This is a genomic window from Roseivivax sediminis, assembly GCF_900112685.1.
In the GTDB taxonomy this organism is placed as follows: Bacteria; Pseudomonadota; Alphaproteobacteria; order Rhodobacterales; family Rhodobacteraceae; genus Roseivivax; species Roseivivax sediminis.
On the sequence record NZ_FOMS01000017.1, the window covers coordinates 1 to 54,197 of the forward strand.

At 65.3% G+C, this 54,197-nt stretch carries 61 protein-coding genes (1 of these 61 running past the window's edge); 32 read left to right on the forward strand and 29 right to left on the reverse strand.

Annotated elements, in window-relative coordinates:
- Positions 1 to 557 (reverse strand): DUF1349 domain-containing protein (locus F3H57_RS22640; RefSeq protein WP_149758264.1); only part of this gene is annotated, 557 nt, incomplete at its 3' end.
- A 297-nt stretch (positions 558 to 854) separates the two neighbouring features.
- Between F3H57_RS22640 and F3H57_RS19715 the strand changes: the two genes are divergently transcribed.
- The gene (locus F3H57_RS19715; protein ID WP_188129765.1) at positions 855 to 2,027 is read left to right on the forward strand and encodes a right-handed parallel beta-helix repeat-containing protein; all 1,173 of its coding nucleotides are present in this window, start codon (positions 855 to 857) and stop codon (positions 2,025 to 2,027) included.
- A 115-nt stretch (positions 2,028 to 2,142) separates the two neighbouring features.
- Here F3H57_RS19715 and F3H57_RS19720 read toward each other — a convergent pair whose 3' ends face one another.
- The gene (locus tag F3H57_RS19720) at positions 2,143 to 3,255 is read right to left on the reverse strand and encodes a glycosyltransferase family 4 protein (RefSeq protein ID WP_188129766.1); all 1,113 of its coding nucleotides are present in this window, start codon (positions 3,253 to 3,255) and stop codon (positions 2,143 to 2,145) included.
- A gap of 186 nt (positions 3,256 to 3,441) precedes the next feature.
- On the opposite strand from F3H57_RS19720, the gene F3H57_RS19725 reads away from it, so the two are divergent.
- The 10 genes from F3H57_RS19725 (at position 3,442) to F3H57_RS19775 (ending at position 14,186) form a co-directional block, all read left to right on the forward strand.
- Positions 3,442 to 4,422 carry a glycosyltransferase family 2 protein gene (locus F3H57_RS19725; RefSeq protein ID WP_149758270.1) on the forward strand — a complete coding sequence of 327 codons (981 nt, stop codon included), beginning with the start codon at positions 3,442 to 3,444 and terminating at the stop codon, positions 4,420 to 4,422.
- Entirely contained in the window at positions 4,356 to 5,816 is a 1,461-nt protein-coding gene (locus F3H57_RS19730) for an O-antigen ligase family protein (RefSeq protein WP_149758272.1), read from the forward strand. The genes F3H57_RS19725 and F3H57_RS19730 overlap by 67 nt, the downstream gene beginning before the upstream one ends.
- On the forward strand, positions 5,806 to 6,855 hold the full coding sequence (locus F3H57_RS19735) for a glycosyltransferase family 8 protein (RefSeq protein ID WP_188129767.1): 1,050 nt from the start codon (positions 5,806 to 5,808) through the stop codon (positions 6,853 to 6,855). The genes F3H57_RS19730 and F3H57_RS19735 overlap by 11 nt, the downstream gene beginning before the upstream one ends.
- Positions 6,852 to 7,748 (forward strand): glycosyltransferase family 2 protein, encoded by an 897-nt coding sequence (locus tag F3H57_RS19740; protein WP_188129768.1) that lies wholly within the window; start codon positions 6,852 to 6,854, stop codon positions 7,746 to 7,748. The genes F3H57_RS19735 and F3H57_RS19740 overlap by 4 nt, the downstream gene beginning before the upstream one ends.
- Positions 7,745 to 8,614, forward strand: a complete 870-nt coding sequence (locus F3H57_RS19745) for a glycosyltransferase family 2 protein (RefSeq protein WP_149758277.1) — start codon at positions 7,745 to 7,747, stop codon at positions 8,612 to 8,614. Before F3H57_RS19740 ends, F3H57_RS19745 begins: the two co-directional genes overlap by 4 nt.
- 157 nt (positions 8,615 to 8,771) lie before the next feature.
- Complete coding sequence (gene rfbF / locus F3H57_RS19750; RefSeq protein WP_149758280.1) at positions 8,772 to 9,548, forward strand: glucose-1-phosphate cytidylyltransferase; 777 nt, start codon at positions 8,772 to 8,774, stop codon at positions 9,546 to 9,548.
- Between the two features lie 4 nt (positions 9,549 to 9,552).
- Positions 9,553 to 11,850 (forward strand): NAD-dependent epimerase/dehydratase family protein, encoded by a 2,298-nt coding sequence (locus F3H57_RS22645; protein ID WP_223163165.1) that lies wholly within the window; start codon positions 9,553 to 9,555, stop codon positions 11,848 to 11,850.
- Between the two features lie 40 nt (positions 11,851 to 11,890).
- The gene (locus F3H57_RS19765; RefSeq protein ID WP_223163166.1) at positions 11,891 to 13,048 is read left to right on the forward strand and encodes a class I SAM-dependent methyltransferase; all 1,158 of its coding nucleotides are present in this window, start codon (positions 11,891 to 11,893) and stop codon (positions 13,046 to 13,048) included.
- A 126-nt stretch (positions 13,049 to 13,174) separates the two neighbouring features.
- On the forward strand, positions 13,175 to 13,399 hold the full coding sequence (locus tag F3H57_RS19770) for a hypothetical protein (RefSeq protein ID WP_149758284.1): 225 nt from the start codon (positions 13,175 to 13,177) through the stop codon (positions 13,397 to 13,399).
- Between the two features lie 142 nt (positions 13,400 to 13,541).
- A complete protein-coding gene (locus F3H57_RS19775; protein WP_149758286.1) occupies positions 13,542 to 14,186 on the forward strand; it encodes a VPLPA-CTERM sorting domain-containing protein in 645 nt (214 codons plus the stop codon).
- A 153-nt stretch (positions 14,187 to 14,339) separates the two neighbouring features.
- On the opposite strand, the gene F3H57_RS19780 is transcribed toward F3H57_RS19775, so the two are convergent.
- From F3H57_RS19780 to F3H57_RS19805, 6 genes are all read right to left on the reverse strand, one after another.
- Positions 14,340 to 15,107, reverse strand: coding sequence for a CpsD/CapB family tyrosine-protein kinase (locus F3H57_RS19780; RefSeq protein WP_149758287.1), 768 nt, complete (start codon positions 15,105 to 15,107; stop codon positions 14,340 to 14,342).
- 42 nt (positions 15,108 to 15,149) lie between these two features.
- Positions 15,150 to 16,682, reverse strand: coding sequence for a GumC family protein (locus F3H57_RS19785; RefSeq protein ID WP_149758289.1), 1,533 nt, complete (start codon positions 16,680 to 16,682; stop codon positions 15,150 to 15,152).
- Between the two features lie 522 nt (positions 16,683 to 17,204).
- Positions 17,205 to 18,248, reverse strand: coding sequence for a glycosyltransferase family 4 protein (locus F3H57_RS19790; protein WP_149758291.1), 1,044 nt, complete (start codon positions 18,246 to 18,248; stop codon positions 17,205 to 17,207).
- Positions 18,245 to 19,831, reverse strand: coding sequence for an ABC transporter permease (locus F3H57_RS19795; RefSeq protein ID WP_149758293.1), 1,587 nt, complete (start codon positions 19,829 to 19,831; stop codon positions 18,245 to 18,247). The genes F3H57_RS19790 and F3H57_RS19795 overlap by 4 nt, the downstream gene beginning before the upstream one ends.
- Complete coding sequence (locus F3H57_RS19800; protein ID WP_188129769.1) at positions 19,828 to 20,613, reverse strand: ABC transporter ATP-binding protein; 786 nt, start codon at positions 20,611 to 20,613, stop codon at positions 19,828 to 19,830. Before F3H57_RS19800 ends, F3H57_RS19795 begins: the two co-directional genes overlap by 4 nt.
- Positions 20,613 to 21,602, reverse strand: coding sequence for an ABC transporter substrate-binding protein (locus F3H57_RS19805; protein ID WP_188129770.1), 990 nt, complete (start codon positions 21,600 to 21,602; stop codon positions 20,613 to 20,615). Before F3H57_RS19805 ends, F3H57_RS19800 begins: the two co-directional genes overlap by 1 nt.
- 148 nt (positions 21,603 to 21,750) lie before the next feature.
- Between F3H57_RS19805 and F3H57_RS19810 the strand changes: the two genes are divergently transcribed.
- Positions 21,751 to 22,296, forward strand: coding sequence for a cytochrome b (locus F3H57_RS19810; RefSeq protein ID WP_316633775.1), 546 nt, complete (start codon positions 21,751 to 21,753; stop codon positions 22,294 to 22,296).
- Here the strand turns inward: F3H57_RS19810 and pobA are convergent.
- Positions 22,290 to 23,459: a 4-hydroxybenzoate 3-monooxygenase gene (pobA, locus tag F3H57_RS19815; protein WP_149758297.1), complete on the reverse strand. Its 1,170-nt coding sequence runs from the start codon at positions 23,457 to 23,459 to the stop codon at positions 22,290 to 22,292. The two genes, F3H57_RS19810 and pobA, sit on opposite strands and share 7 nt — an antisense overlap.
- 56 nt (positions 23,460 to 23,515) lie before the next feature.
- Between pobA and F3H57_RS19820 the strand changes: the two genes are divergently transcribed.
- Positions 23,516 to 24,406: a helix-turn-helix domain-containing protein gene (locus F3H57_RS19820; protein WP_149758299.1), complete on the forward strand. Its 891-nt coding sequence runs from the start codon at positions 23,516 to 23,518 to the stop codon at positions 24,404 to 24,406.
- 75 nt (positions 24,407 to 24,481) lie between these two features.
- Here F3H57_RS19820 and F3H57_RS19825 read toward each other — a convergent pair whose 3' ends face one another.
- A complete protein-coding gene (locus F3H57_RS19825) occupies positions 24,482 to 26,254 on the reverse strand; it encodes a LysM peptidoglycan-binding domain-containing protein (RefSeq protein ID WP_188129771.1) in 1,773 nt (590 codons plus the stop codon).
- Positions 26,255 to 26,367: 113 nt separating this feature from the next.
- Between F3H57_RS19825 and F3H57_RS19830 the strand changes: the two genes are divergently transcribed.
- The gene (locus F3H57_RS19830; RefSeq protein WP_149758303.1) at positions 26,368 to 26,940 is read left to right on the forward strand and encodes an LOG family protein; all 573 of its coding nucleotides are present in this window, start codon (positions 26,368 to 26,370) and stop codon (positions 26,938 to 26,940) included.
- Here F3H57_RS19830 and rarD read toward each other — a convergent pair.
- The 11 genes from rarD to F3H57_RS19885 form a co-directional block, all read right to left on the reverse strand.
- A complete protein-coding gene (gene rarD / locus F3H57_RS19835; RefSeq protein ID WP_149758305.1) occupies positions 26,862 to 27,788 on the reverse strand; it encodes an EamA family transporter RarD in 927 nt (308 codons plus the stop codon). The genes F3H57_RS19830 and rarD overlap by 79 nt on opposite strands.
- A 56-nt stretch (positions 27,789 to 27,844) precedes the next feature.
- Positions 27,845 to 28,279 (reverse strand): nuclear transport factor 2 family protein, encoded by a 435-nt coding sequence (locus F3H57_RS19840; RefSeq protein WP_149758307.1) that lies wholly within the window; start codon positions 28,277 to 28,279, stop codon positions 27,845 to 27,847.
- Positions 28,280 to 28,380: 101 nt separating this feature from the next.
- Positions 28,381 to 28,836 (reverse strand): host attachment family protein, encoded by a 456-nt coding sequence (locus tag F3H57_RS19845; RefSeq protein WP_149758310.1) that lies wholly within the window; start codon positions 28,834 to 28,836, stop codon positions 28,381 to 28,383.
- The gene (locus tag F3H57_RS19850; RefSeq protein WP_149758312.1) at positions 28,836 to 29,066 is read right to left on the reverse strand and encodes a hypothetical protein; all 231 of its coding nucleotides are present in this window, start codon (positions 29,064 to 29,066) and stop codon (positions 28,836 to 28,838) included. The genes F3H57_RS19845 and F3H57_RS19850 overlap by 1 nt, the downstream gene beginning before the upstream one ends.
- Before the next feature lie 290 nt (positions 29,067 to 29,356).
- The gene (locus F3H57_RS19855) at positions 29,357 to 29,965 is read right to left on the reverse strand and encodes a superoxide dismutase (protein ID WP_149758314.1); all 609 of its coding nucleotides are present in this window, start codon (positions 29,963 to 29,965) and stop codon (positions 29,357 to 29,359) included.
- Positions 29,966 to 30,072: 107 nt separating this feature from the next.
- Complete coding sequence (locus tag F3H57_RS19860; RefSeq protein ID WP_149758316.1) at positions 30,073 to 30,474, reverse strand: hypothetical protein; 402 nt, start codon at positions 30,472 to 30,474, stop codon at positions 30,073 to 30,075.
- Positions 30,475 to 30,577: 103 nt separating this feature from the next.
- Positions 30,578 to 31,144 carry a sarcosine oxidase subunit gamma gene (locus tag F3H57_RS19865; RefSeq protein WP_149758318.1) on the reverse strand — a complete coding sequence of 189 codons (567 nt, stop codon included), beginning with the start codon at positions 31,142 to 31,144 and terminating at the stop codon, positions 30,578 to 30,580.
- Entirely contained in the window at positions 31,137 to 34,124 is a 2,988-nt protein-coding gene (locus tag F3H57_RS19870) for a sarcosine oxidase subunit alpha family protein (RefSeq protein ID WP_149758320.1), read from the reverse strand. The genes F3H57_RS19865 and F3H57_RS19870 overlap by 8 nt, the downstream gene beginning before the upstream one ends.
- 82 nt (positions 34,125 to 34,206) lie before the next feature.
- Positions 34,207 to 34,512 carry a sarcosine oxidase subunit delta gene (locus F3H57_RS19875; RefSeq protein ID WP_149758322.1) on the reverse strand — a complete coding sequence of 102 codons (306 nt, stop codon included), beginning with the start codon at positions 34,510 to 34,512 and terminating at the stop codon, positions 34,207 to 34,209.
- 96 nt (positions 34,513 to 34,608) lie between these two features.
- Positions 34,609 to 35,004: a hypothetical protein gene (locus F3H57_RS19880; RefSeq protein ID WP_149758325.1), complete on the reverse strand. Its 396-nt coding sequence runs from the start codon at positions 35,002 to 35,004 to the stop codon at positions 34,609 to 34,611.
- A gap of 112 nt (positions 35,005 to 35,116) precedes the next feature.
- Complete coding sequence (locus F3H57_RS19885; RefSeq protein ID WP_149758327.1) at positions 35,117 to 36,364, reverse strand: sarcosine oxidase subunit beta family protein; 1,248 nt, start codon at positions 36,362 to 36,364, stop codon at positions 35,117 to 35,119.
- Between the two features lie 216 nt (positions 36,365 to 36,580).
- Here F3H57_RS19885 and ccmI point away from each other — a divergent pair, with 216 nt between their 5' ends.
- Genes ccmI through F3H57_RS19900 form a run of 3 tightly spaced genes read left to right on the forward strand, consistent with a single transcriptional unit; the run spans position 36,581 to position 38,555 of the window.
- A complete protein-coding gene (ccmI, locus tag F3H57_RS19890) occupies positions 36,581 to 37,813 on the forward strand; it encodes a c-type cytochrome biogenesis protein CcmI (RefSeq protein ID WP_149758331.1) in 1,233 nt (410 codons plus the stop codon).
- A complete protein-coding gene (gene ruvX, locus F3H57_RS19895; RefSeq protein WP_149758333.1) occupies positions 37,810 to 38,298 on the forward strand; it encodes a Holliday junction resolvase RuvX in 489 nt (162 codons plus the stop codon). The genes ccmI and ruvX overlap by 4 nt, the downstream gene beginning before the upstream one ends.
- Positions 38,295 to 38,555, forward strand: coding sequence for a DUF1289 domain-containing protein (locus F3H57_RS19900; protein ID WP_149758335.1), 261 nt, complete (start codon positions 38,295 to 38,297; stop codon positions 38,553 to 38,555). Before ruvX ends, F3H57_RS19900 begins: the two co-directional genes overlap by 4 nt.
- A gap of 4 nt (positions 38,556 to 38,559) precedes the next feature.
- On the opposite strand, the gene dusA is transcribed toward F3H57_RS19900, so the two are convergent.
- Positions 38,560 to 39,558 (reverse strand): tRNA dihydrouridine(20/20a) synthase DusA, encoded by a 999-nt coding sequence (gene dusA, locus F3H57_RS19905; protein WP_223163167.1) that lies wholly within the window; start codon positions 39,556 to 39,558, stop codon positions 38,560 to 38,562.
- 264 nt (positions 39,559 to 39,822) lie between these two features.
- On the opposite strand from dusA, the gene F3H57_RS19910 reads away from it, so the two are divergent.
- The 5 genes from F3H57_RS19910 to F3H57_RS22650 all read left to right on the forward strand — a co-directional run bounded on the left by F3H57_RS19910 (position 39,823) and on the right by F3H57_RS22650 (position 44,205).
- A complete protein-coding gene (locus F3H57_RS19910; RefSeq protein WP_149758341.1) occupies positions 39,823 to 41,133 on the forward strand; it encodes a site-specific integrase in 1,311 nt (436 codons plus the stop codon).
- Positions 41,134 to 41,576: 443 nt separating this feature from the next.
- Positions 41,577 to 41,852 carry a pyocin activator PrtN family protein gene (locus F3H57_RS19915; protein ID WP_188129772.1) on the forward strand — a complete coding sequence of 92 codons (276 nt, stop codon included), beginning with the start codon at positions 41,577 to 41,579 and terminating at the stop codon, positions 41,850 to 41,852.
- Between the two features lie 35 nt (positions 41,853 to 41,887).
- On the forward strand, positions 41,888 to 42,574 hold the full coding sequence (locus F3H57_RS19920) for a ParA family protein (RefSeq protein ID WP_149758345.1): 687 nt from the start codon (positions 41,888 to 41,890) through the stop codon (positions 42,572 to 42,574).
- The gene (locus tag F3H57_RS19925) at positions 42,466 to 43,554 is read left to right on the forward strand and encodes a hypothetical protein (protein WP_149758347.1); all 1,089 of its coding nucleotides are present in this window, start codon (positions 42,466 to 42,468) and stop codon (positions 43,552 to 43,554) included. Before F3H57_RS19920 ends, F3H57_RS19925 begins: the two co-directional genes overlap by 109 nt.
- 108 nt (positions 43,555 to 43,662) lie before the next feature.
- Entirely contained in the window at positions 43,663 to 44,205 is a 543-nt protein-coding gene (locus F3H57_RS22650) for a hypothetical protein (RefSeq protein WP_223163168.1), read from the forward strand.
- A 230-nt stretch (positions 44,206 to 44,435) separates the two neighbouring features.
- Here F3H57_RS22650 and F3H57_RS19935 read toward each other — a convergent pair whose 3' ends face one another.
- From F3H57_RS19935 to F3H57_RS19945, 3 genes are all read right to left on the reverse strand, one after another.
- On the reverse strand, positions 44,436 to 45,209 hold the full coding sequence (locus tag F3H57_RS19935) for an ImmA/IrrE family metallo-endopeptidase (protein ID WP_149758430.1): 774 nt from the start codon (positions 45,207 to 45,209) through the stop codon (positions 44,436 to 44,438).
- On the reverse strand, positions 45,209 to 45,553 hold the full coding sequence (locus tag F3H57_RS19940; protein ID WP_149758349.1) for a hypothetical protein: 345 nt from the start codon (positions 45,551 to 45,553) through the stop codon (positions 45,209 to 45,211). Before F3H57_RS19940 ends, F3H57_RS19935 begins: the two co-directional genes overlap by 1 nt.
- A 62-nt stretch (positions 45,554 to 45,615) precedes the next feature.
- The gene (locus F3H57_RS19945) at positions 45,616 to 46,173 is read right to left on the reverse strand and encodes a hypothetical protein (protein WP_149758351.1); all 558 of its coding nucleotides are present in this window, start codon (positions 46,171 to 46,173) and stop codon (positions 45,616 to 45,618) included.
- A 317-nt stretch (positions 46,174 to 46,490) separates the two neighbouring features.
- Between F3H57_RS19945 and F3H57_RS19950 the strand changes: the two genes are divergently transcribed.
- Genes F3H57_RS19950 through F3H57_RS19970 form a run of 5 tightly spaced genes read left to right on the forward strand, consistent with a single transcriptional unit; the run spans position 46,491 to position 49,946 of the window.
- On the forward strand, positions 46,491 to 47,030 hold the full coding sequence (locus F3H57_RS19950; protein ID WP_149758352.1) for a multiubiquitin domain-containing protein: 540 nt from the start codon (positions 46,491 to 46,493) through the stop codon (positions 47,028 to 47,030).
- On the forward strand, positions 47,027 to 47,407 hold the full coding sequence (locus tag F3H57_RS19955; protein WP_149758364.1) for an E2/UBC family protein: 381 nt from the start codon (positions 47,027 to 47,029) through the stop codon (positions 47,405 to 47,407). Before F3H57_RS19950 ends, F3H57_RS19955 begins: the two co-directional genes overlap by 4 nt.
- Positions 47,404 to 48,813: a ThiF family adenylyltransferase gene (locus F3H57_RS19960; protein ID WP_149758366.1), complete on the forward strand. Its 1,410-nt coding sequence runs from the start codon at positions 47,404 to 47,406 to the stop codon at positions 48,811 to 48,813. The genes F3H57_RS19955 and F3H57_RS19960 overlap by 4 nt, the downstream gene beginning before the upstream one ends.
- Before the next feature lie 5 nt (positions 48,814 to 48,818).
- The gene (locus F3H57_RS19965; protein ID WP_223163169.1) at positions 48,819 to 49,178 is read left to right on the forward strand and encodes a DUF6527 family protein; all 360 of its coding nucleotides are present in this window, start codon (positions 48,819 to 48,821) and stop codon (positions 49,176 to 49,178) included.
- Between the two features lie 48 nt (positions 49,179 to 49,226).
- Positions 49,227 to 49,946: a helix-turn-helix domain-containing protein gene (locus F3H57_RS19970; protein ID WP_223163170.1), complete on the forward strand. Its 720-nt coding sequence runs from the start codon at positions 49,227 to 49,229 to the stop codon at positions 49,944 to 49,946.
- An 81-nt stretch (positions 49,947 to 50,027) separates the two neighbouring features.
- Here the strand turns inward: F3H57_RS19970 and F3H57_RS19975 are convergent, their stop codons facing one another.
- Positions 50,028 to 50,477, reverse strand: coding sequence for a hypothetical protein (locus F3H57_RS19975; protein WP_149758368.1), 450 nt, complete (start codon positions 50,475 to 50,477; stop codon positions 50,028 to 50,030).
- A gap of 184 nt (positions 50,478 to 50,661) precedes the next feature.
- Here F3H57_RS19975 and F3H57_RS19980 point away from each other — a divergent pair, with 184 nt between their 5' ends.
- The 5 genes from F3H57_RS19980 to F3H57_RS20000 are packed head-to-tail and all read left to right on the forward strand — an operon-like array spanning position 50,662 to position 52,419.
- The gene (locus F3H57_RS19980) at positions 50,662 to 51,006 is read left to right on the forward strand and encodes a helix-turn-helix domain-containing protein (RefSeq protein ID WP_149758370.1); all 345 of its coding nucleotides are present in this window, start codon (positions 50,662 to 50,664) and stop codon (positions 51,004 to 51,006) included.
- Between the two features lie 22 nt (positions 51,007 to 51,028).
- On the forward strand, positions 51,029 to 51,193 hold the full coding sequence (locus F3H57_RS19985) for a type II toxin-antitoxin system PrlF family antitoxin (protein WP_188129773.1): 165 nt from the start codon (positions 51,029 to 51,031) through the stop codon (positions 51,191 to 51,193).
- Positions 51,194 to 51,222: 29 nt separating this feature from the next.
- Positions 51,223 to 51,672 carry a hypothetical protein gene (locus F3H57_RS19990; protein WP_149758374.1) on the forward strand — a complete coding sequence of 150 codons (450 nt, stop codon included), beginning with the start codon at positions 51,223 to 51,225 and terminating at the stop codon, positions 51,670 to 51,672.
- Between the two features lie 4 nt (positions 51,673 to 51,676).
- Positions 51,677 to 52,216 (forward strand): 3'-5' exonuclease, encoded by a 540-nt coding sequence (locus tag F3H57_RS19995; RefSeq protein WP_149758376.1) that lies wholly within the window; start codon positions 51,677 to 51,679, stop codon positions 52,214 to 52,216.
- A complete protein-coding gene (locus F3H57_RS20000; RefSeq protein ID WP_149758378.1) occupies positions 52,213 to 52,419 on the forward strand; it encodes a hypothetical protein in 207 nt (68 codons plus the stop codon). Before F3H57_RS19995 ends, F3H57_RS20000 begins: the two co-directional genes overlap by 4 nt.
- Positions 52,420 to 52,475: 56 nt before the next feature.
- Here F3H57_RS20000 and F3H57_RS20005 read toward each other — a convergent pair whose 3' ends face one another.
- The 3 genes from F3H57_RS20005 to F3H57_RS20015 form a co-directional block, all read right to left on the reverse strand.
- Positions 52,476 to 53,135, reverse strand: a complete 660-nt coding sequence (locus tag F3H57_RS20005; RefSeq protein WP_149758380.1) for an RES domain-containing protein — start codon at positions 53,133 to 53,135, stop codon at positions 52,476 to 52,478.
- 17 nt (positions 53,136 to 53,152) lie between these two features.
- The gene (locus tag F3H57_RS20010; protein ID WP_149758382.1) at positions 53,153 to 53,788 is read right to left on the reverse strand and encodes a hypothetical protein; all 636 of its coding nucleotides are present in this window, start codon (positions 53,786 to 53,788) and stop codon (positions 53,153 to 53,155) included.
- A gap of 251 nt (positions 53,789 to 54,039) precedes the next feature.
- Positions 54,040 to 54,197: the 3' end of a group III truncated hemoglobin gene (locus tag F3H57_RS20015; protein WP_223163171.1), read on the reverse strand. Its footprint extends 301 nt past the window's final position; only the last 158 of its 459 coding nucleotides appear in the window; the start codon falls outside the window, past its right edge; it ends in the stop codon at positions 54,040 to 54,042.

Below are 54,197 nucleotides of genomic sequence, written 5' to 3' on the forward strand. Positions count from 1 at the left end.
ACCTGCGCGGTGAAGGCCGAGCCGGCGCCGACACTGCCGGCGAACACCCCCGCCTCGGTCACCGTCACCGCCCGCGTCGCGCGCCCCGCCTCGGTCCAGCTCTCGCCGTCCTGCGAGTGGCGCAGCACGAAGGTGTCGCCGCTCCGCTCCAGCCGCAGATACGGCGCCGCACCCGCAGCGATCGGCGTGTTGAACACCGCCGTGGTCTGGCCCGCCACCGTGATCGCCCCGAAGGCGCGCAGCGTCGTGCCGTCATGGAAGGTGTCGAAGCGCAGCCAGGTGTCCCCCCCCGCCTCCACAAGAAAGCCCTGCATCTGGAACGCCCGCGACGGCGCCGACAGGAACCGCGCTTCCAGCGCGAAATCCGCGTCCGGCATCGCCTGCAGCGCCCGCGGCACCGTCTTCGTGCCCTGCCACAGATCGAACGTGCCGCCAGAGGTCGACAGCGTCAGGAACGCGTCCGCCGCGTTCGTCCCCTCCCCCTGCGCCGTGCCCGGCGGCGTCGTCACCTGCCACGCCGGCCCGGGACCCACAACGAAATCGTCGGATGCAAACATCACTTGCCCTCGAAGAGGTTAATGCAATTCGCCCGCCAAGGAGCGTCCTCAAGATGTCGCGTCCCGCTTCGGGAACGCCCAAAAAATGACCCGACGCCGCAAAAGCGTTGACCGGCGCCGGTGGATAGAGCCTACTGCACTTCGGGTCCGCCGCACAGCGAAATTCCTCGCCATGGTGCGAGCCGACACGGAAGCGTCCGAATTACCGGCTCTCGATCAACGCTGAGGTGAAGAATGCCGCCCCTCTGGCGCCCTTGCCGCGAAATCCGGCCGGCGCTTACCTTTGACAGGATCGATGTGCCGATTCGTGGCGCGGGCGCGATGCGGACCGGCCGGTCGATCGTGGCCCTCGCGCGGGTCTTGGCGGCCTGCGCGTTTGCGCTCACCTGCGCCTCGAGCCTCGCCGCACAGACGGCCGTCGACGGCCCTTCGGCGCTCAAGAGCGCGCTCGGGCTGGCATCGGGCGGGGAGACGTTCGACCTCGCGCCGGGAGAGTATGGCAGCCTCGTCCTCGACGCCGGTTTCCCGCAAGCGGTCACGCTGCGAAGCGCCGAGCGCCACGGCGCCAGGTTCGCCGACATCCTGATCGGCGGCGGTCGTGTCGTCCTGGACGGGCTCCGCGTCGACGGGAGCTTCCGGGCCGAGCTGGCCCACGGTATCCAACTGCGCAACAGCCTGCTGACCGGACCGGTCGAGTTTGCCCGGTCACAAGAGATCGTGGTGCGTGGCAACGACATGCGCACGCTGTTCATCGAGTCCTCCACCGATTTCACACTGGACGGCAACCTGATCCACCGCACGGATCACGATCTGCTCAGGGTCATGGGGCCGTCCGCGAACGGCCGGATCACGGACAATGTCCTTTGGGACATGATCCCGAGACGCTTCGCCGACGGCAGCTATACCCACGCGGACGCGATCCAGTTCTTCGGGCGCGAGACCGGGACACCGCATGACATCGTCATCCGCGGCAACCTCATCTACGACGACCCGCGGACCGGGGACGGCGGCAACCTTTGGGGCCAGGGCATCTTCTTGTCCGATGCCGGCGCCGAGGGCTACCGCGATATCGTGGTCGAGGAGAACCTGATCGCCGTGGGCTCTCCCAACTCGATCTTCTTCAAGGACGCGACCGGCGGGCAGAACATCCGCATCGCGAACAACACGCTGCGGCCCTGGCCCAACGGCGACGGCGGATGGATACGTCTCATCGGCGACAGCCGGGGCGTGACCGCGGAGCGGAACGCGGCCGCCGGGATCGAGGCCGATGGCGGCGCACGTCTGGCCGGCAACCTGATCTATTCTGACACGGCGGGCGATCCGACTCATCCCAGCCGGCTTTTTGCGGGTTCGGGGGACGGAGCGAACTGGCAGGATTTCCTGCCTCGACCCGGCAGCCCGATCGATCTGGGCCACGGCATCGGAGCGTCGGTTCGCTTGCGGGCGCTGCAGAAGGGTACAGCCCGCTAGGCCCTGGCGCCGGGGCCGAAAATGCGGGTCCGACGGAAGCGCGCTCGGGCCGCACCGCGAGGGTCCGCCGGGCCGGCACATCCGGTTCGAGAGCTGCTCCCTGTCTTGCCGAAGCTCAGGCCAGTCGCGACAGCAGGGCCTTCGCGCGTCCCGAGGCCACCGTCCGCCAGTTGTAACCGGCCGCGGCCTTGCGCGCGCGGGCGCCCCATTCGTCGCGCAACTGGGGACAGCGTCCGAAGCGCTCGAGCTGCATTGCGATACTGTCCGGGTCGCACGGATCGACCATTGCGACGCAGCCGGTTTCCGCGCCGATCCTGCCGGCGCCCATGGGTGAGGCGATGACGGGGAGCCCCCGGGACGCGGCCTCCAGTGTCACCAGCGGATCGCCCTCCTCGAACGAGGGCAGCACGAACACGTCGGCCTGCGAATACAGCGAGGCGACATCGGTCACGAAGCCCAGGCACCGGACGTCGGACCGATCCAGTAGCGGCTGGCAGAGGGTCCGGACCGCCGGCTCCATGCCGCCCGCGATCCAGAGCTCCCCCTCAATGCCGGCACGCTCCCATGCCCGCAACAACTGGTGAGTGCCCTTGCGGATACTGCTCCGACCGACGAACAGGAAGACGGGGCGCGTCCGGCGACCGGCGCCGCCGCACTTCGCGCCAACACGGTCCGGTTCGAAACCGTAGCTGCAAGAGATGACAGACCCGGCGGCAAGAGGCGAGGTCGCGAGCGCGGCCTCCACACCGGGGCTGGGCGCGAAGAAGTGGGTGGTCAGCGCCAGCTTTTCGTCCTCGTCCCGGATTCGATCATCGGTGATGCCGTGCGCCGGCGCCAACCCCTCGGCCGCGTAGGCCGCGTCGAGGATCTTGCGCGCTTCGGCCATGCGCGTGTTGATGCCGTCGACGACCACGGGAAGCTCCAGAGCGCGAGCGGCTTCGAACGCGGCCAGCGAAGCGCCGGGCCAGAGATACGCGACGTCCCCCCGCCTGAGGTCCGACAGATACCGCCGCTCCGCCACGCGGGCGGCGGGACCGCGCACGTGCCGATAGGGCAGTAAGTTCAGAATGCGTGGAACGGTCGGCAGAACGGCCACGCCGGCGGGCCGATCCCGCGCACGCGAAACGTAGCACGGGCCGCCAAGGCCGGACGCCGCCATGCCGGACAGCAGGCTGAGACAGGTGTAGCTGGGACCCACGCCGTCGGCGGCCATGGGCAGAAGAGTCATCAACCGCATGTCAGATGATGCCGAGCGGCGGACGGGACAAACGATCAGCGGAACAGGTCCCGGACCCTCGCGACGCAGGGATGGTCGAATACATGAAAGAATCTCTTGCCGAAAAAGGAACTGCGACGCATGCTATCGTGGATTTTACAAAGACCCATAACTTAATCGTCGCGGAAAGTGATTTTTATGACCTTGGACTTCGAGCGCGCGCCGAAGGTCTCCATCGTTGTGGTGAGCTACAACACGCGGGACATGACCCTTGAATGTCTGCGATCGATTGTGGCGGAAACCGACCTGCCCCACGAGATCGTCGTTGTCGACAACGCGTCCGGCGACGGATCCGCCGAAGCGATCGCGGCGGAATTTCCCAGCATCCGGCTTCTGGCCGAACGGCGCAATCACGGGTTCGCCCTGGCCAACAATATCGCGGCAGATATCTGCCGGGGCGAGTACATCCTGCTTCTCAATCCCGACACGGTGGTGCTCGATCACGCCGTCGACCGGCTGGTCGCATTCGCCGCGGCGCGACCGGACGCGATGATCTGGGGCGGGCGGACGCTCTATGGCGACGGCTCTCTCAACACGACGAATTGCTGGCGCAGAATGACCTTGTGGAGCCTGTTGTCGCAGGCGGCTGGCCTCAACTCGATCTTTCGCAACAGCGCTGTCTTCAATCCGGAAGCCTATGGCGGTTGGCCCAGAAACAGCGAGCGGGAGGTCGATATCGTCACCGGGTGCCTGCTTCTGATAGAGCGCGCAACCTGGCAGCAGCTCGGAGGTTTCGACCCGACCTACGTGATGTACGGCGAGGAAGCCGACCTGTGCCTGCGGGCCCGGGCGCTCGGCGCCCGGCCGCGAATTTCCCCCGAGGTCGAGATCGTCCATTACAAGGGTGCGTCCGAAAAGATCAGGGCGGACAAGCTGATCCGCCTGATGCGCGCCAAGATCTCTCTCATCGACGCACATTTCCCGATGGCGTCGCGGCCTCTGGGGCGTTTTCTCTTCGCCCTCTGGCCACTGAGCCGCCACATCTATGCGACTCTCCTCGGCCGCGGCGAGGCGCGCGCCACCTGGTACGAGGTCTGGCGGCGACGCTCCGAATGGCGCAGCGGCTGGCCGCCGGTCGCGCGTCCGGCGATGGCGCCGCCGCCGCGTTCCACGGTCTGATCGTGACCACCGCCGCGATGGATATCGGCGCAACGGGGGCCGACCGAGCCTCCGGGACCGAAGTCCGCGACGGGGCGGGCAAGTCCCGAATCCTGGTGGCATGCTTCGTGCTGGCCCTCTGCATCCCAATCCAGGTTTATCTCGGCGATCTTCGGCTCTCCTTCTACCGGATCGTGCTTCTGTTGCTCATATTTCCGGCGGCGGTCCGGTTTCTCGTCGACAAGGACATTCGCTGGCGCGCCGCCGACGGACTTATCCTCTTTCACTGCCTGTGGATGGCCGCGGCCCTGGTCTCCAACGGCGCCGGGATCGACTCGGCGGGCATCTCCATCATCGAGACCGCGGGAGCCTGGCTGCTTGCGCGGGTCTACGTGCGCGACCTGGCGGGGTTCGTGTCCATGGTGCGCGTGTTGTTCCTGTGTGTGATCCTGAGCATTCCGTTCGCGTTCTACGAAGCGGTCACGGGCGTTCCCATCGTGCTCGAGATGCTCGACAAGATCGCCACGGTGCTACCGAACGTACCGCACGAACAACGTTTCGGCCTCGACCGCGCGCAAGTCGTCTTCGACCACCCGATCCTTTACGGGATGTTCTGTTCGCTGGCTTTCGCGCTGTCGATCTACGTGCTCGGAGGTCCCAGGAGCGGTGCGACCAGACTGCTGCGCGGAGCCGGGGTCGGCGTCGCCACGTTCCTGTCGCTCTCCTCGGGAGCGCTGGTCTGTCTCGCCGTGCAGGGCGCGCTGATGTCCTACGATTACCTCCTTAGGGCGGTCCGCGCGCGCTGGATCATCATGCTGTCCGGCGCCTTAATTCTATACGCCGCGCTCGAAATCGCGTCGAGCCGCACGGTCCCCGAACTGCTCATCCCGGTTCTGGCGCTCAACCCCGGGACCGCCTGGACCAGGCTGGCCGTAAACGATGCCGCCGTCATCGACATCATGGCCCAGCCATGGCTTGGATACGGGCTGAACGCGTGGAGTCCCAGCACGCCCGTGCCGACGGCAAGCATCGACAATTTCTGGCTCGTGATCGCATTCCGCTCCGGCGTTCCGGGGATCCTCAGCCTCGTCCTGGCCGTCCTCGCGAGCGTCTGGACGCTCGCCCGCGCCAAGGGCGTGTCGCCTGCCGGCAATGCCTGCCGTACGGCCCTGTGCATCTCCATCCTGGCCTTCTGCGTCGCGGTGCTGACCGTGCATCTTTGGAACGCCAGCTACTGCATCTTCGTATTCATGCTGGCCTGCGGGCTGTGGATCGCTGACGTTCCGCCCACGGTCGATGAGCGATCCGCGACGGGGGACGGGCCGTCCCCCGCTGCCCGCCCGGCCACGATGTATTCCCGCTTCGACGGAACATCTCCGCCTGTCAGATATCGGAGGCCACTCCATGACCAGTGATTTCGGACCGGACGACGAATGTGCGGTTTTCATCTCGTTCGACAATCCGTTCTCGCTCGCCGCGGCGGCGCTCATTGGGTCGATCGTCAAACGCAAGCAGACGACACGCGCCCTGACGATCTACATGGCCGGGATCGACGTGACCCGCAGGAACCGCGTCCGGATCGAGGCGATCGCCGCCGGCCGTAAGGACGTGAACCTCCACTGGCTGTCGCTCGACGGTGCTTTGCGGCGGCATCTGCAGGAGCTCTACACGCGGGCGAAGACGTTCTACCCGCCGGCTGCCTACAGCCGGCTCGTCATGGACTCGCTGCTTCCGGCCCACGTCTCCCGCATCGTCTACCTTGATGTCGACACGATCCTGCGCCGCGACGTCTGCGACCTCTACGACACGCCGATGGACGGCAACGTGATGCTCGCGGCCATCGACCCGCTCGTGGCCGCGTCGGGATCTGCGGCGCTGTGCGGTGTCGGCGAAGCGCCCGGGAACGCGACGATGCGCTACGGCGAACATCTCTCGGCGCTCGTGGCGCGGGCGAACACGGCCGGCCTGAGCTTCGCCGGGGACCAAGACTATTACCAGTCCGGCGTGCTCGTCATCGACGTCACGGCCTACCGCAACCACCGCTGCGCCGAACGGATGCTCGAAGCGACCGGACGGATCAGAGACCTGCCCTTTCCCGATCAGGATGCGCTCAATATCGTGCTGGCCGGCCGCATCGGCACGCTGGATCCGCGCTGGAACATGGTGGCGACGCTCTACGGCCTCTTCGAGACCGGGAGGAGCCCCCTCCCCGCAGACAGCATGAACGCGCTTCTGTCGGACCCCTGGCTGGTGCATTTCACCAGCCGCCCGAAACCCTGGCATCTGGGATGCACCCATCCTTTTGCAAGCGAATGGCACGCGGCCCTGCATGGGACAGCCTTTCAGGACTGGACGCCCAACCGTCTCAACCAATCCCTTGCGCGCATTCCGCGCGGTCTTCGCGTTGCGCGCAAATTGCTTGCGCGCCGCCTCGGTGCGGGCGGGCACGCATGACCAGGCAGCCACCCGAAGTCAGCATCGTCCTGCCGGTCTACAACCGGGAGAGCACGCTCGGCCGAGCGCTCGACAGCCTCACTGCTCAGCACGCGCACGACATCGAGATCATAGTCGTCGACGACGGCTCGTCGGACGGCAGCCGCCCCCTCGCCGAAGCCTGCGCGGCGCGCGACCCCCGGATCACCGTCAGGCAGACGCCGCGCAATCTGGGCGCGGCCGGCGCGCGAAATGTCGGCATCGACGCGGCTTCGGGGCGCTATATCGCCTTTCAGGACAGCGACGACAGGTGGTTCCCCGAAAAGCTGACCCGGCAACTGAAGGCACTGCGCGAAAATCCGGCCGCTCGCGCATGCTATTGCGGCGCGGTCTATTTTTCGACCGCCCAGTCCTATTACATCCCGCGACACGGGACCATCCGGCGGCCGAACGGGCAGATCTTCGAGGATCTCCTGGTGTCCAACGCGACGACACCGCAGACCCTGCTACTGGAGCGCGCGCTGCTTTCCGAATGCGGCGGTTTCGACGAAAATCTGAGGATCAACGAGGATTGGGACCTGGCGTTGCGGATCGCGAAGCACACCGCCTTTGCCTTCGTTCCCGAGCCGCTGGTGATGATCTACCGCACGCCGGGAAGCGTCTCCTCGGACCTTTCCGCGGACGCGCTCTTCCGCGAATGGCTGCTCGAGACCTACGCGTCAGATTACGCCCGGCACCACCGGGCCCGCGCACGCCAGAGATACATCGCCGGCGCGCAGCACCTGGCGCTCGGCGATTACCGGCGGGCACTGCGGCTTCTGGTACAATCCATGCGCGATGCGCCATCGCCGCGATGTGCCGCGCAGATCGCCAGGATCCCGATTTCCTGGCTGAGCGGCAGGAGGCCGGCATGACCCGACGCCCGAAGGCCACGATCATCGTGCCCCATTTCCGCGACAACGCGCGGCTGCAACGCTGCCTCGCGGCGCTGGTGCCGCAACTGCGTCCCGATGTCGAAGCGCTGGTCGTCGATAACGGCTCCCCCGAGTGTCCGTCGGTCCCGGCGCCGGTCAGGCTGGTGTGCGAGAACCGGTCCGGCGCCGCGCATGCGCGCAACCGCGGCGTGCACGAAAGCAGCGGCGAGCTACTGTTTTTTCTCGATTCCGATTGTGTGCCGGAGCGCGACTGGCTCGAAACGGCGCTTCGCACGGCCCGGAATGGCGATGTCGTCGGCGGCGCCGTGGTGGTCTTCGACGAAGCGCCGCCGCCCCATACCGGCGCTCAGCTCTTCGAGCGGATCTTCGCGTTCGACAACGAGCGGTACGTCACGCGCAAGGGGTTCTCGGTCACCGCCAACATGCTGACGTCCCGCGCGGTCTTCGAGGCCGTCGGCCCGTTCCGCGACGGCGTCTCCGAGGACCTCGACTGGTGCCTGCGCGCGCGGGCGGCCGGGTTCTCGATCGCCTACGCCCACGCGCTGCGCGTAGCGCATCCGTCGCGCGCGGACTGGACAGAACTTCGGCGGAAATGGCGCCGGCTGACGCGTGAGGGCTTCGGGGTCAACGGTGCCTCGCCGCGCGCACGCCTCATCTGGGCGCTGCGGGCCCTGGCCATGCCGCCGAGCGTCCTGGCCCATCTGCCGAGGATCCTTCGGGCGCCCGGACTTCGCGGCACGGAAAAGACCCGCGCCCTGGCGGTCCTCGTCCGTCTCCGGCTTCTGCGCATGACATGGATGCTTGCGCAGGCATTCGGCCCGGACAAGTTGAACGACGGTACATAAAGGGACCCGGGCGCCATGAAACCGCTTGACGGAGCATCGCTTTCTACGGCCTTATGACGGCGACGGGCGGCATTATTGAGACCCGTCACAATGACTTTTTTCACGTCGGCCGTTCGAATTTTCCGGGTCGGTTTTGAAGTAAAAGGGGATTTCTATAATGAAGGTGGCGATTCTCGCTGGGGGAAAAGGAACCCGTCTCGCCGAAGAGACGAGTGTTCGCCCCAAGCCGATGGTCGAAATCGGCGGACGGCCGATTCTCTGGCACATCATGATGCTCTACTCTCACTACGGCTTTAACGACTTCGCCGTGGCTCTGGGGTACAAGAGCGAGTACATCAAGCGCTACTTCGCCGAATACGGCTCGCTGTCGGGTAATCTGACCGTGCGCATGGGATCGGACATCCCCGTGCAGCCGCACGAGCGCAACCACGCGCCCTGGCAGATCGACCTGATCGAGACCGGCGACGAAACCATGACAGGCGGCCGCGTGAAACGGCTCAAACCGCAGCTCAACGGCGGCACCTTCATGCTCACCTGGGGCGACGGCGTCTCGGACGTTGACATCCCGCGCCTGATCGACTTCCACAAATCGCACGGCAAGTTGGCGACGATCACGGCGGTGCGCCCGCCGGCGCGGTACGGCCACATGCGGTTCGACGGCGACAGGGTCACCGCCTTCGAGGAAAAGCCGCAGACCGCGGAAGGCTGGATCAACGGCGCCTTCTTCGTGCTCGAGCCCGAAGTGCTCGACTACATCGAGGGCGACGACGTGATGTTCGAACACGCTCCGCTGGAGAACCTCGCCCGCGATGGCGAACTCATGGCCTACCGCCATGACGGTTTCTGGTCCGCGATGGACACCCTGCGCGACAAGCACGTCCTGCAGAAACTCTGGGATACCGGCGGCCGGCCCTGGGCCCTGTGGGAGCACTGAAATCATGAAAGTTCTGGTAACCGGACACCGCGGCTATATCGGTGTTGTGCTGACCCCCATGCTGCGCGCCGCGGGTCACGAGGTCATCGGCCTCGACAGCGATCTCTACGAGCGGTGCACTTTCGCACCGGGCGGCGACATGATAGCCGTACCCTCGCTGCTCAAGGACATCCGAGACGCCGAACCGGCGGATTTCGAGGGTGTCGACGCGGTCATGCACCTGGCCGCGCTGTCCAACGATCCGCTCGGAAATTTCCACCCCGAGACGACGTTCGACATCAACTTCGAGGGCACCATGCGCGTGGCCCGCGCCGCGAAGGCGGCGGGCGTGTCGCGGTTCGTGTTCTCGTCCTCCTGTTCTAACTACGGCGCGAGCGGGCCGGACTTCATCGACGAGACCGGCGCCTTCAATCCGGTCACGCCCTACGGGGAGAGCAAGGTCCGCTCGGAACTCGGCCTGGCGGAGTTGGCGGACGAGTCGTTCTGCCCGACGTATCTGCGGTCGGCCACCGCCTATGGAGTCAGTCCGCGCATCCGCTTCGATCTGGTGCTGAACAACCTGGTCGCCTGGGCGCTTACCACCGGCAACATCCACATGAAGTCCGATGGCACGCCGTGGCGGCCGATCACCCATGTGGAGGACATCGCGCGCGCCTTCGTCGCCACGCTCGACACGCCGGCCGAGACGATCCGCAACGAGGCATTCAACGTCGGCGTGACCGAGCACAACTACCAGATCCGCGATCTCGCCGAGATCGTCGCCGAGGTCGTGCCGAACTGCACGATCACCTACGCCGACGACGCCGGCCCGGACACCCGGTCCTACCGCGTGAACTGCGACAAGATCCGTCGGGTGATGCCACATTTCCGGCCGCAATGGGACGCACGGAGCGGCGCCGAGAGCCTGTTCTTCGCATACCGCTCGCAGCATCTGACGCTCGAGGCGTTCGAGGGGCCGCGCTACCAGCGTATCGGTCACATCAAGAAGCTGATCGAGGACGGGGTCATCGGGTCCGATCTGCGCCATCGCCAGGCCCGTATTCCGGGCTTGGCGGACTCGTTCCGCAACGACGCCGCCGACTGCACCTGCACCTCCTGCGCGCACGAGGGGCTGGAGCCGATCCTCGACCTCGGCATGATGCCGCGCTCCGACGGGCTGCTGGAAAGCGGCGCGCTGCAGAACGGCGAGAACCTCGTCCCCCTGCGGCTTGGTTACTGCCCGCAATGCACGCTGGTGCAGTTGCTCGAAACGCGGCCCGCCGAGGAGATGTTCGGCGACGACTACGTGTATTTTTCGTCCTATTCCGAAGACCTGCTCGCACATTCGCGCAAGAACGCGGAAGAACTGATAGCGGCGCGCAATCTGGGCGCCGATGAACTGGTGGTCGAGATCGCCTCCAACGACGGCTACATGCTGCAGAACTTCAAGGCGCACGGCGTGTCGGTTCTGGGCGTCGATCCGGCGAGCCAACCGGCCACGGCGGCGCGGGAGAAGGGCATCGAGACGGTCATCGACTTCTTCGGAACGCGCGTGGCCGCCGCTCTGCGGGAATCGCACGGGCCGGCCGACGTCATCATCGGCAACAACGTGGTGGCGCATGTCGCCGACCAGAACGATCTGGTCAAAGGCATGGCAACGCTGCTGGCCGAAGACGGCCAGGTGGTCGTCGAGTTTCCCTACGTGCGCGATCTGATCGACTTCGGCGAATTCGATACGATCTATCACGAGCACTTGTGCTATTTCTCGGTCGGCTCGGCCAAGACCCTGTTCGAGCGTCACGGCCTGCACCTCAACGACGCGCGCCGCCTGCCGATCCACGGCGGCTCGCTGCGCCTGTACTTCGGCAAGCGCCCCGAACCGACCGAGCGCGTCGAGGCGCTTCTCGCCGAGGAACGGGAACTCGGACTCGACCGTTTCGACTACTACGCCGATTTCGGCACGCGCGTCCGGTCCTTCCGGGACGCGGCGCGCAAGCTGGTCTCGGAAATCCGGGCGGAAGGCAAACGCATCGCGGCCTACGGAGCGGCGGCCAAAGGCACGATCCTGCTGAATTATCTGGCGCTCGATCCCGGATCAATCGAATACGCCGTGGACAAGAACATCCACAAGCACGGCAAGTACATGCCCGGCGTGCAGGTGCGCATTGACGCCCCCGAAAAGCTGATGTCCGACAGGCCGGAATACGTCATGATCCTGCCGTGGAACTTCCGCGACGAGATCATCCGCCAGCAGCAGGATTTCCTGCAATCAGGCGGCAAGTTCGTTGTCCCCATTCCGTCGCTCGAGATTGTCGGAGCCTGACATGGCACGGGACCAATGCCCCGCCTGCAGATCGCGGTCCTTGACCGCGATCTACCGGCTCGACTCGATTCCGGTTCAGTCCTGCATCCTGCTCGACAGCGAGGAGGAAGCCCGCAACTTTCCGCGAAGGCCGCTCGAACTGCGGTTCTGCGACCAGTGCGGGCTGGTGTTCAACTCTGAATTCGACCTGTCGATGGTGGACTACGCTTCCGCCACCGAGGAAAGTCAGCATTTCTCCGGCACGTTCAACCGCTTTGCCCTGTCGCTCATCGACGACATCGTCGAGAATGATGATGTCGCCGGCGCCAGGATCCTCGAGATCGGTTGCGGCAAAGGCGACTTCCTGCAGGCGCTGGTGGAAAAAACCGGCGGTCGGGGTCTCGGCATCGACCCGGGGTTTATTCCCGAGCGGATCAAGACGGCGGGCGATCAAGACATTGAGTTCCGCAAGGAATACTTCGATCCCGACAAGATCGAACTTGTTCCGGATTACGTCGTCTGCCGCCATACGCTCGAGCACATTCCCGAGGTTGGCTATTTCATGGTGGATATCGCCCGGGCGATGCGCGGAAATTCCCGCGCCGGCATCTTTTTCGAGACGCCCGACGTGGCGCGCGTGCTCGATGAAGGTGCGTTCTGGGATATCTATTACGAGCACTGCTCGTATTTCACACTCGGCAGCCACGCACGACTGTTTCGCCGAATGGGCTTCGGTATCTCGCGGCTTTATCTGGCATATGACGGCCAGTACATCATCCAGCATGCGCAGCATCGCGACACCCGACCGCTACCTGAAGAGAACGATCTCGATCGTGTGCGCGGACTGGCAGCCCGTTTCCCCGCCCAGGTCGACCGAATGCGGAGTTACTGGCGAGACTTCGTGACGGAGAAATCCGCCCTCGGCCAAAGCGTCGCGATCTGGGGCGGTGGTTCAAAGGGTGTGTCGTTCCTGACCACCGACGGGCTCGACGTCCATGTCGATCAGGTTGTCGACATCAATCCGCACAAGCTCGGAAGGTACCTTCCGGGGACCGGCCTTCGGGTGTCTTCGCCAGAGGACTTGCGCCAATCGCCCCCTGATGCGGTGATTGTCATGAATCCGGTATACAGATCGGAAATTGCACAGCAACTTGGCGGTATGGGCATCACGCCCGACATTTACACGCCCGAGAGTATCGAGACGGGGATTGTGGTTTGACGCAAACCGGCTTGCCCGTTAGGCTAAGCGTAGCCAATTACGGCTTTTCGGACATTTCGCTACCGCAGGTCTATGTCGCCTATGCCGGGTCGAACTCAATCCAGAGGCTTTGTCGCCGTCCCGGTCATGCTGATCGCGATTTCCGTATCGTCGGTCGTGTTCTGGGTCCTGCTGATCGCAATGTTCATGCGCCCTGGGGGCATGTGGGCCAGCGAGGTCGGCATCTCTCTTGGCGTTGCGGTTGCGGTCTTCGTGGTCATCGCCGTGGCACTTCGGGTGCGGGAGGTCCTGTGCAGAAGGACAACCGATGCATCCGTGACGTCGGATGGACGCCGGTTCGAGAAAGATTGAACGCATGTTTTTGCGGCTTCGCCCGGTCTTCGGCCGCCGGGGGCCGGCGACGCGGTAAATTCACGGCGCATCGCAAGTCGTTCTGTACTTTTGACGCGACTCGACCTATCTTGGAACTACAATTTTATTGATGGATTGAATCATGAGAGCAGGCTTCTTTCCAGGCCTCGTCCTGGCTCTGTGCACAGCACTTGCATTCTCTGCCCCCAAGGCTGCGAACGCGACCTCCTACCCCGAATTCTCTATCGATTTCGACGCATCGTCGATCAACGTGTCGACCGCCACTTGCAGCGCGAATTGCGGCGTGACGGCTAAGTTCACGAAGTCCGGCACCAAGTCCCACACGTTCAAGAACGAGGGGGAGATCTGGTCGCTCAACAACCTTATCCAATGGTCGATCAAGGCTCCGGTCTGGTCGGTCTATGACATCACCGTGGACCTGCTGTTCAAGTCCCCGGACGAGGTGAGCTCCCAGACCGACGGCAAGGGCATTTTCTGGTCCTTCAGCGGCCTGTTGAGCGGTAACAAGCTGTGGTGGGACGACTGGACCAAGACGGTCGCATTCGACCAAGGCTCGGAACTCGCGCTCTGGTTCGAGGATGGCGCGAGCATCGGTCTCGGGTCGAAGCTGAAGACCGATGTCCACCTCATGGCAAAGACCCTCGTGGGCAACTCGTCGCCCTCGCCGGTCCCGCTCCCTGCAGCCTTGCCTATACTGATGGCAGTTCTGGGCGGGCTCTGGGCCTTGGGAACGCGGCAGCGCCGCCGGTCCATGGCCCTGAGCTGACGTCGGCTCGCTGCCGGGCCGCACCGCAGACATGAATGAGGCCGGTCGCGAGACCGGCCTTTTCGTTGTGCGGGGAGTTCGTTGCGGCGTTGCCGGGTGCTCTTCGGGAATTGCCGCATGCACGTCCGAAGCGGCCGGCCCGATCCGCCTGGATCAGAACCGACACTTCGTCAGGACGATCCCGGCAACGGCAATATACTGCGCAAGATCGCTTTCCACCCGGTCGAGCTCGGCCACCGAGGTCTCACCGGCTGCGCCGACGATGACCGCGCAATCGGCGAACCTGGACGCCGCGATCACCTCGTCTCCCAGGAAATGCGGGGCGCAGTCGAAGAGTATGATATCGGGCTCGAGCGCGCGCTGTACTGTATCGATCTGATGGGCCGCCTGTTCCGATTGCAGCACGTAACCGGGGTCGGAGACCGGCGCGCGGCTTGCTGATACCGCCAGGTTGCCGCCGGCGCGCCGGATCTGGGTGGCGTGGTCCACACGCCCGCACAGAAGATCCGCCACCCCGTGCGTCGGCCTCAACCCAAGCACCCTGCCGAGTTCCGCGCGCTGAAGGTCAAGGTCCATGACAAGACAACGAAGGTCGATCTGACGCTGCAACGCAAGTGCCAGGTTCGCGGTGACCGTCGTGGCACCGCAGCCCGCCCGCGGCGAGGTTATCAGCACACGGCGCCATTGTTTTTCGCTCATCAACCGAAGCAGGCGCGTCCGGAGCATGTCGACTTCCGACTGATCGCTACTGCCAGGCCGCGTCGCCAGCCGCATGCGCGCCAGGTGCCGGGGATCGGGTGCGAACGGTGCGAGCGTCGCCCAAGCTTCCTCGGAGGCGCGCACGCGCCTGTCCGGGTGGATCACGCCGCCCTTGTCTCGATGGATTCTCGATTTCGTGATCGCACGCTGCAACCGTTCCATGCCGTCGTACCCCTGAAAGTAATGCACTCTCGACCGTTTCGCCTACAAGCTCGCCTTCGCCCGAATGACAGCCGCAAGCTCCTGCAGCCGTGCCAGGTCGAGGTCGGCCACCAGCAGCGGCCAGCCGATCGCGGCCGCGATGAGCATCGCCAGCCCCGCGACGAACGCACGATTGTACGCCACTTCTTGCGGAGACCGCGAATAGGAGAACGTCGCCAAGGGGGTGATGCCGAGCGCGCGCTTGATCTCTACCGGTCGGCGGATCCGCTTTCTGGTGAATTCCAGAAGCAGGATAGCGCCAAGACCGAGAAAGACACCGAACAGGCCGGCGCCGGCGGCGATCATCTTGCGATTGGGCTTGGACGGCCGTGTCGGGATCTCCGCCGGCTGAACCACCGACAGGCGCGCACCCTTGGAGAGGACCTCGATGCGTTCGCCCGTGGCCGCGGCCGAGTAGCGGCTCACCGCATCGTCGTATTGCTGCTGCGTATTGTCCCGGTCCCGGCGAAGGGAATCGAGCGCTATGCTGTTCCCCGGCGTCAGGTCTATCGCTTCCTGCAGTTCCTGGAACTCTGCCTGAAGCGTCGTGACCATCTTGCGACGCTCCTCGATCTGGCTGTCGATCTCGACAAGCTGGGCCTCAAGGACGCCGGCCCCGCTGCGCGTCGGCTCGGCGCTTTCGGGGTCGACGCCCGCGACGAGCTGTTCGAGCTGGGCGATCCGGGCGGAGAGTACACGCAAGCGGGGGTGCCGATCGCTGAACGTCGCGGAAAGACGCAGGAACTCGCCTCGCAGTTCACGCAGCTCTTGCTCTTCAGGGCTGAGCGACCGTGGATCGGACGACGACGTCAGCCCCGTCAGTTCGAAAACGTTGACCAGCCGCGCGCGTTGATCCTCGAGCTGACCGACTTCACGACGTGCCTGAGTGATCCGCTCATTGAGCAGGGTCTGCCGGTTGAGCCGGAAATCGAGCGTTTCCGGCAAGGCCCCGAGGTTGGCGTTCTGAAACTCCAGGATGCGGCGATTCATCTGGTCGAGCTCTTCGCCCAGACGCTGGACCTCGTTGCGAAAGAAAGTGAGCGTGCCACCGGCCACGTCGTTGCGGAACTCCGCGTCCGCGTTCAGAAACTGGTCGGAGAGGTCGTTGGCGATCGCGGCCGCTGTTGCCCCGTCGGTGGCTTCGGCGCCGATCACGACAACCGAAGGATCCCCCCGACCGCCACGCACCTGGATCGAGATCGACCGGTAGGTTCGCGACGCGATTTCCTCGATCCGCAGATCCGGTTCCTCGGCGTACAGTTCGAGACGTTCGGCGAGTTGCAGGAGGTTCTCGCTGCGCACAAGCCGTTCGCGGATCACCAGAAGCTGCTGATGCGGATCGGTGCGCACGGTGGACGCAGCCAGTTCCACCGGAATCTGCGACGTCTCGACAAGCAATGTGGCCTGCGCCTGGTACTTCGCTGGCAGGTTCAACGCGACGGCCAGCCCCAGAGCGGTGACCGTCACCACGACGGCCAAGAACACCGGAAGCCGGATGAGGAACACCCGCAGGAAATAGCCGGGCTCAAAATGCATGGCAGACCATCGCGAAAAGACCTTGGATGAACGGAATTGGTAAGTGTTTGTCCGGCGTGAAATCTGGCTTCGGCCGGCGCGACGTGAAGGAAAGTGGCGTCAGAGGCCACGGCCCCAATGTCCGCTCGGTCATTCGAGCCAGACGCGGTACGTCCACTTCTGGGGCAAGATCGTCGACGCCACCGTTAGCGTCGCACGCCCGAAACGGCCGGCGCCATCGAGACGCTGAGCCCAAGGGCGAAGCTCCACGACAAAAGTCAATTCGCTCATATCGCTTCCAATCGAAAATATGTCGATCTATAGGCGGGACCCGCGACATCGAGGGATGCCGGGGCAAATCAAAATCGTTTCGCGCGACGGACCGGAAAGCAGTCTTGTCGATAAATTATCCCGTCTATGCTAACCCCGCGGACGGCAGATCGTCAAGACCGCCGCGAAGACGGTCTTGCTGCCCGAGAACATGGCCGGCGCCATGCTGCATTTTCGGACGACCGACGCCGGGCGTGGAGGAGAGACAGGCTCTCAGCCGGGCAGGTCGGACACTGTCCGGCTGGCCGTTCTGGCGGTGTCCTGCCAGCTTGGCCGACGGCGACCTTCCTCCAGAGCCGTCTGGGCAGCGACCCGTCTCGCATCGGCGTCAGACAGCAGGTCGCGCAGCGCGTCCGCGAATGCCGCCGCGTCGTCTGGCGGTACGAGCCGCCCCGCGCCCGGCGGCACGGTGTCGGAAACGGCGCCTGTCGCACAGCTCACGATCGGCAACCCGTGAACCAGCGCCTCGTCGAACACGATGCCGTACCCTTCGTATCGCGTGGCAAGCGCAAAGAGCGTCGCCTCTCGGTAAAGCTGACCGATTTCCTCCTGCGGCACACGGCCGGCGAAGCGGACCCGATCACGAAGACCTAGAGCGCCCATAAGTCTTTCGAGATCGAGGGCATGCGCGGCGTCGTGCACCTTCCCGACGACGGTTGCCTGCCAGGCCAGGTCGGTCGTGCGCGCCAGCGCGTGCATCAGAACGTCATGCCCCTTGCGCGGATGCTGGATGCCGACGGACAGGATCAGCGGCGGATCGACCGGTCTCGGCGGTCCGGCCGGCGGCAGCGTGCCAGGCCGCGCCACGGTGATGCGCCCCTTATCGACGCCGTAGCGGTCGATCAGGATCGCTCTTGTGTGCGGGCTTGGCACGAGGACATGAACGGCATGGCGCAAGTTGTTGCGTTCGGTGCGGTAAAGATGTTCCGCCCGCGGAGGGTCGAGACCGCTTTCCAGCGCCAGCGGATGATGGATCATGGCGACGATCGGCGCCCGCACTCGGGCCAGCCCCGCCGTGTCGAGACTGCCGAAAACCAACCCGTCGAGGATGACCGGCCGGGCCGGTTCGATAGCGGCTAGCTGCGCGACGGCATCGGTTGTCGCTGCGACGTCCGGGTCGGGAAAGCTCGGATCGAGTTCGATGTGCCGCACGTCGTGACCGAGCGCGCGCAACCCTTCCAGAAGCCGCTTCTCGTAGAGAAAGCCGCCGGTCAAGGTATTGATATCGCCTGGAATGGCAAAGGCGAGCGCTCTCATCGCGCGACCTGTTCGGCGGCGTAGCGGGAGAGGATGCGGGCCTCGACCCAGGCCACCCCGGCATAGCCCAGCACCGACACAAGTGCCACGACCACGATCGAGGACCAAAGCATGTCGTAATCCGACAGCGACGCCGAGAGCGCCATGAGTGCACCCACGCCCTGCCCCGTACCCAGCCATTCCACCACTGTAACCGCGAGCACGGACGCCGGGACGCCCATGCGCGCGGCAGCGAAGAAGGCCGGCAGCATCGCCGGCAGGCGCACGTGAACCAGCCGCGCGACCGGCCCGGCCGCATAGCTGCGCAGCACGTCGAGGATCTGGCCAGGCGCCTGCCGCAGCCCGTGCAGGCAGGCCACGAAGGTCGGGAAGAAGACCATGACGGCGACAAGCGTGATCGTGCCCGCCGGCCCCCGGCCGAGCAGCAGCACCGCCAGCGGCGCGGTCGTCACGATGGGCACTGAGCGCAAGGAGACCGCGAGCGGCATGGCCACCGCCGCCGCGGCCGGCACCAGCGTCAGCAGCGTCGCGAGCCCGGCGCCGAGTGCGAGCCCGGCAAGGTAGCCCGGCACGACCAACTTTGCGGTCTCGCCGAGTGCCGCCAGCAATGTCGTCCGTGTCTGAGCCGCGTCCGGAGCCAGCAGCAGCGCCTCGAGCACGTCCCCAGGCCGCTTGGCGAAGAACGGCGTGAGGTCGAAGGCCGCCATCGCGCCCCACCACAGGGCAAGGGCAAGAACGAGGGTGATGAATGCGTTCAGAATCGGCTTGTTACGCCGCAATCCCGATGTATCCGGCGACGCGAGGATGACCGGCGGCGGCGCCTTGGTGAGCGCCCGCGCCAGTGCCCCGATCGCGGCGTAGGCGGCGATCGACACGGCGGCCGCAGTGCAGGCCAGCGCCCAGGTCGCCGGCACGTCGAGCGCGCGCATCGCACGGATCGTCAGCACGCCCATGCCGCGCTCGGCGCCGGTGAACTCTCCCACCATGGCGCCGAGAAAGGCCGCCGGCGCGGCGATCTGAAGCCCGGCGAAGAGGTACGGCAACGCCGCCATCGCCCTCACGTGAACCAGCTCGGATCCCCTGCCCCTTCCGTAACTGCGGATCAGCTCGAACCAGCTCGACGGCGCCGCGCGCAGCCCCACCAGCAGCGGCACGTAGGTCGTGTAATAAACCGCCATCGCCGCGAGGGTGACCTGCGGGCCGTCGCCGGGGCCGTAGAGCACGCGCAGGATCGGACCCGTCGCCACCAGAGGCAGGCAGAAAACCAGCAGCGCGAGGCCTGACAGCGTGCGCTGCGTCACCGGCCAGAGGATGGCGACCGTGGCAAGTGCGACGGCGGCAAGGTTGCCCCAAAGGAAGCCGAGCGCGGCGTTGCCCAGCGTCTCGGCCAACGCCCGCGACATCAGCCCGGTGTTTTGCGCGAGGTACCGCGCGACCTCCAACGGACTGGCGAGGATGAAGGTGCCGGCGAGAACGCGCGCCGCAAGCTCCCAGCCCAGCAGGATCACCGCGAGGCCGAGCAGCGGCTCGACGAACGCGCCGACGCGCCGGGACGGCGCCGGATCGGCGGCAACCGCGTTCATTGCGCGGCGAGCCGCGGGCGGGTCTCGGCCATACCGGCGGCCAGCGCCTCCGACACCTCGGACGTTCGTGCAAGGAAGGCCGGATCGGTCGACAGGCTGGCGCGGCGCGGACGGTCGAGCGGCACCGCGATATCGGCCACGACCCGCGCGGGACGGCCCGAGAACACCAGCACGCGGTCCGACAGCATTACCGCCTCGCTCACCGAATGGGTCACGAGAAGAGTCGTCGCACCGCGCGCCTCCCACAGCGGCGGCAGATCCTCGGCGAGCTGTTGCCGCGTGAGTTCGTCCACGGCGCCGAAGGGCTCGTCGAGAAGCAGCACCCGCGGCCGCGTCACCATGGCCCGCGCAATAGCGGCGCGCTGGCGCATCCCGCCCGAGAGCGCAGCAGGTCGCGTGTCGCCGAACCCGCCCAGTCCGACCAATTCGATCAATCTGGAAATCGCTTCTGCATCGACGGGTTGTCGGGCGAGCTTCAACGCCAGCGTCACGTTGCCCCGCACCGTCCGCCAGGGCAACAGCGACGGATCCTGGAAGGCCATCGACAACGCGCCCTGCCGCAACGTCTCGGCCGGCGGCGCCCCTGCGATAGACACCTCTCCTGCAGAGGGTGTCTCCAGCCCCGCCACCAGGCGCAGAAGGGTGGACTTGCCGCACCCGGACGGCCCGACAAGCGCTGTCGTCTGTCCGGCCGCGAATGCGAGGTCCGTGGGCCGCACCACCTCGGTCGCCCCGAAGCTCTTGGCGAGGCCCGTACAGACGATCTCGGCGGGTTCGGTCATCAGGCGCCGTGGATCTCTTCGAGGATGGAGCGGTCCCAGAGATCCGGCGTCACCTCGAAGCCCAGCAGCTTCATGGTCTCGATATTGCGCGCCACGCTCTCCTCGGTCCACCAGCCGAAGCCGTTCTCGTCGCTGACATCGGAGAACATCAGTGGCACCTGGCGTTCGGCCTGAAGCTTCTGCGTCTCGAGGTCGAGTCCGAGGTCGGGGAACTTGTTCACCGTCAGTTCGGCGGCGGCATCGGTGTCCTCGCGGTAGGCAGTCCAGCCCGCGATTTCGCCCTCCAATAGTGCGCGAAGCTCGTCCCGGCGGTTGGCGATGCTCTCCTCGGTGGCGATGTAGCATTGCGAATGAAGCTCGTAGCCGTAATCGGCGAGCAGCATCGTTACCGGCTCCGCACCCTGGATGATCATGGCGACCGGCAGGTCGGTTTCCCAGCAGAGCAGGCAATCCACGTCGCCGGACAGGAGCGGCGTCGCGGTATATTGCGTCGGCACCAGCTCGATCTCGTCGATGTTCACGTCGTTCAGCGTGCAGAGCGCCTGCAGCACCGGCATGTTCGCCAGCGCCATGCCGATGCGCTTGCCGACAAGGTCCTGCGGCCGCTCGATCGGAGCGCCGGACAGCGAGGCGACGACGAAGGGGTTCTTCTGCATCGCCACGAAGATGATCTTGAACGGCGCGCCCTCGTTCACCGCCGGCGCTGTGTAGTCGACGCCCGAGATTCCCATGAGCGCGGTGCCGGAAATCACCGGCGGCTCCACCGGCGCGTTGGGCCCGCCCTGCAAGAGCTGCACATCGAGGCCCCTTTCTGCCCAGGCACCGTTTTCCTGTGCTATGTAGCTGCCGGCGAATTGCACCGAATGCAGCCACGATAGCTGGAATGCGACAGAGGTCTGCGCGTGGGCGGGCCGCCCGAGGGCCAGCGCACCAAGACCGGCGCTGCCGGCGGCAAGAAGGGAACGACGGGTCAGTCGCGTCTGGGACATCGGGGAACCTCCTGTTTCGCCGAGAGATTAGGCCGCGGCAGCCCCTTGGAAACCGGAATACTGTGTCGCAGGGTCCGGTGCGGCACACTTTTCTGCGCGCGGCGCCGATCCGTGCTATCTGCAGGGTCAGGCGACAGGGAGGATGCGAATGTCCATCACCGGATACCGCCGGCCGGCGCGGCTGTTTCACTGGCTCGTCGCGGCGCTCGTGCTGATGATGATCCCGGCCGGTTTCGTCATGATCCAGGAGGGGCTGCCGCGGCCGGTGGGCAACACGCTCTTCATCTTTCACAAGAATGTCGGCGTGATCGTGTTCCTGCTGGTGGTTCTCCGGCTGACCTACCGCCTGACGCATCCCGCCCCGCCCCTGCCGGGCAGCGTGCCGGACTGGCAGCGCACCGTCTCGGGCCTCAGCCATTGGGCGCTTTACGCGCTGGTCCTCGTCATGCCGGTCCTCGGCTATGTCCGGGTACGCGCCGGCGGCTTTCCGATCGAGTGGCTCGACGCGCTCGGCGTGCCGGCGATGGTGCCGAAGAACGAGGCGCTGGCCGAGACCGCCAAGGCGCTGCATTTCTACGGCGCCTGGGCGATCACGCTGCTGATCGGTCTGCACGTCGCGGCGGCGCTGCATCACCTGATTCTGCGCCGCGACGGCGTCTTCGGCCGGATGTGGCCGCCGCACGGCACTCAGTAAGGCAGGCCCACGTAGTTCTGCGCCATGGTCGCGCGCGCCGACGGCATGGTGATGAGCTGGCGCAGCTCGCTTTCCTGCATGCGCTGGTCGAAGTCAGTCTGGTCGGGAAAACGGTGCAGCATGGAGGTCATCCACCACGAGAACCGCATCGCCGCCCAGACACGCGCCAGCGCGGTTTCCGAATAGCGCTCCAGCCCCTCCGCCTCGCCATCGCGGTACCAGCGCCGCAGCGCCTCGAAGAGGTAATGCACATCCCCGAGGGCGAGGTTCAGACCCTTCGCGCCCGTCGGCGGCACGATATGGGCCGCGTCGCCGGCAAGGAACATACGCCCGTGCGCCATTGGCTCGCAGACGAAGCTGCGCAGCGGCGCCACGGATTTCTCGACCGACGGCCCGGTCTCCATGGCTTCGGCCACGTCCCCTGGCAGGCGGCAGCGCAACTCGTCCCAGAACGCGGCGTCGGACCAGTCTCTTGGATCGGTCTCGGCCGGCACCTGGATATAGTAGCGCGACAGGTGCGGGTTGCGCATGGAGGCGAGCGCGAAGCCGCGCGGGTGGTTGGCGTAGATCAGCTCGTCCGCCGCCGGCGCGGTCTCCGACAGAACGCCCAGCCAGCCGAACGGGTAGACCCGCTCGAATTCGCGCCGGACGCCCTCGGGGATCGACGGGCGGCAGATGCCGTGAAAGCCATCGCACCCGGCGATCCAGTCGCAGTCGAGCCGTTGGTCCCGCCCGTTCTTGCGCCACGTGACGTAAGGACGCTCCCCTGTGATGTCGTGCGGAATCACGTCCTCGGCCTCGTGCACGTGCACCGCACCGAGCGCGTCCTGCGCGGCATAAAGGTCCTTGGTCACCTCGGTCTGGCCGTAGACCGTGACCTGACCGTTGACCATGTCGCGGAACGAGACGTGGAACATCCCCGCCGCCGTCGAAAGGTAACAGCCGTCATGGCGGGCCCCGTCCGTGCGCAGCCGCCGCCCGACGCCCGCCCGTTCCAGGAGCGCGACGGAGCCCTGCTCCAGCACCCCGGCCCGGATGCGCGAGAGCACGTGGGCGCGGCTGCGCCGCTCGACCACGACTGTCTCGACCCCCTCGCGGTTCAGAAGCTGCGACAACAGCAGACCCGCGGGTCCGCCGCCGATGATCGCCACCTGGGTGCGCATGACTCTCCTCCCGTCGTTCCGAAAGCGGAAGATTAGAACATCCGGGAGCCGGAAACATGGACCGAGGTGGAGGCCTCTGGCACTATTCGAACATGCAGCCCGATCACGCCATTCCCGCCTGGACGCTCTACGGCGAACGTGGCGCCTTCCCGGATCTTCTGCACGCGGAGACCATAGCCGACCGAGCCGCGCGCCACGACTGGGTGATCGCGCCGCACCGCCATGCCGGGCTCGCGCAGGTCCTGCTGCTGTCAACCGGCGGGGTGCGGATCAGAGCGGACGGGGCGGAGCGCGCGCCGCCCCTGCCCGCCCTCGTCTACATTCCGCCGGGCGTGGTGCACGGTTTCGCCTTCGCGCGCGGCACCGAGGGCCGGGTGATCACCCTGCCCGTCCGCGCCTTTCCGGAGGTCTTCGGCCCGGACAGTGCCACGGCGCCGCGCCTTCGGGCCTGGTTCCACAATGTCCCGGAGGCGGAGGCCGCCGCGAGCGTCGCGGCCATCGCCCGCGAACATGCCGGCCGCGCACCCTACCGCGATGCGGCGCTGCGCGGCCATGCTCTGGCTCTCGCCGCCACGCTGGCCCGCGCCGCGCCTGGCGCACCGGCGCCCGACCGGAGCCGCGCCGCACAGAATCTGGAGGCGTTCGACAGGCTCATCGCGCGACACCTGCGGTCGCGCTGGCGCATCGCCGACTACGCCGATGCGCTCGGTCTCACGCCGCAACAGCTCAGCCGCATCACCCGCGCGCGCCTCGGCTGCTCGGCGTCCCAGCATCTCGAAGCGGAGGTGTTCCGCGAGGCGCAGCGCCTTCTCGCCTACACTCGGATGAGCGTCGCCGAAGCCGGCTACCGGCTCGGCTTCGACGACCCGGCCTATTTCAGCCGCGCCTTCCGGCGCCACACGGGCATGACCCCCTCGGCCTACCGCGCCTCGGTCGACACGATCTGACCCAGGCTTTCATCTGCCCATAAATATCCCGGGGAGCGCGAGGGGCCGGCCCCTCGCTCCGACCCGGACCAGCCCTCACTCCGGTATGGAAAAGATCTGCCCGGGATAGATCAGGTCCGGATCGCGGATCTGGTCCTCGTTGGCCTCGAACACCCGCACATAGAGGATGCCCTCGCCGTATTGCTCCCGCGCGATAGCCCAGAGCGTGTTGCCCGGCTGCACCGTCACCGCCTCGACGCGCGCGTCGCGGCTGCGGGGGCTCGCGGCGACCAGCGCCTCGGGCCGCTCGCGCAGGAACGGGCTCTCGGCCCGGGCGGTCACTGCGCCGGTTTCGTTCAGGCGATCGACACGCAGTGTGTAGGTCCCGGCCGCGACCTCCGGAAGATCCGCGCGCCAGCGGCCCGTGGGCGATATGTCGGCGCTCGTCAGCGGACGGTTGTCGAGGTAAATCCGCACCGCGCCCGGGCCGCTCTTGGTGTCGGAGCGGCCAGCCAGAGCGACCTGCCCGGTCGCGTCGTAGCTGATCGTGTCGATCGAGACGAAATCCTGGGCCTCGGGCACCGGCGCGGTGAGCGGCGCGGCGGGCTGCAGCACCTCGACCCCGTCCGGTCCCGAGAGCAGAACGGCCACGCGCTCCGCCTCGTGGGCATCCTCACCGGCCGGTGCGGGGGGGGCTTCGCCTTCGGCGGGTGCAGGTGCCGTCGCGGCCTCCGTCAGCGCATCGGGTTTCTGCAGGTCCGGCGTCGGCGTCTCGTCCGCTCCGCCGCCATCGGACTCCGCCGGTCCGTCTCGGATCACCCGGGCCGTGTCCGGCGCCAACGACACCACCGCACCGCCGCTTCGCGGCGACGGCGCGAGGATGACTTCGGACTCCGCGGCGATCGACACGCCCGCGATGGCCGAGGACATCGACAGGACCCTGGGTCCGCTGCCGCGCGGGACAGACAGGAAGGCGACGAAACTGCCTGTGGCATCGGCATCGGTCGTGCCCGCGGACACGCCGTCGATTTGCAGCGAGACCTGAGCGCCGGGCTCCGCGCGCCCGGCCACGAGCGCGCTGCCATCCGGCGTTACGCGGACGATGTCGAAGCTTGGAGGTTTCGAAGTCGCCGCGGCATCCTCCGCGACCGGATCCTTGCGAACATCGCCGTTTCCCGAGGCATGCGCCGCGCGGGCCGCGGCGTTGGTCGTCCCGCCGCCGACGACGGGCCCGTCCGAAGAGATACCGGAGGCAGGCCCTGTCGCGGTGTCGCGTGCCCCCTCGCTGCCGGGCACGTCCGATCCGACGGAGGATGCGATCCCAGTGTCCGGAGCGACCGGTGGGTCACCGACGCCCGCGCCGCTCTGCTCCGTGGAGACGGCCTGCGCCGTCTGCCCGTCCAGGTCTTGCTCGACGCCCTCTCCCGGGGAGTCGGCCTTGTCCTCTTCGGTCCGCCGACCGCTCACCTCCGCCTCTGCGCCCGGGGGGCGTTCTTCCGGGATTGGCTCCGCAGGCCGACCGGCCCCGGTCCGGGGCGCTGCAACGGTCGCCGTCTCCACACCTGGTTCTCCGGCCCCGGCGTCCGACGGCAGGGGCGTGGCGGTCGTGGCGGCCTGAACGTCAGCGGCGCCGAGGGCCGTATCGGCGTTTGCCCGGTCCTGCGTCTCCATCACGGCCCCGGACCCGGGGAACGGGCCGCCGGGCGCCGCCGGGGCCCCGGGCGCGATTTCGGCGACAGTCGGCGCCGGCGCAGCGGGCCGGTGCTCCAGCAGGCGCGTCGCGTAGAAGCCCGCCAGTACGACGATCCCCGCGACCGCACCGCCGAGCGCCATGCCAGCCGTGCCCCCGGCCCATGCGAACTTGCTCATCGCCGTGTCATCCCCTCGCGTCGCACCGGAGACCTTGGCAGCCCGGCGCGGTTGAGCCTGTATATCAATCCCGCTATGAGCGGTCAAAACCATGGCGCCGGGATGCCCCTGAGATGACGACGTTTTCGGTCTGCGTATATTGCGGCGCCCGCCCCGGCGGCGATCCGGCCTTCGGCGACGCGGCAGAGGCCACCGGCCGTGCCATCGGCAAGGAAGGCTGGCGGCTGGTCTACGGCGCCGGCGATGTCGGGCTCATGGGCCGGGTGGCGCGGGCGGCGCAGGCGGCCGGCGCCGATACGTTCGGGGTGATCCCCCAGCACCTGCTCGCCCTCGAGGTCGGCAAGCGCGACCTGTCGCGCTTCATCGTCACCGAAACGATGCACGAGCGCAAGAAGATCATGGTGATGAATGCCGACGCCATCGTCGTGCTGCCGGGCGGGGCCGGCACGCTCGACGAGTTCTTCGAGGTGCTGACCTGGCGCCAGCTCGGCCTGCACGACAAGCCGATCTTCCTGCTCGGTCCCGACGGCTTCTGGGCACCGCTGGAGACGCTGCTCGACCACATCGTCGCCACGGGTTTCGCGGGGGAGACGATGCGGGACAGCGTTCAGGCCTGCGGGTCGGTCGCGGCGCTGGTCGACTGCCTGCGAGAGGCGCGGTCGCGACTCAGCCGCGCGCCGGAGTAAAGCCCCAGCGCCGTCCAGATCAGCGCGAAGGCGAGCGCCTGCGCCAGCCCGAAAGGTTCCCGGAAAACCAGCGTGGCGCAGAGGAACTGAAGCGTCGGATTCATGTACTGGATCAGCCCCAGCGTACCGAGCGCGACGCGCTGCGAGGCATGGCTGAAGAAGATCAGCGGCAGTGCGGTGAGCGGCCCCGAGAACAGCAGGAGCACCGTGGTTCCGGCATCCGATCCGAAGGCGCCGCCCTGCCCTGGGGCCGCGCCGGCATGGACTAGCGCCAGCCAGACCAGCGCCAGCGGGCAGAGGATCAGCACTTCGGTCGTCACCGAGGTAATCGCGTCAGCCGCGATCCGCTTCTTGGCCACGCCGTACAGGCCGAACGTGATCGCGATCAGCAGAGAAACATACGGCACCTGCCCCTCCCGCCAGGCCAGCAACGCCACTGCCGCGCCGGCGAGCGCGACCGCCGCCGCCTCGACGCGCGAGAGTCTCTCACCGAAGAGCGCCACCCCCAGCAGCACGGCGACGAGCGGGAAGATGTAGTAGCCGAGGCTTGCCTCGGTCGCCCGGCCGATCCCGATGGAATAGATGAACAGGAACCAGTTGGCCGAGATCGCCAGCGCCGAGAAGGTCAGTGTCCGGCGTGCGCGGCGGTCGCGCAGCGTCGCATCGACCCGGCCGAGCCGCCCGCGCATCGCCAGAAGCCCGGTGAAAAACACTGCGGACCACAGCGTGCGATGCGCCAGCACCTCGAGCGGCGGGATATGCGACAGCAGCTTGTAGTAGAGCGGCGAGAGTCCCCAGATGCTGCACGCCGCGATCATCGACAGAAGGCCGATCCGTCCCTGTGTCATGCTGCCCCCTGTCGTTCGCCCCCGTTCTGCGCAGGCGGGGCCGGGATGACAAGGGGTCAGGCGATGCCTAACCGCTCGCCGGCGAGACAGCGGTCGAAGACCCGCGGCGGCAATCGGCCGACCTTTTCGAAAATGGCCAGGAAATCGATGAATACCTCGGTTTCGACGATGCGCTTGCCGTCGAACCGGTTGAGGCAATGGCAACGCTCGGTCAGTCGAGTGCCGGTGCGCCGTTCGCGAAGAGTGATCGTGCCGGCATGGCTCACCCACGGCGGATCGGCCAGCGCGAGCCGGGTATCGAAGTGCAGGTGGTCGATCTGGGACCAGATCATGGAATGAAAGCTGCGGAAATCCGAGAGCCCGTTGACCTCGAGCGCCTGCACGCCGACAATCCGGATCTCAGGAGACAGGAACCATTTCGCGGCGGCGCCGTCGCCCTGCTCCCACACCTGATAGATATAGTGCCGCGCCAGGCGTTCGAGTTCGTTCATGTGCGCCCCCAACCTCTGACCGACACCTTTGTCGTGAAGACAAAGATGTCGTTACAATCAGAGCTTTATTGCCGCAATGGCGGGGGTGGCACTATTGCGCGTCAGGCGGTGTCGAATTGATCGTGAAGCAGCGATTCAATCTGATCGACAGGGTGATTGGTGAGGTTCTTGTCGACCTCGGCCACGACGCGCCACTGCACTTCCTTGTGCAGCTTGTCACGCAGCGCCCCCAGCACCTGCGGCGCCGCGGCGATCACGATACGCTCGAATTTGTGCTTCTCGGCCTGGCGGAAAAGAATCCCGGCGAGATCGTCGGCAAACCGTTCCTTGGCCAGCTCGTGCCAGTCAGTATCCTCCACGGCGGAGGTCTGCTGTCGTCCGGTATCTTGCATCCGGCCCGGCTTGTTGGCCGATTGCGCGACGTCCTTGGGATTGGACTGTTCTTCCTCCCGCACCACAACCAGGTTGGGATTGTCCGCATCCGTTTCATTGCGCAGGAAAAGGGCTTTTTCGCTGTCGGCGACAAGTACCCACGTATCGCGACTGAGAACGCTCATTACACGTCCTCCTTGTCGCCGGATTCGTCCGTGTCTCCAGCCAGCGGGCGCGTGCGCCCCGCAGAGCCTTCGTCGTAGCGCTTTTCCTCGTCGCGTGTGCCGACCTTGCGCTGCAGTTCGCCGCCGGCACGGTTGCCGTGATCGGGCGGTTCAGGCAGCTCTTCGGGCTTGACCCCGAGCACGTCCTCGGTTTCGCGATGTCCGTCCTGGGAGCGATGACGCTCGGCCATGGGAGCCTCCGTTCTTCGTATTTCCGTCACAAGAAGAATGCGCAAAGGCGTTCGGGCGTTCCGGGCGGGATGTCATTAATCAATCGGGCCGCTTGGGGGTGGACTCCGACCGCGACTGCGCGCGGCGGTGGCCCGTGCGGGGGCGAGGGGCCAGCCCCTCGCGCTCCCCGGAGTATTTCGAGCCCAAAGAAGCAGGGAGCCGTGTGGACGGAGAGGCGCGCACGAAAAGACCCCGCGCAGCGCAGCGCGGGGTCCTTGGTCCTTCGGTCCTGTCTGTGACGGTGCGGCGATCAGGCCTTGGAGAGGCGCTCCGCCACGTTTTCCCAGTTCACCAGGTTGTCCAGGAAGTTCTGCAGGTAGGCCGGGCGCTTGTTGCGGAAATCGATGTAGTAGGAGTGTTCCCACACGTCGACGCCGAGCAGCGTGGTCTGGTTGAAGCACAGCGGGTTCACGCCGTTCTCGGTCTTGGTGACCTTGAGCCCGCCGTCGGTGTCCTTCACGAGCCAGGCCCAGCCCGAGCCGAACTGACCGGCGCCGGCGGCGGAGAACTCTTCCTTGAACTTGTCGACCGAGCCGAAGCTCTCGGTCAGCGCGCTCTCGAGCTCACCGGGCATGCCGACATTGTCGGGGGTCATCATTTCCCAGAACTGGTTGTGATTCCAGTACTGCGAGGCGTTGTTGAAGATCCCGGACTGTGCCACGGCGTTCGGGTCGTAGGTGCCCTTGATGATCTCTTCGGCGGGCTTGCCTTCCCACTCCGTTCCGGCGATCGCCTTGTTGCCGTTGTCGACATAGGCCTTGTGGTGGATGTCGTGGTGGAACTCTAGCGTCTCGCGCGACATGCCCTTGGGGGCGAGCGCGTCGTGGGCGTAAGGAAGATCGGGCAATTCGAAAGCCATGTCAGACCTCTTGAAGTTGGAGAAAATTCGAACGGCTGACGCTTAGGTGATCCGGCAGACCCGCGCCGTCAAGGCGAGATCTCACGCCGCCGTCAGCTGTCGTGAGTTCAACGCGTCTCCTTGCGGCACGTTCCCTGCCCCGTGAACCGATTGGAAAACCCCGCCGGCGTGGCCGAAATCGTCATCCGGCCCGAGCCCTTCAGATAGGTCGCGCGATAGATGAAGGCGGAGATGCGATGGCGTCCGTCCGAGGCGGTGAGTTTCCAGGCGAAGGTGATGCGTCTGGCATTGTCCGCGGCGATGTTCGCGGTCATCGGCCGGCCGTTGAAGTGCAGGATCACCGGATCGGAGACCACGGCGGTGTCCGCCCCGTCCTCGTAACCGACGAACAGGATTTCGGGAATCCAGTTGCCGTTGCCGTGCTGGCTGAGGGCACAGACCAGCGTTTCCGTGGCCGCCGCGGGCGCGGCGAGCAGGAGAAGCGGCAGGGCGAGAAGGCGGGCTCTCATGGCGGCTCCGTTCGGGCGCGTCGCGTCGGGGGACTATCGACGTGCCCGTCCGGGGCCGCAACCCTCGCGGGACGGTTGCCGCAGGGGAAAGCGGAGAGCTGTCCTAAAAGTGACCGACCGCGGCGGCCGGCCGGGCGGCGTGGCACAGGAGCGAAAAGACATAATCGGCCACCGAGCGGAAGCAGATCACCCGCATCGCCCCGTCCTCGGCCAGCCAGATCGCGCCGGAGACCTGCGCCAGCCGCGTGCGGCGGATCGTGCCCGGCGGGAAGGCGTCTGGGCGCAGGTCGGCGGGCGTGAGCTTGGCCAGCGTCTCGCGCAGCGCCGCCTCCTCCCCGCTCAATTCGAACATCGCGCGGGCGTCGGAGACGTTGGCCACCAGCGCGTGGTCCTCGGCGGTCGCCGCGGTCAGCGTCGCGGCGATCTCCTCGGCCTCGTCGTAGGCGCAGAACAGCATCAGCTCGTCCGGGGACATCCAGGCGAGCGCCCTGCCCCCGTCCTCCACGATCCCGAGCGTGTCGGGGATGCTGAGGCCGGTGGCATCGGCGACCGGCTCGCCGATCGCCGCGATGTCGCCGCGCAGGGTGACCATGCCGGTCAGGCCGGCGCATTCGACGCTGACGCGGCCGTCCTGACGGGCGCGGGCGAGCGGCGGGGTCGCGTCAAACATTCTGCTTCTCTCCTTCGGGGTCGAAGAACATGGTGGAGACGATGCGGGCGCGCACCGGCTCGCCGCCGATGCGGTTGAACGCGACCTCCTGGCCCATCCGGTCGGGGCCGTTGTGCACGAGGCCGAAGGCGATGCCGCGCTTCAGCGTGGGCGAGTAATAGGTGGAGGTCACGCGCCCCTCTGTGGCGCGCTGGCCGTTGGCATTCCTGCCCTCGCCGATGGCGTAGGAGCCCTCGGGCAGGACCGAACCGTCGAGCGTTTCGAGGCCAACGAGCTTCCAGCGGTCGGGCGAGGCCATGAAGGACCGCGCCTGCGCGCGCTTGCCGATGTAATCCTCTTTTTTCTTGGAGATTGCCCAGTCGAGGCCGAGATCCTGCGGGATCACCGTCCCGTCGGTTTCGTCCCCGATCATGATGAAGCCCTTCTCGGCCCGCATGACGTGCAAAGCCTCGGTTCCGTAAGGGGTTACGCCGAACTCTTCACCCGCCTCCAGAAGCTTGTCCCAAAGCGCGCGGCCGCGGTTCGCGGGCACCGCGATCTCGTAGGAGAGCTCCCCGGAGAAGGAGATGCGGAAGACGCGCGCGGGAATGTCGGCCAGCGTGCCATCGGTCCAGCGCATGAACGGCAGCGCCTCTTTCGACACGTCTATGCCGCCGAGCTTCTCAAGCACCTTCCGGGAATTGGGGCCGACCACGGCGATCTGGGCATATTGCTCCGTCACGTTCGCCGTCCAGACCTGCCAGTCCCACCATTCGGTCTGCAGCCAGTCCTCCATATGGGCATGAATGCTGTCGGCGCCGCCGGTGGTGGTGTGGACGAGGAAGGTCTGATCGTCGATCCGGGCGACGACGCCGTCGTCCATCAGGAACCCGTTCTCGGAGCACATCAGTCCATAGCGGCAGAAGCCCGGTTTCAGCGAGGACATCATGTTGGTGTAGAGCATGTCCATGAAGCGGCCCGCGTCCGGGCCCTTCACCAGGATCTTGCCGAGCGTCGAGGCATCGAGCAGGCCGAGGCTCGACCGCGTCTGGTCGATCTCGCGGATCACCGCGTCATGCTTGCTCTCGCCCGGACGGGTGAAGCAGTACGGGCGGCGCCAATGGCCGACCGGTTCCCACTGGGCGCCGTTGGCCTCGTGCCAGTCGTGCAGCGGCGTCTTGCGGATCGGCTGGAACAGCGCGCCCCGCGCCTCGCCCGCGATCGCGGCAAGCGAGATCGGCGTATAGGGCGGACGGAACGTGGTGGTACCAACGGCCGGGATGTCTTCGCCCAAGGATTGAGAAAGGATTGCCAGTCCGTTGATGTTGCTCAGTTTCCCCTGATCGGTCGCCATGCCGAGCGTGGTATAGCGCTTGGTGTGCTCGACGCTCTCGTAACCTTCCTGCGCGGCGAGCATGACGTCGGAGACCTTCACGTCGTTCTGGAAATCGAGCCAGGCCTTGCGGCGCAGCGCCGGCTTGGCGTTCTCGGGCATGACCCAGACGGGGCGCATCGGCGCCTCGTCGCGGGGTGCGGCCGTCGGGGCACCCTCGCCCGCGCCGCCAGCGCTCCAGGCGTCGGACAGCGCTTCGGCGAGGCCGAGCTGTCCGTTCGCAGCGCCGGCGGCAAAGACGACGGGGCTCGCGTCGTGGGTGTTGGGCGCGCGTTTCGGATCGGGCTGGAAGAACGCCTCCTCGGCGTTCCAGGTCAGCTTGCCGCCGGCATGGGACCACAGGTGCACGACCGGCGACCAGCCGCCGGACATCGCGACCGCGTCGCAGGGGATCGTGTCGAGCACGGTGCCCTCGCCCGCCTGCGCGCAGATGGCGACGCCGGTGACGTGCTTGCGCCCCTTCACCTTGGCGATGCCGCGCCCGGTCAGGATGCGGATGCCGCGGCTGCGCGCGGCCTCGGCCAGCGTTCCGCCCCCTTCGGCCCGAGCATCGAGGATCGCGGGCACTTCGAGCCCGGCATCGTGCAGCGCCAGCGCGGTGCGGTAGGCGTCGTCGTTGTTGGTGACCACGACGGTGCGTTTGCCGGGCGCCACGGCGTAATTCACCACGTAATCGCGCACGGCCGCCGCCAGCATCACGCCCGGCAGATCGTTGCCGGCAAAGGACAGCGGCCGTTCGATGGCGCCGGTGGCAGTGACGATCTTCTGCGCACGGATGCGCCAGAGGCGATGGCGCGGCGCCTCGCCGCCGGGTGCGTGGTCGGCAATTCGCTCATAGGCGAGCGCGTAGCCGTGATCGTAGACGCCGGAGCCCATCACGCGAGTGCGGATCCGGACATTATCCATGCCTTCAAGCGTTTGCAGCGTGGCGTTCACCCAGGTCTCGGCCGGAACGCCGTCGATCTCGCCGCCGTCGACGACGGCGCGGCCGCCCCAATGCGGCGTCTGTTCGATCAAGAGCACCTGCGCGCCGGTGGCCGCCGCCGACTTCGCCGCGGCAAGGCCCGCCACGCCGCCGCCGATCACCAGGACGTCGGTGTGGATGTGGAAATGCTCGTAGCTGTCGGGATCGCGCGCCTCGGCCGCCGGCGCCTCGCCGAGACCGGCGGATTTGCGGATGAAGGGCTCGTAGACATGCTTCCACAGCGGGCGCGGATGCATGAACATCTTGTAGTAGAACCCCGCCGGAAGAAAGCGCGACAGCGCCGTGTTGACCGCGCCGACATCGAAATCGAGCGACGGCCAGTGGTTCTGCGACGTGGTGGACGCATCCTCGAAAAGCTCGGTCGTGGTGGCGCGCTGGTTCGGCTCGAACCGGTCGCCCTTGCCGAGGCCGAGAAGCGCGTTCGGCTCTTCCGCGCCGGAGGCGACGATGCCGCGCGGGCGGTGGTACTTGAAGCTGCGGCCCACCAGCGTGCGCCCGTTGGCCAGTAGCGCCGAGGCGAGCGTGTCCCCGGCGTGGCCGCGCAGATAGGTGCCGTTGAAGGTGAAGCGGACGGAGGTCGAGCGGTCGATCAGGCGGCCGCCCGTGGCGAGGCGATGGCTCATGCTGCGGAACCCTTGCGCTGGTGGCGACGGAGGAAGCCTCCGGCGGGAGTATTTGGGACGAGAAGAAGACGCGGGCGCGGCATCAGGCGGATCTTGCGCCGAGGGCGTTAAGAATTTCCGAAGGCGGCTCGGAGACCTGGGCGGGATAGGTGCCGATGACCTCCATGGTCATGGTGTCGCGGGCGGCGTGGAACCACTTGCCGCAGCCGTGGACATGGCGCCAGCGCTCCACGTGCACGCCGCGCGGGTTGCGGCGCAGGAAGAGGTAGCTTTCGAACTCGTCGTCGGAACTGCCGGGCCCGTGGCGCACGAGGTGACCCTCGCCGCCGGGGTGAAGCTCGGTCTCGTCCGCGGCGACGCCGCAATAGGGACAGGAGAGGATCAGCATTGGGTCGGTCCCTTCCGCACGAAAAGACCCCGGCCGCGCCCTCGGGCGGCCGGGGTCGGAATGAAGGATGCGGCGCCCGTGTCGCGGGCGCGGATGTCAGTTTTCGGTTTCTGCCGTGGCGCCGGCCTCGGCTTCGGCGCCGCCGCCCGATGCGCTGTCACTCGCGGTGCTGCCGCCACCGCCGGAGCCGCCTTCGGCTTCGGCCGCCGCCCCGGCGCTGTCGCCGCCGCTGCCAGCTTCGCCTTCGGCCGCCGCGGTGCCGCCTTCGCCGCCTTCTCCGCCCTCCACGGAGATCGAGACGTCGTCGCCGGAGGCGTTGCCGCCGGTGTCGGGCGCGCCGCCGCCCCAGAACACGAAGGCGAGGATGCCGACGGCAACGACGAGGCCGCCGACGATGAAGGACAGCGCGCCCATGCCGCCGGAGCCTTTGCGCTCCACATGCGTCTCGCGCGTGTGCTGGGTGTGCGTGGAATTGGTGTTGGGATCGGACATGGGGAAACCTCCGCGATCGAATGTGTCGCGGAGACAACGGCCCGGAGCCGCGGGGATGTTCCCGCGGCGCGGGCCCGTGGGCGGAGTTCCGCCATGGCGAACGCGGTCCGCATCAGTGCGCGACCCCCGCCGCGACGGATTCGTCGATGAAACGGCCCTCGCGGAAGCGGTTCAGCCCGAATTCGGCCGCGAGCGGGCCCGGTTCGCCCTTCGCCACCATCTCGGCCGTCGCCCAGCCCGAGCCGGGGATCGCCTTGAACCCGCCGGTGCCCCAGCCGCAATTGATGAAGCAATTGCCCAGCGGGGTGGTCGAGATGATCGGCGAGCGGTCGCCGGTCATGTCGACGATGCCACCCCATTGCCGCAGCATCTTGAGCCGCGAGATCATCGGGAAGGTCTCGATCAGCGCGCGCACGGTTTCCTCGATATGGTGGAAGGAGCCGCGCTGGGTGTAATTGTTGTAGCCGTCCGCGCCGCCGCCGATCACCATCTCGCCCTTGTCGGACTGGCTCATGTAGCCGTGAACGGTGTTGGCCATGACGACCACGTCCATGCAGGGCTTGATCGGCTCGGACACCATGGCCTGCAGCGCGACCGATTCCACCGGCAGGCGGAAGCCGGCCATCTCGGCGAGGTGCCCCGAATGGCCCGCGACGACGATGCAGAGCTTGTCGCAATCGATCGAGCCCTGGGAGGTCTCCACTCCCGACACCTGCCCGTTGTCGGAGCGCACGCCAGTCACTTCGCATTTCTGGATGATGTCCATGCCCATGTCCGAGCACGCCCGGGCATAGCCCCAGGCCACCGCATCGTGCCTTGCGGTGCCCGCGCGCGCCTGCCAGAGCGCGCCGAGGACCGGATAGCGCGGGCCGCTGAGTTCGATGATCGGGCACAGCTCCTTCACCCGCTCGGGCGAGACGAATTCGGTGTCGACGCCCTGCAGCGCGTTGGCGTGGGCGGTGCGCTTGTAGCCGCGCGCCTCGTGCTCGGTCTGGGCGAGCATCAGCACGCCGCGCGGGCTGAACATGATGTTGTAGTTGAGATCCTGGCTCAGCGTCTCGTAGAGCGAGCGGGCCTTTTCGTAGATCGCCGCGGAGGGATCCTGCAGGTAGTTCGAGCGGATGATCGTCGTGTTCCGCCCGGTGTTGCCACCGCCGAGCCAGCCTTTCTCGATGATGGCGACGTTCTTGATGCCGTGGTTCTTGCCGAGGTAATAGGCAGTTGCGAGGCCGTGCCCGCCGGCGCCGACGATGACGACGTCGTACTTCTTCTTGGGTGTGGCCTTGCGCCAGGCGCGCTCCCACCCGGTGTGGCCGCGAAGCGCCTCACGGGCGATGGCAAAGGCGGAATAGTGCTTCATGTGCGCGCCTCGATTCCTCTGGTGGGTCGATGAAGCTGTCTTTGCACCCGATGACCCGGCATTGCCGCGACTGGGACCGTCACTCTGCGACGACTTTGCGACATGGCGGCCGGGCGCGCCCGGGATGGGGCCGAAGGTCTCAGCCATGTGCGCCCATTTGCCCTTTCGGCGGGGGCCGTTGGCGCCTAGGTAACAGGACGTGATATCGAGGCGGACATGACGGGTTTCTTCATCCTCACGGGCGCGCTGGCGCTTCTGGTCGCGGCGCTGATGGCGCTGGCGCTCTTGCGCGGGCATCGCGACACGCGGGCGGGCGAGGCGTTCGACCTGCAGGTCTATCGCGACCAGCTCAAGGAAGTGGAGCGCGACGCCGCACGCGGCACGATCGGCCCCGAGGAAGCGGAGCGGCTGCGCACCGAGGTCTCCCGCCGGCTGCTGGCCGCCGATGAACGCGCGCGGGCCGCGGCGACCGGTGAGGGGCAGCCGCGAACGCTGGGGTACCTGGCGGCCGCGCTGATCGTGGCGGTGGTGCTGGGCGGCGGCTTCGGCCTTTATGCCGCGCTCGGGGCGCCGGGATATGGCGATCTTGGGCTGCGCGCTCGCATCGCACAGGCGGAGGAAGCGCGCGCCGAACGTCCGTCGCAGAACGACGCCGAGGCGCAGGCACCGCAAGCGGACCGGCCGGACGCGAGCGAAGAATACCGGGCGCTGGTGCAGCGCCTGCGCGGCGCCGTGGCGGAGCGGCCGGACGATCTGCAGGGCTACCAGCTTCTTGCCCGGTCCGAAGCCGCGCTTGGCAATTACGGGGCCGCATGGCGCGCGCAGCAGAAGATCGTCGAGCTCAAGGGATCTGAGGCGACCGCCGGCGACCATGCCGATCTGGGCGACATGATGGTGCTCGCGGCCGGCGGCTATGTCTCGCCGGAAGCGGAGCGCGCCTTCGACGCGGCGCTCGCGCGCGATCCGGGGAACGGGCCGGCGCGCTACTACAAGGGGCTGTCCTACGCGCAGACCGGCCGGCCGGACCGCGCCTTCCGGATCTGGGACCGGCTCCTGCGCGACAGTGCCGCGACCGATCCCTGGGTCGATCCGGTGCAGCAGCAGATCGGCGCGATGGCCCGCCGGGCCGGTGTCAACAATTACCAGATGCCCCAGCCCGAAGGAGCAGAACCCGGCCCATCGCCAGCCGAGATGCAGGCAGCCGAGGACATGGACCCCGAGGCGCGGGCCGAGATGATCCGCGGCATGGTCTCGCGCCTGTCGGACCGGCTGCAGTCCGAAGGCGGCTCACCCGAGGAATGGGCGCGGCTGATCGGCGCCTATGCCGTGCTCGGCCAGGCGGAGCGCGCGATGGCCGCCTTCGAAGAAGCTCAGGACATCTTCGCCGGCGACGAGGCGGCTTTGCGGACGATCCGTCAAGGCGCGCAGGGCGCGGGGATCGGCCAGTGATCTACGAGGAGATCGAGAACTTCGTGGCGGCCCTGCCCCGCGACGCCGCCATCGCCGCGCTCGACCTTGGCGAGAAGACCATCGGCGTGGCGGTGTCGGACCGGCTGCGGTCAGTCGGCACGCCGCTGGAGACGATCCGGCGGAAAAAGTTCGGGCTCGATGCCGAGCGGCTGACCGGCATTCTGTCGGCGCGCGAGATCGGCGGCGTCATCCTCGGGCTGCCGCGCAACATGGACGGCAGCGAGGGGCCGCGCTGCCAGTCGACACGAGCGTTCGCGCGCAACTACGCCCGGCTCTGGGACGGGCCCATCGGCTTCTGGGACGAGCGGCTCTCCACCGTGGCGGCCGAACGCGCTTTGCTGGAGGCCGACACCTCGCGCCGCCGGCGGGCAGAGGTCATCGACCACGTCGCCGCGGCGGTGATCCTGCAGGGCGCGCTCGACCGGATGCGCCATATCGGCGCCAGCGATACGGAGGCGACATGAGTGACGAAGTGTGGTCCCGCAAGGAGGTCGAAAGCCCCTGCGTGAAGATCTGCGTGATCGAGCCCGAGTCGCGGCTCTGCACGGGCTGCCTGCGCTCGATCGAGGAAATCTCGACCTGGAGCCTTCTGGACAACGAAGAGCGCCGCCGGATCGTGGCAGAGCTGCCCGGCCGCGCCGGCCAGCTCACGCGGCGCCGCGGCGGGCGCGCCGCCCGCCGGGCCGCAAGACGTGAGGCGCAGGAGCAGAAGCCGGAGTGACGGCTCAGGCCGCCGCGCGTTCCTGTGACGCGGCGACAAGCGCGGCGTCGAGGATCTCGGCCCCCGCGCCCGAGGCGGCCGCCTCGGACAGCGTGCGACGCCAGGCGCGCGCGCCGGGGCGCCCGGCGAACAGGCCCATCATGTGCCGCGTGACCTGATGCGCTTTTCCGCCCTCTGCCACATGCGCGGCGATGTGGGGGCGCATCGCCTCGGCGACCTCCACCGGATCGGGCGGAGGAGTATCCCGCCCGAAGATTCGCGCATCCGCCCCGGCCAGGATGTCCCACGGCCGCTGATAGGCCGCGCGGCCGATCATCACGCCGTGAAAGCCGCGCTCCAGCGCCGCCACCGCCGCATCGAGCGTGTCGATGCCGCCGTTGAGCGAAAGGTGCAAGTCCGGGAACTCGGCCAGCATCGCCGCCACGAGATCGTAGTCGAGCGGCGGCACGTCGCGGTTCTCCTTCGGCGACAGGCCCTGCAGCCAGGCCTTGCGCGCGTGCACCGTAACGCGTGTGCAGCCCGCCTCCCGCACCCGGGCCAGGAATGCAGGCAGGACTTCCGCGGGATCCTGGTCGTCGACTCCTATCCTGCACTTCACGGTCACCGGCACGTCGACGGCCCTGCGCATTGCCTCCACGGCACGGGCCACGAGGTCCGGGCTCTTCATCAGAACCGCCCCGAACGTGCCTGATTGCACACGGTCCGACGGGCACCCGACATTGACGTTGATCTCCGAATAGCCCCTCTCGGCCCCGAGGCGCGCGGCCTCCGCCAGTTCCTTCGGATCGGACCCACCGAGCTGCAGCGCCACCGGCTGCTCCTCGGGCGCGAAGTCGAGCAAGTGCAAAGCTCGGCCCCGCACCAGCGCCGGCGCGGTCACCATCTCCGTGTAAAGTAGCGCTTCGCGCGACAGCAGGCGGTGAAACGCCCGGCAATGCCGGTCGGTCCAGTCCATCATGGGTGCCACGGCAAGCCTTGACGCATATTTTGCATTTATTTTCATATACTTAACCGCCACCTGCGCAGGCGGCCACCTAACGAGATTTCTCGTGATTCCCGGGGATTTTCTCCGGTTTCCGTGGGTTTTCCAAGACAGCTTGCTACCGAGTAGCAACATCCATCCCGTCAATCATGTCCGAGCCAGAGCTCCGCCAGGGTCAGGCGAACCACCTGATTCTGGCTGCGCCTCGACTTACCCCATTCGGAGGGTTTCCGGCCAGATCGAAGTGACACCACGTTCTCGACGATCAACAAGAAAGGGACGGTCATGTCTCACACGACCCAAGTTAGCTCCAAGAATCTACTCCAGCAAATCTCGCGTGACCGCGCAGCGGGTTCTCCATTTGCCTTCCGCGCAGAACTGCCCGCCCAGCCGCGACCTACCGAAAGCTCCGGGACCAGCCAGAACGTCTCTTCGCGAAAGCCGAAACAGACCAAGCGGACGCAAGTTTCGACCAAAGCGGATAACTTGCCCACAGTAGAAGACTGTTCGGACGAACCCTTCATTTCGGCACGCGCTCCGAAAGACGGCCTCCCGAGATACTGCGTGCAAATCCGTCGCAGGACCGACAGTGGTCCAATCAATATAAGCAAGACGTTCACCAGCCTCAAGGACGCCAAGAAGTGGCGAGATGACACGTTGGCCCAGATACAACTGGGTTTACTTGCTCCCAAGCAAGAAGAAGGCTCAAAAACGGCACCGCGTGTCTGCGATCTAATTCAAAAAAGGAAAGACAAGGGGCGGAGCGTCGAGAAGACCGCAACCCAAAATCTCGAATTTTGGATCAATCACCCACGCTGTCAGGAGCCAGCGTCTACCATAGACCTGAAGTGGTTCCAAAACGCGGCAGAGGACCTGCTCAAGTTGGAAATGATGCCGCAAACCGCGGCGACCTACATGACAATGCTTGCTTCATCTTTGAAGTGGGCAGCTGAACGCGACGAGGATGTTCCATACGATGTCGTCGTTCGCGCCATGAAAGTATTGTGGCACGATGAAATCTTGGCACGGTCCGAGGAGCGTGAACGGCGCCCCACTCTCGATGAGCTCGACCTGATCTTTGACGCAGTGCTTGCGAACAAAAGGCAAAAGATACCTATTATCACGATAAGTGTGTTCGCCATCTTCTCCTGTCGCCGCCTCAGTGAAATCTGTCGTCTTCGCTGGAGTGACCTAAACGTGACTGATCGAAAGATTCTGGTCCGGGAGATGAAGCACCCCCGCAAAAAGAAAACTAACGACGTTTGGGTGAAACTTACCCCTCAGGCCATGAAAATCATTCTTTCCATGCCCAAGACGTCAGAGTTTATTTTCCCATACAATCCGCGTTCAGTGGGCACCGCTTTTCGACGCCACCGACAGCGCGTCAAGATTGACGATCTGCGTTTTCACGATCTTCGGCACGAAGGTATCAGCCGCCTGTTCGAGAAGGGAAAGCGTGACCATTTCGTGATGAAGACCTCAGGGCATCAGTCTCGAAGCTGCTTGGATCGGTATGTGAACGTCGAAAAGAAGGGTGATAAATTCAAGAATTGGCACTGGCTGGACTGGGTTCTGGAATACTGGGCCAGCATCTGATCACCTGCCGAATCCGTGACTTCGGCGCGTTTTCTGGCGACAGGGCCACATCTGGGTCGTGACTCAGGTCTGTTGGGGAATTCCTTGGCGGCGTGCTCTGACCAACTGGAGGTTCGGCGCCTAAGGCAAGGAGAACAAGTGTAATGGGCTAAGGCAGGGTTTCCCGATCGTCAATCTTCCTCGACTGGATCTGGCAAGACGCGAACAGCCCAGAGCAGCATCGGCACGGTCTTGGCAATCTCCGTCATGGCGTGATCTGCCTGGTGGTCGCCGTCTCCAGTTGGGTGGGGTGTTGCATCACGCCGAAATGACGCCACTCTCGATCTCCGACCACCGTCGCGACACGACCACGCTCGTCATGCATCGCAGACTTCCGCAAAGGAACTTTTCCGCGTCCTGCAGTTCGATCTCAATTCCTACGCAGCAACCATGCGGAGGTAATGATGACAACACTTGATATGCTCCTGGCCCACTTCGGCGGCACACCCTTAATTCCTCTTGAGGTGGCGGCTCAATACTGGGGCTATGAGGCAGACACATTGGCCAGGAAAGTCGACAGTGGGGAAGTCCGAGTACCCTACTTTCGGCTCGACGAACGTCAAAAGGCAGCTCGTCTCATGATGCTTACAGACATTGCCACTATCATCGAGGAGCGCCATCGTGCAGCGCGCGCCAACTTTGAAAAAAAATGGCAAGACGATGGTGAAGAAGACGGCTGACATGCTATGCGAATAGAGGAGGCTGAAGCGAACAAATGACAGGTCGTAAGCTCTCAATTCGATCCCCAACCGAGAGGTCACTCAAGGGACCTTCGAGTGTCAATTCCGGCGCGGTGGCAGGGCAGATCGCCTATCTCTCCCAAGCCGAGGAAGATGACGCCGACTACGTGGTGATCGACACGCCGCCCCATGCCGGCGGCACGATCGACGCGGCGATCCGTGCAGCGGACCTGGTGGTCATTCCCATTCGTCCGGGCCCCTTTGACAACGCGGCCGCGGGCATGGTCGAGATCATGAAGCAGACCGGCCGGCCGGGGATCTTCGTCCTGAGTCAGGTGGCTTCCGTCGGGCCCGAGGGCGACGACACTGCGGCGGTGCTGCAGGAGCTCTATCCGGACGTGCCGGTAGCCAAGGCGCGGCTCGGCCAGAGAAAGGCGTTCATGCAGGCGCTGATTTCGGGCCAGGCGATCACGGAATTCGACCGGCCGAGCTCAAAGGCCGTGGGGGGAGATCAAGGCGCTGTTCCGGGAGGTGCGGAGCAGGCTGTGACCGCGATTTGCGGCACCACGAGGAGACCTCACCTTCGATGTGCAGGCAGAGCAAGGACGATCAAGTGTCGGAAGAACCGCAGACATCCACGCCGACAGACCTCTCGGCCTCAGCCAGGAACTACGCTCGCGAGGAAGATGCTCTCGCCATCGGATCGAACGTCCTCGGGCTGATCAATATCTTCGGTCAGCACATAAACCTCGAGACCCTGGATGGCGTGACACTGGCCTACGACTATGGGGAAGCCCTGAGAGAACTGGATCGCGGAGTCGAGACATCCTCTGAGCTGTCGTTCAGCAAGGAGTGGGGCATCGGCATCGCGATGACCCCGGCGGTTCTTCGTGAGGGCGTTCTGAAATCGCACATCCTGTTCAATGCGGCCTTCTTGGAAGGCCTCATGGAGGAGCCCGACAGCGAGGCCTGCCAGGAGGCAGTTCACACCATCGCCCACGAATGTGCGCATGTCGAAATCAACGCCATCAAGGATCGGCAATTTCCAGGCATGATCCTCCGTTACAGGGCGGAAACCTGGTATGAAGCGCTCCGCCTGGAGGTCATCGAGGCCTCGTGGGATGAGTATGCCGCCTGCCGTATCTCTGCAGGCTTCGGTAAAGACCCGTCCGAGAACTATCAGAGCGTCTTCCTGAACATCCTTGGCGAAGCGGGACCGAATGTGCGGGAGGCGATCCTGAAGTGTCGGCACGATGCCGATTACGACGCGCTCATGATCGAAGCGCAGCGGAACACCGGTAACCTCGTAAAATATGCCTCCTACGTGCTGGGCACCGCCGATGGACTCGGTCAGGACATTGAAGCCGACCTTCGAGAGATATCGGAGGCCCTCGAGGGGCACTGGTTCTCTCCGTTCTTCCAGCGTCTGCGCGACGCTCATCGCGTTCTCTGGGAGCGCTACGGGCAGTGGGAAAGCCTGACGGAGTTCGAGACGATCGCTGATATCTGGCTCGAAATGCTCGCAGACCGCGGCGTGGAGGTCACCCCGCAGGAGGACGGCAGGATGTATGTGAACATCCCCTTCCGGGCGGATACCAGCTCCTTTCAAGCCATGATGTGGGGGATCCGGCAGGCGACCAAGGGGAGCCAGAGTTGGCAGATGCCAACCGATCAGGATTACAAGGATTCCGATCCGTCCTGAGCAAGCCCTCGGCATGACAGGAGCCCGCAGATTTCACGACGGCCGTTGCCTCTTCCTATTTGAACTGGGTAGAACGCCCGTCTTTTCTCTTCTTACCGATCGCGCTGAATGACAAATCCGCCACCGCCACAGAGCATTTACTGGGACCCTTTCTTCGTCGCTGGCCAGGAAATTGCCCTGGCGCATCTCGATCCGTTCGAGTTCTTCTGCCCTACGCCGGACGGCAACAACCGGCGTGTGCGGGTAGTCTACAAATCGCACGTTTTCACCAGGGCGCATGTCGAGGGAGACCATCCGGACGAGATGTGTTTCGATCAACGGATCTTCTGCCCGGACCGCTACGCCGATAGTCACAACCTTCAGCCGATCCTGGCGGGGCTGCCAGGGGCTCGGGTGTTCCAGACCTGGGAGAAGCGTAACTACGTTTTTCTCGCGGTCGAGACACCGCAGAGAGACGACCGGTATCACCTGTTCTTCGAGGTCAAGAAGATCAACAGGAAGCGCGACAAGCACATCGAACTCCGCGTCGAGAGCGCTTATCGCAGGGAGGATTCGCCCTACGCCCCGCCCAACAGGCCGAATGCCGTCCGGTTCGCCATCCTGATCCAGAACGTGTTCATGGGACGACCGCTGGTCTTCGCCACCCGTTGAGACGTCTCAAAGAGGGTGCCTGAAAAGTTAGAGGGCTGCCCGAAGGCAGCCCTGGGATCCGACTTACCACTTGCCATCCGCTCGCGCGAAAACCGTAAAGGTGGGTGGGCGCTGTTTCAGCCGGTCTGTCGCCCTGTCATCCACATATAGGGTGAAAGCAAAGAAATCAACAAAGAACCGCGCTGTGACAGTCTGCGCAACCCCCTCCTCCGAGTTGGCAGCTGCCAACATCAGTCCGCAAGCATGCGCTCGTCCTGCACGACCAGCAGCGTCAGGACCACATCGTCATAGATGCGCACAGTCTGTTCCTTGATCGGTATCTCGTCCGCCCATGGCTTGTCGAACCAGGCATCCGCTCCGCTCGCGCGCAGCATTCTGTCTTCTGGCCCTCCTCCGAACAGAACGTCGAACGCGAGACTGTCTTTGTCCAAGTGGTCCATGGGGAACCATCGCTGGTCCACCTTCGGCGAGCGCGTGAACCACTTTCGCCCCTTCGGCGTATGACAGACGAGAAAGCTTGGCAGCGTGTTGCGCTCAACCAGCCGGATCGCCGCGGCCGTCAGGCTCATGTCGAAGTCCTCGGCCATCGCCCTGATGGTTCCCATGTCGAACCGGTTGTTGTAGCCACGGAGGCTCTCACGGATCAGGAACTCGGGCATCAAGAGTTGCGCGGCAAAGCGGTCGGCAGCACGCTCTGGAAGTTTCCCGATCGTGCTGCCTGTCTCGATATCGTCAGACTGGCACATCAGGGTCTGACCCCGATGGCATTGCCAATGGCCGATCTCGTGTGCCAGCGAGAAACGCCTCCGACGAGGGTTTCCATCCGGCTTCAGGGAGATCTTCGCACGGTTCCCCGCACCAATAATCCGGGCCTCGCACCCGTGCAGGTGGCGGTATTGAACGCGCGCGTTCTGCGTCCAGGCGATGGCCTCCAAGTCGATCTGCTCGGGGCGCGAGATCCCAAATTCCCTTAGCAACTCCTCTGGATCACGGATGGTGCGCATCACTCATCGTCATCCCAATCGTCACCCGTGAGCTCCTGCAGGTCCTCAAGGACCCCCTCCAGATCGCCGTCATGCTCCTTCTCGAAGTTTCGGGCGGCCATCGTCAGGTCAGGGTTGCCGGCAACGATCGCTGCGATCTGCGCGCGAAGCTCGTCCTGGGATTTTTGCTGCTCTTTCCGCTTCTGGCGTTCATTATGCAGGTCGACCGCCTTGCGAGCGCCCTGCAGGCGCCGCTGGCCACCCTCTGCGAGGGCAGATGCGAAGAGATCGTCCATTTCCTTGTCGAACGCGTTGATATCGACGCCCTCTTCCCGAAGCTCCGCCTCGATCTCGGCGTCGCTCATGGCAAAGACATCCTCCACCATCTCGTCTTCGAGACGGGTCAATCCGGGGTCCTTCTTTTTCGTCATCGGTTATCACCTTGGGCCCGGTAGTTCTCGATTTTTCGATTCATTCTTCTTCGGACCGTTTCATATGAGGTCTTGCTTCCGAAGAGCTCGACCAGCTCTTCCGGCGTGCTGTTGTTGAGCAGACCTTCTACGAGAAGTTGCACTTCCCAATCGTCACCGCACAGTTCGATGGCCTTCGCGTGTTGCTCCTCACGGAACTCGCGGGCCTCGAGCGCGGCTTCGGTCGATGGTTCTTCATCCCGCCATTCTTCTCGTATCGAGAGCTCTTCGCGTTTGTCGGCGGCGACCTTTCTCCGCTTCGCGGCATTGGACGTGATGCTCTGCATCACCTTGTCCAGATGGCGCACGATATCGACGGAACGGTTCCATCGTCTCCTCCCCATTGCTGTGCTTGCGATGGCTTCATGCAGCAACCCCTCAGGGTCTCCCGCAAACCAGGCGCGCCTTTTGGCTACTGCCGCGAGCCTTCGCTTCTGTTCGGCTGACAGGTTTCGAATTGCCTCGGTGGCGTCTTCGGGGGTGTAGAACTTGTCTACGTCTTTGTCGTCTTTCATGAGCCGCTCGATTGCCTGTCACTCGTATATGCTCCCGAGAAGCTGCCCATCGGACATCGTCTTCGGAATTTTTCCGAGGGCTTCGATTTTCGGGAGCGCCGACGGAGAGCACACCATACCAAGGTGTGCGCGAAAATTCACCGTCAATATCTGGTAGAAGCGCAGGCCTCGCCGTGCCGCCATAGGACCCGCATCGGCGGCCCGAAACTTTTTTGCGAATTTTCTGGCGGCGGCGTCCGATGGGCCGCTTCTCGGGAGCATAGGGGGCATAAGGCGCCTGCTGCGGGCGTCGAGCAGGCAATAAGAGGATCACTGCCATGACTACCGAACCGATCGAAATCGAAGATCTCCTGGCCGCCCTGAAGGCCGGCCGCAAGCCCCGTGACCGCGGGCCCTACAAGGTCCAGGTCGGCGACCACGACCTGCAGTTCACCGACGCCGTCATCGACGATCCGACGCCCACCGGCCGCCAGATCATCGAGGGGGCCGGCTTCCGCAAGGCTGAGGAGCACCTCGTGTTCCAGGTGCTGCGCAACGGTGAACTCGAAGAACTGCGCCTCGAGGAAACCACGGATCTGCGCCCCGGCCAGGTTGAGCGCTTCCTGGTCTTCCCGAGCGCGGAATCCTTCCGCTTCGACATCGATGGCAAACGCCTCGAATGGGGCCACAAGGTCATCAGCGGACGCGTGCTCAAGAAGCTGGCCGGGGTCGATCCCGCCAAGTTCGCCGTGTGGCAGGTGATCCCCGGCAAGGATGACATCCTGGTCGGCGACACCGATCTGATCTGCCTCGCGGATGCGGGCCTGGAGCACTTCTTCACTGGCGTGCCCCAGACCACGGAAGGGGGTGCGGCATGAGCCTCCTCCCCCGTCAGGATCGCCGCTACCTCGAGGCTCGCGGCATCACCGTTCGCGAGGTCATCGAAGGCGGAAAGAAGGGCGTGATCCTCACCGGGATCACGCTGCCGGAAGGCAAGTATCAGGTCGCCCAGGCGGATATCCTGATCCTGCTGCCGCCCTCGTATCCCGAGGTCGCCCCCGACATGTTCTACGCCGTGCCGCATCTGAAGCTCCTTGCCGGCCAGCGTGAGCCCCGCTGCACGCAGGCACGCCAGGCCTTTGATGGCCAGAACTGGCAGCGCTGGTCTCGTCATAACAACCAGTGGCGTCCCGGCACGGATGGCATCTGGACCATGCTGAAGCGGGTCGAAGAGGCCTTGGAGGTGGCGGCATGAAGCGCAGCGACATCACCCTCCACGCCCGTCATCGCGACAAGCTGCAGGCGCTGCTCGCGCACCCCCGTGGGCACGAGGGCGCCGCTTACATGCTGCTCGGCAAAAGCGAGATCGCGCAGGACCCCTGGGACCTCGAGCCGCGGACCCGTTACACCTCCTACGAGGTCATCGCGATCCCGCAGGAGGACCGCGTCGATGCCAGCGACAAGCACGTCACCTGGAATACTAACTCCTTCGCCCAGCTCTGTCGCCGGGCCAAGGAGGAAGGCCTGGTGCCGGCGATCGTTCATAGTCACCCGGGAGGCTTCGACGGTTTCTCGGACCAGGACGATCGCAACGAGCGCGACCTCTTCACCATGGCTCGGAACCGTAACGGCGAGGGGACACGCCTGGTGAGCGTCGTGCAGGTCGGTGACGGCCTCTACCGGGCGCGGGTCTGGGAAGACGACATGACACCCCTGCCCTGTCAGCGCGTGACCGTCATCGGCACTCGGCTCGAGATCCAGTCGACCGACGTGCCGACCCCGTCGGAAGCCTTGGCCCGGCAGGCACTGGCCTTCGGGCCTGAGGTCAACGGACTCCTCAAACAGCTCTCCGTTGCCGTGGTCGGCTGCGGCGGCACCGGAAGCCCGGTGGTCCATCTTCTCGCTCGCCTCGGCGTAGGGCGCATCGTGGTCATCGACGATGACGTGGTCGAGCATTCCAACCTGAACCGCCTGTATGGCGCGACCCGAAAGGATGCCGAAAACGCGGTTCCTAAGGTCGACGTCATGGCGCGCGAGGTGACGATGATGGGCCTCGACGTCGAGATCCGGTCGATGAACGGCTGGGTGGATGCGCCGCACATCCGTGACGCGCTGAAATCCTGCGACGTCATCTTCGGATGCACGGACGATCACGCCGGGCGCCTCTACCTGAACCGCGTGGCGCACTTCTACCTGATCCCGGTCATCGATGTCGGGCTGGTCCTCATGCCCCGTGACGATGGTGAGCCCGGCCTCCTCGAGATGGCCGCGCGGGTCAGCGTGCTGTTTCCCACGTCGGCGTGCCACGGCTGCCGCGGCACAGTCGATCGCGTCAGGGCCCGCGAGGAGGATCTCGAGCGATCGGACCCCGCCGAATACGAACGGCAGAAGACCGAGGCCTATGTCCGCGGCGGAGGTAATCCCGCGCCGGCCGTCGTGACCTTCACCTCCGAGGCCGCCACCATGGCAGTGAACGAACTTCTTGCCGGTCTCGTCGACTTCCGCGGCGGCGGCGGATGGACATGGCAACGCTATCGCAAGCTCGACAAGGGCTTCGAGCGTTCGCAGGCGGCGCAGCCCCGGTCCGACTGCCCGGTCTGCGGCAGCGAGGAATACTGGGGCCTCGGCGACATCGATCCGTTCTTGGATCGCATCGGGTGAGCGGGATGATGATCGACATTCTGCGGAAGAGCCTTGAGCTCTTCCGCCTCATTCCACGAAGTGACCTGCTTGCCAGGGTAACACCCACACACCCGACGCCGGATCAGATCGTGCCGGGGGAGATGACCATCGTGCGCGATGGCGTCGACAAATGGGCCTGCTTCCACTGCCCCGGTGGGTGCGGCGAAACCATCAAGCTGTCCCTCAGCAAGAACCGGAGGCCCAAGTGGACGGCCATGTCAGACTGGCTGAGGCGCCCCACTATCTCGCCGTCGGTCCGCCAGACGAACGAATGCCGGTGTCACTTCTGGATCCGACAGGGGCGGATTGACTGGTGCAAGGACAGCGGCCCGGGGTCGGGATGACCGCCAGCGTTCGGGTTGCGTTCGGGGACGCCCAGGAGCCGGCGTGCCATGCTATTCCTGTCATCAACATGGAGTGATCTGATGGAGACGATGGAACGAGACGCCGAGTATATCGCGAGCCAGTGCAAGTATATCCGCAAGATGTTCTCTCTAACCCAGGAGAACCTGGCGGACGCCTCCGGGTTGACGGTCCGCACGATCCAGAAGGTGGAAAGCGGTCGGCACGTGCCCGAGGCGCAGACCTTGCGAAGCCTCGCGCGCGGCCTCGGGTTCGACATCAGGGTCTTCTCCAAGCCCACCCCCGAGGAGGAGAAGCGCCAGCAGGAAGAAATGGAGCGCGCCCTGAAAAAGACGGTGCTCGTGCCCACGTCCCCCATCAGGAAGCCCAACGACTTCTATTCCCGTAACCGCGAATGGCACGGGTTCCTGATCAACGCGGGCGCGGTGGAGGCCGACGATGCCCTCGAACTGACTGCCGCGATCTCGGACTGGATGACCGATCTTGACGGGATCTGGGATATGAGCAGCGCCGGCCAGAGGCTCGAGTATTCGGCAGCGATCTCCGCGCTGTGCCTCGAGCTGGAAGGCCTCGGTCATCTCACGCACTTCGGTCACTTTCGACAGCAGCATATGCACGACAAGGGGATGATCCTGGATATCGGGATGATCACCTTTCTCCCGAAGGCTGGCCACGACGGCGACCGCTACGGCATCGTCACCCTGGAGGACCCGTGGGAGGTTCCGGAACAGGATCGCCCCAATCTGTGATTTGTCCGCGACCGGCATCCTATCTGACCGACAGCATCATCCGCGCACCTATCGCAGGGCCTGGCCGTATCGGCCGGGCCCCTACTTTTCGGAGCTGACCGTCATGAGACGACAGGCGAGCTGACGGTCGCCCCATCGGGCCGCGAAGGCCTCGCTCGTCGAGAACCAGCCGCCATCGTCGCCCTGACCGTGGTTGGCCCCCATACAAGAACACTGGCACTCATGGCCGATGGCGTTCATGCAGGCCGGAGCGCAGATCTCCTGCTCCTGGTAGGGTTGGATGACATAGATCAGCCCCCAGCGACGAAGACAGCGGTTCACGAGGTCATTGAACCAAGCCTTGGGAATTTCCCAGCATCCCAGTGCCGGGTTCCAGCTTGGGCGGATGCGCCGGCCATTCCTGAGCCAGGTATAGTTGTCGTCCGCATAAGGAAGGCGGACCCTGACCCGCTCACCCTTGCCGTCACGGCGAAGCGCGACAGGGATTGTCTTCTGGTTCCATGCCGCCTTCAGGCGGTCTTCGTCCTGCATCGTTGTCCTCACTGCCGCTGGTGAGGATCTAACGCTGGGAAACTCATGCATCCAAGCCGATTACGGTTGGCAGCTGCCAACTTTGCATGGCGGGTGCATTGAAGATCGACGCGATATACTTAAATGAGTATAAAAAATGCAGGTCTGCCGTGATTGTCGCGGTTGAGCCGAGAAAGAGGCCGCCATGCACGAAGAAATCACCGACGTATCAGGCAATGTATTCGACGATCTTGGTCTCGAAGACGCTCAAGAGATGAGCTTGAAAGCCGCTCTTGCAATCCAGTTGTCGTCGACCATCCGGTATAGTCACCTGACCCAAAGCGATGCCGGAGAGGCTCTTGGAATCCCTCAGTCTCATGTCTCCAAGATCATGAACGGGAAGCTTGAGGGCATCACCGCCGACAGGATTCTGCGCATGCTGGTGAAGCTTGGTTGCGACATCGACATCGTGATCAAGGCGAAGGATACTGCCGGACCGGGACGTCTGGCTATCGAGACACCTCGAACGCGCATCTCGGTTGCTGCCTGACTAAGATTTGGAGGGTAAGACCTTGAAGGGAGAATCTACCACCCAGGCGTTTCTCGGCTTCCTCGAAAAGGAGATCGTTTCCGACCCCATGCGCCTAAAGCCGTTCGGGAGTGAATGGACACGCCGCGCGCAAAAGCTCGTCGACGGCATGGAGATCGACCTGAACGAACCGCTCGCAGAAGACTGAACAGGGGCGAAATATCCGGAGATCCGATCATGCCAGGCGACAGGGAAACAATACCAACAGCATCGCCAATCCAGAGGTCGCCCGAGGACCTGCTGGCGATGCAGCGGACCCGCGAGGCCGCGCGGCGGCTTGATGATGATGCACGCGCTGTCGTGTGCTGGCTTGATGCAGAATTCCCGGGACTGGTCATAAGCATGGAGGTGCAGCGACATTATAGCTGCGAAGACAACGAGATAGCCCATGTTGAACCAGGCGTGACTGATCGCCCCCGGCGGCATGAAGCCCGCGATGCCGCGGAAGAGGCGCTCACGGCACTCGGATGGTTCCTCAAGCCGGAAGGGCGCGATGTCCGCTCAACCTTCCATCGCCCGTCGCAAGCGCAATCCTCCCATGCTCGCTTGGCCGATATCGCCCGTGTTCGTCGAGCGGTGAAGCAGGCCAGCACCAGCTATCGTCCTTCAACGGTGCGCCAAGGGTGAGACCATGGATGCGACCGTAGAGAAAATCGCGATCCTGGACTTCGAGGCGTCGAGTCTGTCGGAGGCAAGCTGGCCCATCGAGATCGGACTCTCGTGGCTCGATCACGGAGAAGTGCGCACCTGGTCTTCCCTCATTCGCCCGGCACCCGATTGGGCGATAGACGACTGGTCACCGCAGAGCGCATCGGTTCACGGCATTTCCCTGTCAGAGCTCATGGATGCGCCCTCGGCAACAGAAGTGGCCGAGACCTTGTTCAGGGTTATCGGAGGCCGTAGGCTTGTCTCTGATGCCCCTGAGTTCGAGACTCGATGGCTGGACCGCCTGCTCCGAGCTGCCGGGCGCCCTGAGAACCCTTCGGTCGAAGATTTCGACGGCGCATCCTTCGCGATGTTCGACGGATACGCTCTGGATCTGCTCTACGAGACGGTAGAGCGGCGCCCTGCCCCTCATCGCGCCGGCCCGGACGCTGCACGGCTTGCGCGGGGGTGGCTCAGGGCGAGCCAGCATCGGGCATCTCTGGAGCTCGAAAGGAGGACTGCATGACCGAGATATTCAGCACTGAAGTCATTCTCACCAGCGCCATCGTCGGGAACAGTCTGCTGGTGATGATCATGGGCTTTCTCATGATGCGCGAACCAAAGGACGATCGGCCCAAGGTCGACATTGACGCCCTGGTCCGAAATGCCCCGTATCACCTCCTGGAGGGCACCGGAATCAAGGTGATCGACCCAAGCGAGAAAGGTTAGGCATTGAACTCTCTGGTCTTTCGGAGGGCGGCGCCCGATGTCGGGCTCTGGGCCAATCAGGTCTGGACGACATATCCCAGGGTCCGTGCGGCACGAACCAAACTCGTTCTCAGCGCCATGTGAGACAAGGGCATGTCCACATGCGGCGCGGCCGGCATCGCGGACCTGCTTCTCTCGTAGAGCGCCAGCGACAGGCTGCTCCCTCCCGACATCGCGGAACGATATCGAAGCCCGTCCAAGGCAGGATAAGCGTCGTAGAAATCCCGGCTCCATTCCTTCGTGATTGCCCTCGGTCCACTGGACAGGCCGGCCGATGCTCCTGCCCGCGTTGTCCAGTGTCCCGTCAGGTCGAGAAGGGAAAGATCGCGGGTTGGCCGGACCACGGCCAAACGAGGGCCGCCCGTCGTCAGGTCGATCGTCCGGGTGTCCTGGAAAACCTCAGCCAGAGCCGAGGTAAACGCATGGGGGTCCGCTTCCACATCAATGGCATAGAGAATGGCGCGTGCTCCGATCGTCGGCCGTCCCGCGGCATCCGGCAGATGATGATCGAACCGCGACTCTGTCGGCCCGAAATCTCGAAAATGCGCAAATCCGGAGGCATGCCTGCTTGCGGAAAACCATATACGCAGGATCTCGCTGCCTGCGCCCAACCTGAATACGGCAGGCGGAATCGCCGACAGGGATGCTTTCCCCGGAGATCGTGGCAAATGGTCCATCAGCGGACGGCGTTCGATCAGAGGCCGGCGACGATGCGCTCGACGATTGATGGATCATGGCCCGCGATGAGCCAGTCTCGGGGCGAGGCCCCGCCAAGGTCTTCGCGCGGAATCCTGAAGAACCGGTCCATGGCCTGAGCGGAGACCGGACGACCGGCGGCCAAAAGAACGCGGCCGAGATGCGGGATTTCCCCCTCGGCTTCGAGCTGGAATGCCGGAATGAGCCAACCTCGCCCGTGGGGACGATGAATGGCCATCATGGTGCCGGCAGCGATGCGCTGCCGGAGACGGGCATCACTCACGCCGATGCGCCGCGCCGCCTCGGCGAGTGGAACGGCATCGGCCGTCAGTAGAGCCTGACGGGTCATGCCCTCCAACAGGGGATCGGACCGGTAGAACTCTGCATCGGACATGGGGGCGGTCGCATCGACACCAAGGCGTCCAAGCGCATCCTCCTCGGGCTGGCTGAGAGGCGCCTCCTGGCCCGAAATCTCCTGCGCCTGCTCGACCATGCGGGCGGCGATGTGCAATGCGGCCTCGGCCAGGGCTCTCTTGCCCCGGTTCGCGAGGGCCTCGTCGATCAGGTCGAGGTCTCTTTTCGCCCCATGGGGCAAACCGGACCGCGCGTCTTCCTTGAGCGTCATGAAGTGCATAGGGCCTCTCCTTGACGCAAAGATATGTCGTTAGCCTCCGTAAGTCAACAATCGTAAGGCTTCGTAAGCGCAATGGCGCACTGCCATCATGAGCGAGCCCGCCAGGGTGAGGTGTCAAGACTGACGTGTGGAAGCAGCAGTCCTGCTCCTGCTCGGCGGAAAGGTCTCTGCCCGAAGCCAGCGCCGGAAGCTGCCGCTTCTGGATAGCGGACCTTGTCATTCCCGTGTTGGCATCTGCCAACCTTTCTCCGTCACTTCAGGTTGGGGACGCTTCCCTCTGCGCGGTGCGCATCCTGGCTGGCCATATGCAGCGAGCGGGCGATCCGTTCCGCCCGCTCGATCACGTGCGCGGCCCCCGCCCGCGTGCAGACCTCACCCGCCGTCTCGCGAAAAATCTCGAGCCAGCGAT

Coding starts and splice junctions, on each gene's coding strand:
- F3H57_RS19720 (WP_188129766.1), bottom strand. CDS start 3,255: ATGACTCTTCTGCCCATGGCCGCCGACGGCGTGGGTCCCAGCTACACC.
- F3H57_RS19725 (WP_149758270.1), top strand. CDS start 3,442: ATGACCTTGGACTTCGAGCGCGCGCCGAAGGTCTCCATCGTTGTGGTG.
- F3H57_RS19730 (WP_149758272.1), top strand. CDS start 4,356: ATGGCGCAGCGGCTGGCCGCCGGTCGCGCGTCCGGCGATGGCGCCGCC.
- F3H57_RS19735 (WP_188129767.1), top strand. CDS start 5,806: ATGACCAGTGATTTCGGACCGGACGACGAATGTGCGGTTTTCATCTCG.
- F3H57_RS19740 (WP_188129768.1), top strand. CDS start 6,852: ATGACCAGGCAGCCACCCGAAGTCAGCATCGTCCTGCCGGTCTACAAC.
- F3H57_RS19745 (WP_149758277.1), top strand. CDS start 7,745: ATGACCCGACGCCCGAAGGCCACGATCATCGTGCCCCATTTCCGCGAC.
- rfbF (WP_149758280.1), top strand. CDS start 8,772: ATGAAGGTGGCGATTCTCGCTGGGGGAAAAGGAACCCGTCTCGCCGAA.
- F3H57_RS22645 (WP_223163165.1), top strand. CDS start 9,553: ATGAAAGTTCTGGTAACCGGACACCGCGGCTATATCGGTGTTGTGCTG.
- F3H57_RS19770 (WP_149758284.1), top strand. CDS start 13,175: ATGCTGATCGCGATTTCCGTATCGTCGGTCGTGTTCTGGGTCCTGCTG.
- F3H57_RS19775 (WP_149758286.1), top strand. CDS start 13,542: ATGAGAGCAGGCTTCTTTCCAGGCCTCGTCCTGGCTCTGTGCACAGCA.
- F3H57_RS19780 (WP_149758287.1), bottom strand. CDS start 15,107: ATGGAACGGTTGCAGCGTGCGATCACGAAATCGAGAATCCATCGAGAC.
- F3H57_RS19785 (WP_149758289.1), bottom strand. CDS start 16,682: ATGCATTTTGAGCCCGGCTATTTCCTGCGGGTGTTCCTCATCCGGCTT.
- F3H57_RS19790 (WP_149758291.1), bottom strand. CDS start 18,248: ATGAGAGCGCTCGCCTTTGCCATTCCAGGCGATATCAATACCTTGACC.
- F3H57_RS19795 (WP_149758293.1), bottom strand. CDS start 19,831: ATGAACGCGGTTGCCGCCGATCCGGCGCCGTCCCGGCGCGTCGGCGCG.
- F3H57_RS19800 (WP_188129769.1), bottom strand. CDS start 20,613: ATGACCGAACCCGCCGAGATCGTCTGTACGGGCCTCGCCAAGAGCTTC.
- F3H57_RS19805 (WP_188129770.1), bottom strand. CDS start 21,602: ATGTCCCAGACGCGACTGACCCGTCGTTCCCTTCTTGCCGCCGGCAGC.
- F3H57_RS19810 (WP_316633775.1), top strand. CDS start 21,751: ATGTCCATCACCGGATACCGCCGGCCGGCGCGGCTGTTTCACTGGCTC.
- pobA (WP_149758297.1), bottom strand. CDS start 23,459: ATGCGCACCCAGGTGGCGATCATCGGCGGCGGACCCGCGGGTCTGCTG.
- F3H57_RS19820 (WP_149758299.1), top strand. CDS start 23,516: ATGGACCGAGGTGGAGGCCTCTGGCACTATTCGAACATGCAGCCCGAT.
- F3H57_RS19825 (WP_188129771.1), bottom strand. CDS start 26,254: ATGAGCAAGTTCGCATGGGCCGGGGGCACGGCTGGCATGGCGCTCGGC.
- F3H57_RS19830 (WP_149758303.1), top strand. CDS start 26,368: ATGACGACGTTTTCGGTCTGCGTATATTGCGGCGCCCGCCCCGGCGGC.
- rarD (WP_149758305.1), bottom strand. CDS start 27,788: ATGACACAGGGACGGATCGGCCTTCTGTCGATGATCGCGGCGTGCAGC.
- F3H57_RS19840 (WP_149758307.1), bottom strand. CDS start 28,279: ATGAACGAACTCGAACGCCTGGCGCGGCACTATATCTATCAGGTGTGG.
- F3H57_RS19845 (WP_149758310.1), bottom strand. CDS start 28,836: ATGAGCGTTCTCAGTCGCGATACGTGGGTACTTGTCGCCGACAGCGAA.
- F3H57_RS19850 (WP_149758312.1), bottom strand. CDS start 29,066: ATGGCCGAGCGTCATCGCTCCCAGGACGGACATCGCGAAACCGAGGAC.
- F3H57_RS19855 (WP_149758314.1), bottom strand. CDS start 29,965: ATGGCTTTCGAATTGCCCGATCTTCCTTACGCCCACGACGCGCTCGCC.
- F3H57_RS19860 (WP_149758316.1), bottom strand. CDS start 30,474: ATGAGAGCCCGCCTTCTCGCCCTGCCGCTTCTCCTGCTCGCCGCGCCC.
- F3H57_RS19865 (WP_149758318.1), bottom strand. CDS start 31,144: ATGTTTGACGCGACCCCGCCGCTCGCCCGCGCCCGTCAGGACGGCCGC.
- F3H57_RS19870 (WP_149758320.1), bottom strand. CDS start 34,124: ATGAGCCATCGCCTCGCCACGGGCGGCCGCCTGATCGACCGCTCGACC.
- F3H57_RS19875 (WP_149758322.1), bottom strand. CDS start 34,512: ATGCTGATCCTCTCCTGTCCCTATTGCGGCGTCGCCGCGGACGAGACC.
- F3H57_RS19880 (WP_149758325.1), bottom strand. CDS start 35,004: ATGTCCGATCCCAACACCAATTCCACGCACACCCAGCACACGCGCGAG.
- F3H57_RS19885 (WP_149758327.1), bottom strand. CDS start 36,364: ATGAAGCACTATTCCGCCTTTGCCATCGCCCGTGAGGCGCTTCGCGGC.
- ccmI (WP_149758331.1), top strand. CDS start 36,581: ATGACGGGTTTCTTCATCCTCACGGGCGCGCTGGCGCTTCTGGTCGCG.
- F3H57_RS19900 (WP_149758335.1), top strand. CDS start 38,295: ATGAGTGACGAAGTGTGGTCCCGCAAGGAGGTCGAAAGCCCCTGCGTG.
- dusA (WP_223163167.1), bottom strand. CDS start 39,558: ATGAAAATAAATGCAAAATATGCGTCAAGGCTTGCCGTGGCACCCATG.
- F3H57_RS19910 (WP_149758341.1), top strand. CDS start 39,823: ATGTCTCACACGACCCAAGTTAGCTCCAAGAATCTACTCCAGCAAATC.
- F3H57_RS19915 (WP_188129772.1), top strand. CDS start 41,577: ATGACAACACTTGATATGCTCCTGGCCCACTTCGGCGGCACACCCTTA.
- F3H57_RS19920 (WP_149758345.1), top strand. CDS start 41,888: ATGACAGGTCGTAAGCTCTCAATTCGATCCCCAACCGAGAGGTCACTC.
- F3H57_RS22650 (WP_223163168.1), top strand. CDS start 43,663: ATGACAAATCCGCCACCGCCACAGAGCATTTACTGGGACCCTTTCTTC.
- F3H57_RS19935 (WP_149758430.1), bottom strand. CDS start 45,209: ATGCGCACCATCCGTGATCCAGAGGAGTTGCTAAGGGAATTTGGGATC.
- F3H57_RS19940 (WP_149758349.1), bottom strand. CDS start 45,553: ATGAGCGACGCCGAGATCGAGGCGGAGCTTCGGGAAGAGGGCGTCGAT.
- F3H57_RS19945 (WP_149758351.1), bottom strand. CDS start 46,173: ATGAAAGACGACAAAGACGTAGACAAGTTCTACACCCCCGAAGACGCC.
- F3H57_RS19950 (WP_149758352.1), top strand. CDS start 46,491: ATGACTACCGAACCGATCGAAATCGAAGATCTCCTGGCCGCCCTGAAG.
- F3H57_RS19955 (WP_149758364.1), top strand. CDS start 47,027: ATGAGCCTCCTCCCCCGTCAGGATCGCCGCTACCTCGAGGCTCGCGGC.
- F3H57_RS19960 (WP_149758366.1), top strand. CDS start 47,404: ATGAAGCGCAGCGACATCACCCTCCACGCCCGTCATCGCGACAAGCTG.
- F3H57_RS19965 (WP_223163169.1), top strand. CDS start 48,819: ATGATGATCGACATTCTGCGGAAGAGCCTTGAGCTCTTCCGCCTCATT.
- F3H57_RS19970 (WP_223163170.1), top strand. CDS start 49,227: ATGCTATTCCTGTCATCAACATGGAGTGATCTGATGGAGACGATGGAA.
- F3H57_RS19975 (WP_149758368.1), bottom strand. CDS start 50,477: ATGCAGGACGAAGACCGCCTGAAGGCGGCATGGAACCAGAAGACAATC.
- F3H57_RS19980 (WP_149758370.1), top strand. CDS start 50,662: ATGCACGAAGAAATCACCGACGTATCAGGCAATGTATTCGACGATCTT.
- F3H57_RS19990 (WP_149758374.1), top strand. CDS start 51,223: ATGCCAGGCGACAGGGAAACAATACCAACAGCATCGCCAATCCAGAGG.
- F3H57_RS19995 (WP_149758376.1), top strand. CDS start 51,677: ATGGATGCGACCGTAGAGAAAATCGCGATCCTGGACTTCGAGGCGTCG.
- F3H57_RS20000 (WP_149758378.1), top strand. CDS start 52,213: ATGACCGAGATATTCAGCACTGAAGTCATTCTCACCAGCGCCATCGTC.
- F3H57_RS20005 (WP_149758380.1), bottom strand. CDS start 53,135: ATGGACCATTTGCCACGATCTCCGGGGAAAGCATCCCTGTCGGCGATT.
- F3H57_RS20010 (WP_149758382.1), bottom strand. CDS start 53,788: ATGCACTTCATGACGCTCAAGGAAGACGCGCGGTCCGGTTTGCCCCAT.